This is a genomic window from Vogesella perlucida, assembly GCF_979366545.1.
Map to the genome: position 1 here is coordinate 1 of NZ_CEETRO010000009.1, position 55,417 is coordinate 55,417.

58 protein-coding genes (1 of these 58 cut by a window edge) are annotated in these 55,417 nt (G+C 62.0%); 16 read left to right on the top strand and 42 right to left on the bottom strand.

Annotation, left to right across the window (positions count from 1 at the left end):
- Positions 1-260: 260 nt before the first annotated feature.
- From ACZ9XP_RS13235 to ACZ9XP_RS13245, 3 genes are read right to left on the bottom strand one after another with little or no spacing between them, the layout of a single operon-like run.
- Positions 261-722 carry a SixA phosphatase family protein gene (locus ACZ9XP_RS13235; protein ID WP_147689241.1) on the bottom strand — a complete coding sequence of 154 codons (462 nt, stop codon included), beginning with the start codon at positions 720-722 and terminating at the stop codon, positions 261-263.
- Positions 723-780: 58 nt separating this feature from the next.
- A complete protein-coding gene (locus ACZ9XP_RS13240; RefSeq protein ID WP_465188572.1) occupies positions 781-1,485 on the bottom strand; it encodes an LrgB family protein in 705 nt (234 codons plus the stop codon).
- The gene (locus ACZ9XP_RS13245; protein WP_465188573.1) at positions 1,482-1,838 is read right to left on the bottom strand and encodes a CidA/LrgA family protein; all 357 of its coding nucleotides are present in this window, start codon (positions 1,836-1,838) and stop codon (positions 1,482-1,484) included. The genes ACZ9XP_RS13240 and ACZ9XP_RS13245 overlap by 4 nt, the downstream gene beginning before the upstream one ends.
- A gap of 69 nt (positions 1,839-1,907) precedes the next feature.
- On the opposite strand from ACZ9XP_RS13245, the gene ACZ9XP_RS13250 reads away from it, so the two are divergent.
- The 3 genes from ACZ9XP_RS13250 to ACZ9XP_RS13260 all read left to right on the top strand — a co-directional run bounded on the left by ACZ9XP_RS13250 (position 1,908) and on the right by ACZ9XP_RS13260 (position 3,811).
- Complete coding sequence (locus ACZ9XP_RS13250; RefSeq protein ID WP_465188574.1) at positions 1,908-2,441, top strand: chorismate--pyruvate lyase family protein; 534 nt, start codon at positions 1,908-1,910, stop codon at positions 2,439-2,441.
- Positions 2,438-3,316 carry a 4-hydroxybenzoate octaprenyltransferase gene (ubiA, locus tag ACZ9XP_RS13255; RefSeq protein ID WP_438696868.1) on the top strand — a complete coding sequence of 293 codons (879 nt, stop codon included), beginning with the start codon at positions 2,438-2,440 and terminating at the stop codon, positions 3,314-3,316. The genes ACZ9XP_RS13250 and ubiA overlap by 4 nt, the downstream gene beginning before the upstream one ends.
- A 180-nt stretch (positions 3,317-3,496) precedes the next feature.
- On the top strand, positions 3,497-3,811 hold the full coding sequence (locus ACZ9XP_RS13260) for a DUF2322 family protein (RefSeq protein ID WP_465188575.1): 315 nt from the start codon (positions 3,497-3,499) through the stop codon (positions 3,809-3,811).
- An 88-nt stretch (positions 3,812-3,899) separates the two neighbouring features.
- On the opposite strand, the gene ACZ9XP_RS13265 is transcribed toward ACZ9XP_RS13260, so the two are convergent.
- From ACZ9XP_RS13265 to purM, 7 genes are all read right to left on the bottom strand, one after another.
- Complete coding sequence (locus tag ACZ9XP_RS13265) at positions 3,900-5,144, bottom strand: uracil-xanthine permease family protein (protein WP_147689235.1); 1,245 nt, start codon at positions 5,142-5,144, stop codon at positions 3,900-3,902.
- 174 nt (positions 5,145-5,318) lie between these two features.
- Positions 5,319-5,951, bottom strand: a complete 633-nt coding sequence (upp, locus tag ACZ9XP_RS13270; RefSeq protein WP_017509997.1) for a uracil phosphoribosyltransferase — start codon at positions 5,949-5,951, stop codon at positions 5,319-5,321.
- Between the two features lie 318 nt (positions 5,952-6,269).
- Positions 6,270-6,593: a Grx4 family monothiol glutaredoxin gene (grxD, locus tag ACZ9XP_RS13275; protein WP_206211521.1), complete on the bottom strand. Its 324-nt coding sequence runs from the start codon at positions 6,591-6,593 to the stop codon at positions 6,270-6,272.
- A gap of 75 nt (positions 6,594-6,668) precedes the next feature.
- Positions 6,669-7,922, bottom strand: coding sequence for an RsmB/NOP family class I SAM-dependent RNA methyltransferase (locus ACZ9XP_RS13280; protein WP_465188576.1), 1,254 nt, complete (start codon positions 7,920-7,922; stop codon positions 6,669-6,671).
- Entirely contained in the window at positions 7,906-9,084 is a 1,179-nt protein-coding gene (locus tag ACZ9XP_RS13285; RefSeq protein WP_465188577.1) for a DUF3108 domain-containing protein, read from the bottom strand. Before ACZ9XP_RS13285 ends, ACZ9XP_RS13280 begins: the two co-directional genes overlap by 17 nt.
- Entirely contained in the window at positions 9,081-9,719 is a 639-nt protein-coding gene (gene purN / locus ACZ9XP_RS13290) for a phosphoribosylglycinamide formyltransferase (RefSeq protein WP_438697294.1), read from the bottom strand. The genes ACZ9XP_RS13285 and purN overlap by 4 nt, the downstream gene beginning before the upstream one ends.
- Positions 9,720-9,819: 100 nt before the next feature.
- On the bottom strand, positions 9,820-10,857 hold the full coding sequence (gene purM, locus ACZ9XP_RS13295; RefSeq protein WP_465188578.1) for a phosphoribosylformylglycinamidine cyclo-ligase: 1,038 nt from the start codon (positions 10,855-10,857) through the stop codon (positions 9,820-9,822).
- 92 nt (positions 10,858-10,949) lie between these two features.
- Here purM and ACZ9XP_RS13300 point away from each other — a divergent pair, with 92 nt between their 5' ends.
- The 7 genes from ACZ9XP_RS13300 to ACZ9XP_RS13330 are packed head-to-tail and all read left to right on the top strand — an operon-like array spanning position 10,950 to position 16,213.
- A complete protein-coding gene (locus tag ACZ9XP_RS13300) occupies positions 10,950-12,026 on the top strand; it encodes an AI-2E family transporter (RefSeq protein ID WP_465188579.1) in 1,077 nt (358 codons plus the stop codon).
- Positions 12,027-12,044: 18 nt separating this feature from the next.
- The gene (gene hda / locus ACZ9XP_RS13305) at positions 12,045-12,722 is read left to right on the top strand and encodes a DnaA regulatory inactivator Hda (RefSeq protein WP_017509990.1); all 678 of its coding nucleotides are present in this window, start codon (positions 12,045-12,047) and stop codon (positions 12,720-12,722) included.
- A gap of 1 nt (position 12,723) precedes the next feature.
- Positions 12,724-13,392 carry a histidinol-phosphatase gene (locus tag ACZ9XP_RS13310; protein ID WP_147689230.1) on the top strand — a complete coding sequence of 223 codons (669 nt, stop codon included), beginning with the start codon at positions 12,724-12,726 and terminating at the stop codon, positions 13,390-13,392.
- Positions 13,393-13,395: 3 nt separating this feature from the next.
- Positions 13,396-13,914 carry a GNAT family N-acetyltransferase gene (locus ACZ9XP_RS13315; RefSeq protein ID WP_147689229.1) on the top strand — a complete coding sequence of 173 codons (519 nt, stop codon included), beginning with the start codon at positions 13,396-13,398 and terminating at the stop codon, positions 13,912-13,914.
- A gap of 12 nt (positions 13,915-13,926) precedes the next feature.
- A complete protein-coding gene (locus ACZ9XP_RS13320; RefSeq protein WP_147689228.1) occupies positions 13,927-14,805 on the top strand; it encodes an ATP-binding protein in 879 nt (292 codons plus the stop codon).
- A gap of 38 nt (positions 14,806-14,843) precedes the next feature.
- The gene (locus ACZ9XP_RS13325; RefSeq protein WP_147689227.1) at positions 14,844-15,785 is read left to right on the top strand and encodes a Nudix family hydrolase; all 942 of its coding nucleotides are present in this window, start codon (positions 14,844-14,846) and stop codon (positions 15,783-15,785) included.
- Positions 15,782-16,213 (top strand): hypothetical protein, encoded by a 432-nt coding sequence (locus ACZ9XP_RS13330; RefSeq protein WP_147689226.1) that lies wholly within the window; start codon positions 15,782-15,784, stop codon positions 16,211-16,213. The genes ACZ9XP_RS13325 and ACZ9XP_RS13330 overlap by 4 nt, the downstream gene beginning before the upstream one ends.
- Positions 16,214-16,811: 598 nt before the next feature.
- Here the strand turns inward: ACZ9XP_RS13330 and ACZ9XP_RS13335 are convergent.
- Positions 16,812-17,363, bottom strand: a complete 552-nt coding sequence (locus ACZ9XP_RS13335) for an isochorismatase family protein (protein WP_147689224.1) — start codon at positions 17,361-17,363, stop codon at positions 16,812-16,814.
- A gap of 134 nt (positions 17,364-17,497) precedes the next feature.
- Here ACZ9XP_RS13335 and ACZ9XP_RS13340 point away from each other — a divergent pair, with 134 nt between their 5' ends.
- Entirely contained in the window at positions 17,498-20,329 is a 2,832-nt protein-coding gene (locus ACZ9XP_RS13340; RefSeq protein ID WP_147689223.1) for an FAD-binding and (Fe-S)-binding domain-containing protein, read from the top strand.
- A 142-nt stretch (positions 20,330-20,471) separates the two neighbouring features.
- On the top strand, positions 20,472-21,527 hold the full coding sequence (locus ACZ9XP_RS13345; protein ID WP_465188580.1) for a GNAT family N-acetyltransferase: 1,056 nt from the start codon (positions 20,472-20,474) through the stop codon (positions 21,525-21,527).
- Between the two features lie 96 nt (positions 21,528-21,623).
- Here ACZ9XP_RS13345 and ACZ9XP_RS13350 read toward each other — a convergent pair whose 3' ends face one another.
- The 11 genes from ACZ9XP_RS13350 to ACZ9XP_RS13400 all read right to left on the bottom strand — a co-directional run bounded on the left by ACZ9XP_RS13350 (position 21,624) and on the right by ACZ9XP_RS13400 (position 30,222).
- Positions 21,624-21,806, bottom strand: a complete 183-nt coding sequence (locus tag ACZ9XP_RS13350) for a hypothetical protein (protein ID WP_147689221.1) — start codon at positions 21,804-21,806, stop codon at positions 21,624-21,626.
- A 153-nt stretch (positions 21,807-21,959) separates the two neighbouring features.
- A complete protein-coding gene (gene rplI / locus ACZ9XP_RS13355) occupies positions 21,960-22,409 on the bottom strand; it encodes a 50S ribosomal protein L9 (protein ID WP_465188581.1) in 450 nt (149 codons plus the stop codon).
- 23 nt (positions 22,410-22,432) lie between these two features.
- Positions 22,433-22,660, bottom strand: a complete 228-nt coding sequence (gene rpsR / locus ACZ9XP_RS13360) for a 30S ribosomal protein S18 (protein WP_017509979.1) — start codon at positions 22,658-22,660, stop codon at positions 22,433-22,435.
- Between the two features lie 4 nt (positions 22,661-22,664).
- The gene (gene priB, locus ACZ9XP_RS13365; RefSeq protein ID WP_338117442.1) at positions 22,665-22,982 is read right to left on the bottom strand and encodes a primosomal replication protein N; all 318 of its coding nucleotides are present in this window, start codon (positions 22,980-22,982) and stop codon (positions 22,665-22,667) included.
- Positions 22,983-23,360 (bottom strand): 30S ribosomal protein S6, encoded by a 378-nt coding sequence (rpsF, locus tag ACZ9XP_RS13370; protein WP_017509977.1) that lies wholly within the window; start codon positions 23,358-23,360, stop codon positions 22,983-22,985.
- Positions 23,361-23,507: 147 nt separating this feature from the next.
- Positions 23,508-23,714 carry a heavy-metal-associated domain-containing protein gene (locus ACZ9XP_RS13375; protein ID WP_147689219.1) on the bottom strand — a complete coding sequence of 69 codons (207 nt, stop codon included), beginning with the start codon at positions 23,712-23,714 and terminating at the stop codon, positions 23,508-23,510.
- A 14-nt stretch (positions 23,715-23,728) separates the two neighbouring features.
- Positions 23,729-24,034, bottom strand: a complete 306-nt coding sequence (locus tag ACZ9XP_RS13380; RefSeq protein WP_147689218.1) for a metal-sensitive transcriptional regulator — start codon at positions 24,032-24,034, stop codon at positions 23,729-23,731.
- Between the two features lie 3 nt (positions 24,035-24,037).
- The gene (locus ACZ9XP_RS13385) at positions 24,038-25,531 is read right to left on the bottom strand and encodes a multicopper oxidase family protein (protein WP_147689217.1); all 1,494 of its coding nucleotides are present in this window, start codon (positions 25,529-25,531) and stop codon (positions 24,038-24,040) included.
- Positions 25,532-25,675: 144 nt separating this feature from the next.
- Positions 25,676-26,059: a hypothetical protein gene (locus ACZ9XP_RS13390; RefSeq protein WP_147689216.1), complete on the bottom strand. Its 384-nt coding sequence runs from the start codon at positions 26,057-26,059 to the stop codon at positions 25,676-25,678.
- 194 nt (positions 26,060-26,253) lie between these two features.
- On the bottom strand, positions 26,254-27,000 hold the full coding sequence (gene rlmB / locus ACZ9XP_RS13395; protein WP_017509973.1) for a 23S rRNA (guanosine(2251)-2'-O)-methyltransferase RlmB: 747 nt from the start codon (positions 26,998-27,000) through the stop codon (positions 26,254-26,256).
- 69 nt (positions 27,001-27,069) lie between these two features.
- A complete protein-coding gene (locus tag ACZ9XP_RS13400) occupies positions 27,070-30,222 on the bottom strand; it encodes a sensor domain-containing protein (RefSeq protein ID WP_465188582.1) in 3,153 nt (1,050 codons plus the stop codon).
- Positions 30,223-30,490: 268 nt separating this feature from the next.
- Between ACZ9XP_RS13400 and mfd the strand changes: the two genes are divergently transcribed.
- Together mfd and ACZ9XP_RS13410 are read left to right on the top strand one after the other, a co-directional pair.
- A complete protein-coding gene (mfd, locus tag ACZ9XP_RS13405; protein WP_465188583.1) occupies positions 30,491-33,886 on the top strand; it encodes a transcription-repair coupling factor in 3,396 nt (1,131 codons plus the stop codon).
- A 329-nt stretch (positions 33,887-34,215) separates the two neighbouring features.
- Positions 34,216-35,826 (top strand): HAMP domain-containing methyl-accepting chemotaxis protein, encoded by a 1,611-nt coding sequence (locus ACZ9XP_RS13410; protein ID WP_147689214.1) that lies wholly within the window; start codon positions 34,216-34,218, stop codon positions 35,824-35,826.
- 39 nt (positions 35,827-35,865) lie between these two features.
- Here the strand turns inward: ACZ9XP_RS13410 and ACZ9XP_RS13415 are convergent, their stop codons facing one another.
- The 3 genes from ACZ9XP_RS13415 to ACZ9XP_RS13425 form a co-directional block, all read right to left on the bottom strand.
- On the bottom strand, positions 35,866-36,624 hold the full coding sequence (locus tag ACZ9XP_RS13415) for a substrate-binding periplasmic protein (protein WP_465188584.1): 759 nt from the start codon (positions 36,622-36,624) through the stop codon (positions 35,866-35,868).
- Between the two features lie 87 nt (positions 36,625-36,711).
- Complete coding sequence (locus ACZ9XP_RS13420; protein WP_465188585.1) at positions 36,712-37,410, bottom strand: aspartate/glutamate racemase family protein; 699 nt, start codon at positions 37,408-37,410, stop codon at positions 36,712-36,714.
- Positions 37,411-38,019: a LysE family translocator gene (locus ACZ9XP_RS13425; protein WP_465188586.1), complete on the bottom strand. Its 609-nt coding sequence runs from the start codon at positions 38,017-38,019 to the stop codon at positions 37,411-37,413.
- 153 nt (positions 38,020-38,172) lie between these two features.
- On the opposite strand from ACZ9XP_RS13425, the gene ACZ9XP_RS13430 reads away from it, so the two are divergent.
- Together ACZ9XP_RS13430 and ACZ9XP_RS13435 are read left to right on the top strand one after the other, a co-directional pair.
- Positions 38,173-39,603 carry an aminotransferase-like domain-containing protein gene (locus ACZ9XP_RS13430; RefSeq protein WP_147689210.1) on the top strand — a complete coding sequence of 477 codons (1,431 nt, stop codon included), beginning with the start codon at positions 38,173-38,175 and terminating at the stop codon, positions 39,601-39,603.
- Between the two features lie 229 nt (positions 39,604-39,832).
- Positions 39,833-40,210: a DUF4345 domain-containing protein gene (locus tag ACZ9XP_RS13435; RefSeq protein ID WP_147689209.1), complete on the top strand. Its 378-nt coding sequence runs from the start codon at positions 39,833-39,835 to the stop codon at positions 40,208-40,210.
- Between the two features lie 99 nt (positions 40,211-40,309).
- On the opposite strand, the gene ACZ9XP_RS13440 is transcribed toward ACZ9XP_RS13435, so the two are convergent.
- The 17 genes from ACZ9XP_RS13440 to cmk all read right to left on the bottom strand — a co-directional run.
- Entirely contained in the window at positions 40,310-41,242 is a 933-nt protein-coding gene (locus tag ACZ9XP_RS13440; protein WP_465188587.1) for a sensor domain-containing diguanylate cyclase, read from the bottom strand.
- A gap of 310 nt (positions 41,243-41,552) precedes the next feature.
- Positions 41,553-43,040 carry a carboxypeptidase M32 gene (locus ACZ9XP_RS13445; protein ID WP_465188588.1) on the bottom strand — a complete coding sequence of 496 codons (1,488 nt, stop codon included), beginning with the start codon at positions 43,038-43,040 and terminating at the stop codon, positions 41,553-41,555.
- Positions 43,041-43,122: 82 nt separating this feature from the next.
- Positions 43,123-43,773, bottom strand: coding sequence for a hypothetical protein (locus ACZ9XP_RS13450; protein ID WP_147689207.1), 651 nt, complete (start codon positions 43,771-43,773; stop codon positions 43,123-43,125).
- 12 nt (positions 43,774-43,785) lie between these two features.
- Positions 43,786-44,844, bottom strand: a complete 1,059-nt coding sequence (locus ACZ9XP_RS13455; protein WP_465188590.1) for a malate/lactate/ureidoglycolate dehydrogenase — start codon at positions 44,842-44,844, stop codon at positions 43,786-43,788.
- 7 nt (positions 44,845-44,851) lie between these two features.
- Positions 44,852-45,979, bottom strand: coding sequence for a bifunctional diaminohydroxyphosphoribosylaminopyrimidine deaminase/5-amino-6-(5-phosphoribosylamino)uracil reductase RibD (gene ribD, locus ACZ9XP_RS13460; RefSeq protein ID WP_465188591.1), 1,128 nt, complete (start codon positions 45,977-45,979; stop codon positions 44,852-44,854).
- On the bottom strand, positions 45,979-46,521 hold the full coding sequence (locus tag ACZ9XP_RS13465) for a GNAT family N-acetyltransferase (RefSeq protein WP_147689204.1): 543 nt from the start codon (positions 46,519-46,521) through the stop codon (positions 45,979-45,981). Before ACZ9XP_RS13465 ends, ribD begins: the two co-directional genes overlap by 1 nt.
- A gap of 237 nt (positions 46,522-46,758) precedes the next feature.
- Positions 46,759-47,214 carry a transcriptional regulator NrdR gene (gene nrdR, locus ACZ9XP_RS13470; protein ID WP_017509956.1) on the bottom strand — a complete coding sequence of 152 codons (456 nt, stop codon included), beginning with the start codon at positions 47,212-47,214 and terminating at the stop codon, positions 46,759-46,761.
- Between the two features lie 68 nt (positions 47,215-47,282).
- A complete protein-coding gene (locus ACZ9XP_RS13475; protein ID WP_147689202.1) occupies positions 47,283-47,804 on the bottom strand; it encodes an NUDIX domain-containing protein in 522 nt (173 codons plus the stop codon).
- Positions 47,801-48,796, bottom strand: coding sequence for an ADP-glyceromanno-heptose 6-epimerase (gene rfaD, locus ACZ9XP_RS13480; protein ID WP_147689201.1), 996 nt, complete (start codon positions 48,794-48,796; stop codon positions 47,801-47,803). The genes ACZ9XP_RS13475 and rfaD overlap by 4 nt, the downstream gene beginning before the upstream one ends.
- Positions 48,797-48,815: 19 nt before the next feature.
- Complete coding sequence (locus tag ACZ9XP_RS13485; RefSeq protein WP_147689200.1) at positions 48,816-49,394, bottom strand: DUF924 family protein; 579 nt, start codon at positions 49,392-49,394, stop codon at positions 48,816-48,818.
- A gap of 26 nt (positions 49,395-49,420) precedes the next feature.
- Positions 49,421-50,383, bottom strand: a complete 963-nt coding sequence (rfaE1, locus tag ACZ9XP_RS13490; RefSeq protein ID WP_147689199.1) for a D-glycero-beta-D-manno-heptose-7-phosphate kinase — start codon at positions 50,381-50,383, stop codon at positions 49,421-49,423.
- Positions 50,384-50,396: 13 nt separating this feature from the next.
- Entirely contained in the window at positions 50,397-51,143 is a 747-nt protein-coding gene (gene pyrF, locus ACZ9XP_RS13495) for an orotidine-5'-phosphate decarboxylase (protein ID WP_147689198.1), read from the bottom strand.
- Between the two features lie 31 nt (positions 51,144-51,174).
- Positions 51,175-52,338, bottom strand: a complete 1,164-nt coding sequence (gene lapB / locus ACZ9XP_RS13500) for a lipopolysaccharide assembly protein LapB (protein ID WP_147689197.1) — start codon at positions 52,336-52,338, stop codon at positions 51,175-51,177.
- 31 nt (positions 52,339-52,369) lie between these two features.
- A complete protein-coding gene (locus ACZ9XP_RS13505) occupies positions 52,370-52,660 on the bottom strand; it encodes a lipopolysaccharide assembly protein LapA domain-containing protein (RefSeq protein WP_147689196.1) in 291 nt (96 codons plus the stop codon).
- A 124-nt stretch (positions 52,661-52,784) separates the two neighbouring features.
- Complete coding sequence (locus ACZ9XP_RS13510) at positions 52,785-53,078, bottom strand: integration host factor subunit beta (RefSeq protein WP_026108145.1); 294 nt, start codon at positions 53,076-53,078, stop codon at positions 52,785-52,787.
- A 9-nt stretch (positions 53,079-53,087) separates the two neighbouring features.
- A complete protein-coding gene (gene rpsA / locus ACZ9XP_RS13515) occupies positions 53,088-54,770 on the bottom strand; it encodes a 30S ribosomal protein S1 (RefSeq protein ID WP_017509947.1) in 1,683 nt (560 codons plus the stop codon).
- Positions 54,771-54,879: 109 nt separating this feature from the next.
- Positions 54,880-55,417 carry the 3' portion of a (d)CMP kinase gene (gene cmk, locus ACZ9XP_RS13520; RefSeq protein ID WP_465188592.1) on the bottom strand. Its footprint extends 137 nt past the window's final position, so the window shows 538 of its 675 coding nt (coding positions 138-675); the start codon falls outside the window, past its right edge — the gene reads right to left on this strand; the stop codon is at positions 54,880-54,882.

The following is a 55,417-nucleotide window of genomic DNA, read 5'->3' on the forward strand; positions in this document are numbered from 1 at the left end:
TCTTTGCAGTGCAAGTATTTGGCTTAGCCAGACACTTACACCTATCGGTTATTTGGTCTGTTAAAGAGCGGTGCTGACTGCTTGTTTCGTTTGCGTCGTCAGCTGAGGAGGCGAACTATACCCACCCCGCCCACACCCGTCAACACTTGCACCGCAATAAACTGCAAGTATTTGCTTAAGATGTTGATTTGCAACGGCACAAAAAAGCAAAAAAGTTGGCCGCAGGCGGCCAACTTGATGATGTGTACGGCTTACCCGGCTTAAAGTGATTCGAGCATGGCAGGTGTCATCATGGCTTTGAGGCGGATTTGTTCAATGCCATGGCGTTCGCGATGGTTCAGCCACCAGATGGAGCCCTTTTTCACGCTCCACAATAGTGGCTGCTCGCTAAGCAATGTGGCCGCCAGGCGGCCAATGTAAGGCTGGTGCCCTACCAGAACAATGGTTTTGCCACATTCCGGCCAGCCAACAGCGGCCAGCACTTCTTCTACTGAAGCATCCGGGTTCAATGCCGGCAGGATCTCGTAGCTTTTTGCCAGGAAGGCGGCGGTTTGCTGGGAGCGTACGGCTTCCGATGCCAGCAAACGGTAATTGTCGGGTAGCTGCTTGTGCAGCCAGTCGGCCATCCGACGGGCTTGTTGTTGGCCGCGACGGGTGAGTGCGCGGGCCAGGTCGTCATTGCCGTCTTCGGCTTCGGCGTGTCGCCACAGAATCAGGTCCATGGGTGCTCCTCGTTAGAATGTTGTTGTGTTTATGGTGTTGCAGTGTACGTGGGTGCCATTACAGCAGGTAGTGCACCAGAATGGGGGCAAGGATGGCCGTAAACAAGCCTGTGAGCCCCATGGCCAGCCCGGCAAAGGCTCCCGCTGTTTCTGACAGCTGGAAAACGCGCGCGGTACCGATACCGTGCGCCGCCACGCCAGTGGCGACACCCAGCACGACATCATCGTGGATACGCAGCAGCTGTATCAGCGGCTTGGCGCAGATGGCACCGATGATGCCGGTGACGATGACGAAGGTCGCCGCCAGCGCGGGGATCCCCCCCAGCACGTCAGCCACGCCCATGGCAATGGGGGTGGTGGCAGAACGCGGCGCCAGCGACAGCACCATGCTGCGAGGCATATCAAACAGCAGGCCTGCACAGACCGCAGTCACCACGCCGGCAGCGCTACCGATAATAATGGCCAGCAAGATGGGCAGACCACTTTTACGTAACCGCCCCAGGTTGTTGTACAGCGGGATAGCCAGCGCCACAGTCACCGGCCCGAGCAGAAACTGGATAAAGCCAGCGCCTTTCATGTACTGCTGGAAATCCATGCCCAGCAGCAGCAATACCGCAATCACCATGACCGCCCCCATCAGCACCGTATTCGCCAGCGGGTGGCCGTGATAGCGGCGGCTGAGAGTCAGCGCGGTGCGGTAGGCGGCCAACGTTAGCAGCAGGCCGGTGAGCGGGGCGTTTTGCACCCAGGCCAGTACGCTCATACCGGCCTCCTGCGTTTCTGCCACCACAGCCCCAGCTGTAACACCAGCGCGGTGATGATAAACGTAGACAGCGTGGCCACCACTAGCAGGATGGGCAGGCTAAGCGGGTGCGCCGATAGCATGGGCCAAAACGCCAGAATGCCCACACCGGCAGGAATGAACAGCAGCGACATATGGGTCATCAGCCGCGGGATGTTGTCGCGCAGCGCGTGTGGCACGCCACGGCGTGCGCACAGCGTAATAAACAGCAGCAGCATGCCCAGCACGGCGCCAGGCACCGGCCAGCCCAGGCTACGGGCGATGACTTCGCCGATGAACTGATACGCCAGCAGCCAGATAAAGGTTTCGATCATGGCAATAAGAATACAAGGTTGGCCGCAAGGGCAGGACAGCACAAAGCACGTTTTGGCATAATGCCGCCCATGGATGAAAAACAACGCTGGTCGGCTACGCTGCCGGCATGCAGCCCTTTACTGGCAGCGTGCATGGCGACACGTGGCTCGCTGACCGAACACTTGATGGCAACCGGCCACCCCTTTGCGGTAGACGTGCTGGCGCAAGGCCATACGACTATCTACGCCGACGAGGCGGAACTGCTGCAGATTAGCGCAAAGCAACCGGTTTATGCCAGACACGTTCGATTAATGCTGAATGGCGAAGCCGTGGTGGTAGCACGCAGTATTACCCTGCAAGACAGCCAGGCCTGGCGCCCGATACTGGAGCGCGGCAGCCGCTCGCTGGGGCTTACCCTGTTTGGCGGCCTGCCCGGCCTGGGGCGCGAAGCGCTGCAGTTCCTGCAAACCGCCGCCCCGCACCCGCTGCATACCCTGGCCAGCGCCCACGATACCCACCATGCGCCACAGCTGGGCGCCCGCCGCTGCCGCTTTACCCTGGCCAACTCCCCGCTGCTGGTAAGCGAGGTGTTTTTACCGGCCCTGGAGAATTACCTGCGATGAACACCGCCCTGCTGCGCGAACGCGCAACGGTCTATGGCCAACTGATGCGCGTAGACCGGCCCATCGGCACCCTGCTATTGCTCTGGCCCACACTATGGGGCCTGTGGCTGGCATCCAAAGGCCGGCCAGACTGGCTGGTGCTGCTGGTTTTTGTCCTGGGTACCTTTCTGATGCGCTCGGCCGGCTGCGTGATTAACGATTATGCCGACCGCCATTTTGACGCCCACGTAGCGCGCACCGCCCAGCGCCCGTTTGCCCGCGGTGCCGTCACCGAAAAAGAGGCGCTATGGTTGGCCGCAGGGCTGGCGCTGCTCAGCCTGCTGCTGGTGCTGCCGATGAACAGCCTGACGCTGCTGATGAGCATCCCGGCGGTACTGCTCGCGGCGACTTACCCGTTCACCAAGCGTTTCTTTCCGCTACCGCAGGCTTATCTGGGGCTGGCATTTTCGTTTGGCATTCCCATGGCCTATGCCGCACAAACCGGCCGCGTGGACAGCACCGCGTGGTGGCTGCTGGCGGCCAACCTGTTCTGGACGGTAGCCTACGACACCGCCTACGCCATGGCCGATAAACCAGACGACCTGAAAATCGGCATCAAGACCTCGGCCATTACCTTTGGCGACTACGACGTGGCCGCCATCATGCTGTGCCATGGCGTGTTCATGGCGCTAATGCTGGGCTTGGGCTGGCAGCTAGGGCTGGGCTGGCCCTACTTTGGCGGCCTGGCGATCTCGGCCGTATTGATCGGCAAGCAGTATGGCGAGATCCGCACCCGCGACCGCGCCCTGTGCTTCAAGGCTTTTCTGGATAATAACCGCGTCGGTGCGGTGATATTTGCCAGCCTGCTGCTGGAGTACGGGCTGCTTGCCCACTAAGCCTCGCCAGCAGAGGCCTGGTGCACGGCCCGGCTATGTGTACTGTCTGCGTCGGCGCCGCAGAGACACGATGTGCTGGGGGCAGCAGCGCCAGGCATCACGCTGAAAAATTTCGATAACATTAGCTGGAAATTTCAGCGCCATGCACCAAACTCCCTTTATTCACTACCGGAGTTTTTCATGCCCTCTTTTGCCGACATTCTGCCCACCCTGCCCGCCATCGACCATCTCACCGCGCTGACGCTGCATAATGCTGCAGGCGAGCAAGTGGCGCTGATAGAAGCCAAACCCGGCTCCAGCGGCTCGGTGCGGCTGTATCATGCCCTGTGGCTGCAGCACGGCTGTATCAACCACGCCGCTGCGCAGCAAGGGCTGGCGCTGTATGCCGAGCACACGGCCGACGCGCTGGCTTTCCCCGGCAAGCACCCCAATATCGACCGCTTGCTGGCTATCGGCCCCAATGATGCGCTGAGCGTGCAGCTGGTGCTGGCCTGATACCAAGCCCCTAACGCAAAACACCCCGCCGTAGCGGGGTGTTTTACCAGATAGACAGCTTGGCCGCAGCCTGCGGCCAACTAGCAGGCTAGATGTCCTGCCCTTCCACGATACCGTCGTGGCTGGCCGACTTGCCTGGCAGTATCAGGTTGAGAATCAGCGCCAGCACCGAGCACAGGCCCACACCCACCAGGCCGAAGGAGCCGAACTTCAGCTCCAGGCCGCCGATACCGGCCGTCAGCACCACCGAGATGATCACCAGGTTGCGCGGCTCCATCAGGTCTACCTTGGCTTCAATCAGCGTTTTCAGGCCAATGGAAGCGATGGTACCGAACAGCAGCACCATGATGCCGCCCATGACCGGCATGGGGATGGACTGCAGCAGCGCGTTGAACTTGCCAAAGAACGCCATGGCAATGGCAAAAATCGCCGCCCAGGTCATCACCACCGGGTTGAAGTTGCGGGTAATCATCACCGCGCCGGTTACTTCAGCGTAAGTGGTAACGGGTGGGCCACCGATCAGGCCGGCCACGCATACGCCCAGGCCGTCACCAGCCAGCGTGCGGTGCAGGCCAGGGGTCTTGGTGTAGTCCTTGCCGGTAACACCGCCAATGGCCATCACGCCACCGATGTGTTCAATCGCCGGGGCAATGGCCACCGGCAGCATGAACAACGCCGCTGCCCAGTTGACTTCCGGGCTGTGGAAGACCGGCGTAGCAAACCACGGTGCGTTGGCAACCTTGGCAAAATCCACCACGCCCATGAAGGCTGCGGCGATATAGCCCACGGTCACCCCCGCCAGGATCGGCACCAGCTTGAACATGCCGCGGGCGTAGATCGATACCGCAATGGTGGTCGCCAGCGAGATGGCCGCCAGCAGCAGCGAGGTTTCATACGGCATCACCTGTTGGCCGCCCGCACGACCCATGGCCATATTGGATGCGGCACCGGCTACCGACAGGCCGATGATCATGATCACCGGGCCGATTACCACTGGCGGCAGCAGCTTGTTGACCAGCGCCATGCCGCGCCATTTCACGATGGCAGCAAACACAAAGTACATGAAGCCGGCAAAGAACAAGCCGAACATGGTGGCGCCCTGCCCCCAGGTTTGCATCGAATAAATGATGGGGCCGATAAAGGCAAAAGAAGAGCCCAGGAAGATGGGCACCTGGCGGCCGGTACACAACTGGAACAGCAAGGTGCCCAAGCCGGCGCCCAGCAGTGCCATGGCGGGGTTCAGGCCGGTAAGCAACGGCACCAGAACCAGCGCGCCAAAGGCGACGAACAGGATCTGGGCGCCGGACAGGGCCACTTTCACTTGTTGGAACATAGGTTTTACCTTCTTGTTGTTGAATGCTTTGTGCCTGCAGCGGCATGACACCGCCCAATACATGACCGCCTCACCCAGCGGGCGATCAAACCGCGCCCTGGCCTGCTGATGCTGCCCACAAGGTTGGCCGCGGCTGCAAAAAAGCCGCTTTTGCAAGCGGCTGTCTGCCAGGTATCAGGCGTGTTTGGTACCGAATATCTTGTCGCCGGCATCACCCAGACCCGGGATGATGTAACCGTGCTCGTTCAGGTGGCTATCCAGCGAGGCGGCCACGATCTGCACGTCCGGGTGGGCGTCGTTTACCGCTTTCACGCCTTCCGGTGCCGCCACCATCACCACCGCCTTGATGTGCTTGCAGCCATTGCGCTTGAGCAGGTCGATGGTGGCAATCAGCGAGCCACCGGTGGCCAGCATCGGATCGATGATCATGGCGATGCGCTCGTCCAGATTGCCGACAAACTTTTCGAAGTACGACACCGGCTCCAGGGTTTCTTCGTTACGCGCCAGGCCTACCACGCTGATCTTGGCCGACGGCACCAGATCAAGCACGCCGTCCAGCATGCCGATACCGGCGCGCAGGATAGGTACCACGGTGACTTTCTTGCCTTTGATTTGCTGCACGTCGATCGGGCCGCACCAGCCATCGATGGTAACGGTTTCCAGCTCGAAATCACGGGTGGCTTCATAAGCCAGCAGGCGAGCCAGCTCCTGGGTCAGCAGGCGGAATTTCATGGTGCTGATATCGCCCTCGCGCAGCAGGCCGAGTTTGTGTTGTACCAGCGGGTGATTGACTACGGTGATGTTCATGCTCTTCCCAAACCTTGGCAAAAAGCGGCTGCGTCAGGCTGGCGCCCGTGCAAACCGCTTTTCTTGATACGGAAAACCGGCCGCCAGGCGGCAGCCGGTTCGCTAAATTGGTATGGGGCGATATTGTACAAGCAAACAGCTGTTTGCAGCCATGCCCTGCGTACAGGGTTTTCCCTGTTTCATGCGGCCAACTGTGCCAGATCAAACAGTGCAGCACGCCGTATCTGCAGGCGACACCCATAAAAAGACAAACCCTGCCACAGCAAAGGGCAGGGTTTGCAGCTCACGACAGCCGCACGCGCGGGCTGCCTGGCAGGATCAGGACGCTGCGATGTCTTTCAGCAGTTCCTGCAGCTCGCCGGCTTGGTACATCTCGTACATGATGTCCGAGCCGCCAACGAACTCGCCGTTCACGTACAGCTGCGGGATGGTCGGCCAGTTGGCGTAGTCCTTGATGCCCTGGCGTACTTCCGGGTCGGCCAGCACATCGACGGTCACAAACTTCTCAACGCCACAGGCCTTGATGATTTGTACGGCACGGCTGGAAAAACCGCACTGCGGGAAGGTGGCGGAGCCTTTCATGTACAGCACGACCGGGTTTTCGGTAACGGTCTGGCGGATGGTGTCCTGAATCGACATGATCTTCCTTTTGCATTAATGGCCGGGCGATTACCCGACAAATTCAATCGACTATTCTAGGGCCGCTGGCGCTGCGACTCAAGCCTTGCGCTGCAACACGGCGGCAAAAAAACCGTCACTGTTATGCAGGTGCGGGCGCAGGCTCAGGTAATCGCCGGTATCCAGCGCAATTTTCATCTCGGCCAGCAGGGTGTTGGCTGGCAGCAGCTCGAAATCCGGGTGGCTTTCCAGAAACGCCTTCACGATGTCCTGGTTTTCTGCCGGCAGCAGGCTGCAGGTGGCGTACACCAGGCGGCCGCCGGCGCGCACCAAGCGCGAGGCCGAGGCCAGAATGGCGGTTTGCTTGGCGTTCAGCTCGGCTACGCTTTCCGGGCTCTGGCGGTATTTCAGGTCCGGGTTGCGGCGCAGGGTACCCAGGCCGGAGCATGGCGCATCGACCAGTACGCGGTCGGCTTTGCCGGCCAGGCGTTTTACCTTGGTGTCGTTCTCGTGTGCGATCAGGGTGCTGTTCACGTTGGACAGGCCGGAGCGCGCCAGACGCGGCTTCAGGTTGGCCAGGCGTTTTTCCGAGATATCAAACGCGTACAGGCGGCCGCTGGAAGCCATCTGCGCGCCCAGCAGCAGGGTTTTGCCACCGGCACCGGCGCAGAAATCCACGACCATTTCGCCACGGCGCGCGCCGGTCAGCAGGCCCAGCAGCTGGCTGCCTTCGTCTTGTACTTCGATGGCGCCGCCGACAAACAGCGGGTGACGGGCCAGCGCCGGCTTGCCTTTCAGGCGGATACCGATAGGCGAATACGGGGTAGGCTCGCAGGCAATGCCGGAATCCTGCAGCTGGATCAGAGCGTCGTCACGCTTCATTTTCAGGGTATTCACGCGCAGGTCCAGCGGTGCGTAAGACGCCAGGCCTTTACCCAGCGCAATCACCTCGCCCTCTTCCTGCTCGCCCAGCAGGCCGATCACCCAGCCTGGCAGGCCGGAGCGGGCGCTCAGGTCGTCCGGCAGCTCGGCGCCTTTTACCGATGCCAGCCATTCGCGCTCGGTTTCTTTCATCACGCCATCCAGCTCGCGCAGGTTGGTCCCACCGATACGCACCAGGGTAGCCAGCGCCAGGCGACGCGAGTTCACCTGCTTGCCACACAGCGGGCGCAGGGTTTCCAGGTGGCGCAGGCAGGCAAAGGCGGTTTCGGCAATCAGGTGACGGTCGGTGCCGCCCAGCTTGCTATGCTGGCGGAAATGCGCGGTGAGCACGGCGTCGGCCGGGCGGTCAAAGCGCAGCATGGCAAACAGTACCTGTTCCAGGTGGTTGAATTGGCTAACGTTTACTTTCATTGTCTTGTCTCGGTTGTCGTGGCGGCTGTTTCCACACAGTGTCGCCATCTAGTTCAATCAGATTCGCACGCAGCTCGAAGCGCTTGTCTTTGTCTGCGCGCAGGATACGCAGCGGAATATTGGCAAAGTCGGGCGCTAGCCAGAATTCGGTAAGCTCGCCCTCTTCACGCACGCGGATGACCACGGCGCGAATCACCCCCGCGCCTGTGTCGAAATCGGTTTCCCCTTCTGGCCGCAGCACCATGCGGTACACTTTTTTGCCATTGGTGATCTGAATGGGTGCCTCCCCCATCTTCTTGCCACGCAGCGCCAGCTGCACGCCTAGGCTGAGCCAGTCTTGCGCCCCCGGCTGCAGGGGCTCAGACTTGTGTTCCTTATCGCCATAGGCCAGCGTGGCCGCTGCCCAGTCAAAACGGGCATACTCGCGCGGCTCGCCATTCCGCGTGGCCTTGAAGCTGTCCGGCCGCAAGCCCTGCGGCGTGACGCTGCCGACGGTTTCGTAGCGCAGCTTGGGGCCCACCACCGGCGTAACATCGGTGATCAAACTATAGCTGCTGCCATCGCGTTGCCAGCGCATCTCGCCACTGCCCAGCAAGACACCAGACAGGTACAGGCCGTACTGCATGCGCGCTGCGGCGGGGAAGCGGGTAATGCGCTCGTCCGGCTTAACCACTTTGTCGCTATCCGCATCGGTATGGTCAGCCGGTTTGCTGGCTACCTCTGCCTGCGGTGCACTTGCCTGCCTGGCAGGGTTGGCCGCGTTGGCCATGGGTGTGCTGGCCTCGGCCTGCGCTACCTGATGATCTGGTGCTGGCGGCACGGCGGCTACCGCACTGGCGGCATGCCGTGGCTTGGCCTTGGCCGGGCTAGCCGGTGCTTTCTTTGGCTTCGGCTTGGGCTTGTCGGCCACCGGTTGCGACGCTTCGCCAGCGGGCACACCCAGCGTACCGGGGATGCGCGGGGCGCTCAACGCGGGCGGCTTGGGTATATCCAGCTGCATGTCTTGCAGCGTGGCGCTGAGCTTGCGCAGCGCCGGGTCTTCCGGCATGTCGATGCTGTCAAACGACACCAGCCCGCTGCCCAGCGCCAACAGGTGCGCCAGCAGGGACAGGATAAAGGCCACCGCCATCAGGCTGGCAGCCGGTTTACGCCAGCGCTTCAATGCGGTGCCGGTACCATCAGTGCTGCCTGAGCCTGGCTAGCGGCTACGCCCGTGACACGGCTGCCACGCACCTGCAGCTGGCCGGCAACAAACTGGCGCACGGCCTGCGGATACAGCTGGTGCTCCAGCGCCAGCACGCGGTTGGCCAGCGCGGCTTCGGTATCGTCGTCCAACACCGGCACCACGCCCTGGGCTACGATCGGGCCGTGGTCCAGCTCGGCGGTGACGAAATGCACGGTGCAGCCGGCAACCTTGCAGCCCATATCGATAGCACGCTGGTGCGTGTGCAGGCCGGGGAAAGACGGCAGCAGCGAGGGGTGAATATTCAGCATGCGGCCTTCGTAGCGGGCGGTAAACGCAGGCGTCAGGATACGCATGAAACCGGCCAGCACCACCAGATCGGGGGCGAAAGCGTCGATTTCGCTCGCCAGGCGCTCGTCAAACGCTTCGCGGCTGGCAAACTGCTTGTGGTCCAGGCCGACGGTGGCAATGCCACGCTCGGCAGCCCAGGCCAGGCCAGCGGCGTCGGGGCGGTTGGCGATCACGGCAGCAATACGGGCGCCGGCGATCCGGGCATCGACGATGGCTTGCATATTGGAGCCACGGCCGGAAATCAGGATGACGATGTTTTTCATGTCAGCAGTCAGAAACGGTTATGCAGTAGCAGAAAAGATTGGCCGCAAACAGAAACGCCGCCAGCACTGCCGGCGGCGCTTTGCCTTAGCCAGACAGGGTTTAGCCTACCTGGGTCTGGTGCTCGTCGCCGTTACGGGCGCGAATCACGCCAATGCGCGATACGGTTTCGCCCTGCTCGGTCAGGAAGGCCGCTGCCGCGTCGGCATCCGCCGCGTCCACGATCACGACCATGCCGATACCACAGTTGAAGGTGCGGTACATTTCCTGTGCATCCACATTGCCTTCGGCCTGCAGCCACTGGAACAGCTTGGGCATGGTCCAGCTAGCGGCATCGATCTGGGCCACGGTGTTTACCGGCAGAACGCGCGGGGTGTTTTCGGTAATGCCGCCACCGGTGATGTGCGCCATGCCTTTTACCGTCAGCTTCTCCATCAGCGCCAACAGGGGCTTCACGTAGATGCGGGTCGGGGCAATAACGGCCTCACGCAGGGTTTTGTCGCCGTCAAAGGCAGCGTCCAGGTCTGGCTGGGCGCGCTCGATGATCTTGCGCACCAGGCTGTAACCGTTGGAGTGCACACCGTTGGATTTCAGGCCCAGAACCACATCGCCCGGCTTGATGTCGCGGCCGGTGATGACCTTGCTCTTTTCAACCACGCCAACGGCAAAGCCGGCCAGGTCGTATTCGCCTACCGGGTACATGCCCGGCATTTCGGCGGTTTCACCACCGATCAGTGCGCAGCCTGCTTGCTCGCAGCCTTCGGCGATGCCCTTGATGACGTCGGTAGCTTGCGGTACATCCAGCTTGCCGCAGGCAAAGTAGTCAAGGAAGAACAGAGGTTCGGCGCCTTGTACCAGAATGTCGTTGACACTCATGGCCACCAGGTCGATGCCGACGGTATCATGCTTGTTCCAGTCAAAGGCGAGCTTCAACTTGGTACCGACGCCGTCAGTACCGGAAACCAGTACCGGCTCTTGGTATTTTTTGGAAATTTCCACCAGTGCGCCGAAACCGCCGAGGCCACCGAGGACTTCCGGACGCATGGTGCGTTTGGCAAACGGCTTGATGTTTTCGACGAGCGCGTCGCCTGCATCGATATCGACGCCGGCATCACGGTAACTGAGGGACGTGGTGTTCAAGGTAAACTCGCTTTCTGCTAACGTGATCGTTTTGCTGCTTTGAGCGCCCTGGGCTCTTGGCCCAAAGCGGCTGTATTTTAACTGAAAAGACAATGGAACGCTCCCGCTCTGTTTATCTTCCGTGGTTGATTATCGCTATCGCGCTGGCAGCCTTGCTATGGCTGGCTGGCAGGCTGGCGGGCGTACTGGCACCTTTTGTCACCGCGGCCATCCTGGCCTATATCCTGGACCCGGCAGTAGACCGGCTGCAGGAGAAAGGCCTGTCGCGCACCAGCTCGCTGCTGCTGGTGATGGCAGGCGGGTTTATTGCCATTCTGGGGTTGATCCTGATTGTGGTGCCCATGCTGGTATCACAAGCACAAGCGCTGGCAGCACGGCTACCCGTACTGGTGGATTTTGTGCAACACCAAGCCCTGCCGCGCATCAACGCCTGGCTGGGCACCAGCTTGAGCATAGACAGCGACAGCTGGCGCAGCGTGCTGAGCCAGAATGCCGGCAATGTGCGCCAGACCATTACCCGCGTAGCGCCGCAGCTTACCCATGGCGGGGCGCTGCTGCTGTCCAGCCTGGCCAACCTCAGCCTGCTGCCTATTCTTCTTTATTACTTCTTGCACGGCTGGGACGATATGGTGGTGCGCATTGCCAGCCTGATACCACGGCGCTGGGAAGCCGAAGTTGGCCGCATCGCACGCGAAGTCGACAGCATGCTGGGGCAGTTTCTGCGCGGCCAGCTGTCGGTCATGCTGATCATGGCGGCCATTTACGGTGGCGGGCTATGGCTGGTGGGTCTGGATTCGGGCGTAGCCATCGGCATTATTGCCGGCCTGCTGGTTTTCATCCCCTATCTGGGCGCCTTTCTGGGCCTGCTGCTGGCCACGCTGGCTGCCGTGCTGCAGTACGACAGCGCCAGCGGCATCCTGATGGTGTGGGGCGTATTCATGGTAGGGCAAATGCTGGAAAGCTTTCTGGTGACCCCCTATCTGGTGGGCGAGCGCATCGGCCTGTCGCCGATGACCGTGATCTTTGCGCTGATGGCGTTTGGCGAGCTGATGGGCTTTGTCGGCATCCTGCTGGCGCTGCCGCTTTCTGCCATTAGCGTGATTCTGATGCGCCATCTGGTCAGACATTATTTCAATAGTGGCTTTTATCAGCGTAAAATCGGCCCCTGACTCTTTTTGACCGCCCCCATGTTGGATCAGCTCGTTCTCGACCTCAGCCCCACCCCGCTCCCCGCCTTCGATAATTTTCTGGCGCAGCGCAACCGCGAAATCATCGCTGCGCTCACCCACGAAGAAGGCGAGCGCTTTGTGTACCTGTGGGGCGAGCCTGGGTGCGGTAAAACCCACCTGCTACAGGCGTGGATCGCCCACGCCGAGCGCATGGGCCGCGCCTCCATCTACCTGGACGCCCAGCACGAGCAGCTGCCAGACTTTGCGCGCGAGGCCAGCTTCATCGCCGTCGACCACGTGGACGACCTGCCGCCGGACGACCAGATCATGCTGTTTTCCATCTACAACTCGCTCAAGGAAAGCGGCGAAGGCCGCCTGCTGATGGCCGGCCGCCAGCCACCGATGCAAGCGCCGGTGCGCGACGACCTGCGCACCCGCCTGGGCTGGGGCCTGGTGTTCGAGGTAAAAGCCCTGTCGGACAACGACAAGCTGGCTGCCCTGCGCCACCACGCCGCCAGCCGCCAGCTGGCCATTGGCGACGACGTCTTCCGCTACCTGCTCACCCACTGGCGGCGCGACCTGTCCAGCCTGATTACCATGCTGGACACCCTGGACCGCTACTCGCTGGCCATGCGCCGGCCCATTACCGTGCCGCTGGTGAAAAACGTATTGCAAACCGCCAACCCCGGAACCTGACATGAATCTTGCCCTGTTTGACCTAGACAACACCCTGATTGCCGGTGACTCCGACACCGAGTGGCCCAAGTTCCTGATCAAACGCGGCATTCTGGACCCGGACCACCACGCCCGCCAGAACGACTACTTCTACGAACAGTACAAAGCCGGCACGCTGGATATCTACGAGTTTCTGGACTTTCAGCTGGCGCCGCTCACCCGCTTCAGCCGCAGCGAACTGGACACCCTGCACGCGCAGTACATGCAGGAACACATCCTGCCTATCATCCCGCCCAAGGCACGCGAGCTGGTTGCCGCCCACCAGGCCGCCGGCGATGTGGTAATGATCATCACCGCCACCAACCGCTTCATCACCGCCCCCATCGCCCGCGAGCTGGGCGTGGCGCACCTGATTGCGGTAGAGCTGGAAGAAGACGCAGCTGGCAACTACACCGGCAAGCCCACCGGCACCCCCAGCTTCCAGGCGGGCAAGATCACCCGCCTGAACGAATGGTTGGCCGCACGCGGCGAAACGCTGCAAAGCTACGACAAGAGCTATTTCTATAGCGACTCGCGCAACGACCTGCCGCTGATGTCCATCGTCACCCACCCTGTCGCCGTAGACGCCGACGACACCCTGCTGGCCCACGCCCAGGCGCACGGCTGGCCCAGCATCACGCTGCGCGACTAAACCATGCTGCACCTCACCACCGCTACCGCCGCCGACCTGCCCGCGCTGTGCCACCTGGTCAACCTGGCCTACCGCCCCGGCGCAGGCCAGGCAGGCTGGACGCACGAGTCGGCATTGGTCAGCGGTGCACGCACCGACCCGGCACAGCTGGCCGCCGTATTGGCTGCCCCCGGCCAGATCTTGCTTGGCTGGCAACAGCAAAAACTGGTGGCCTGCGTGCACATCGAGCCAGCCGAGGGTTACGGCTATATCGGCATGCTGGCTGTAGACCCGGCCTGCCAGGCTGGCGGCATGGGCAAAACCATGCTGGCCCACGCCGAAGCCGTGCTGATACAGCAATACCGCCTGCCACGCGCACGCATGAGCGTACTGGCTGGCCGGCCTGAGCTGCGCGCCTATTACCTGCGCCGTGGCTACCAGCCTACCGGCCAGCGCCAGCCCTACCCGCTGGAGGCTGGTGTGGGCCTGCCGCTGGATAGCTCACTAGACCTGGAAATCCTGGAAAAACCGCTGGCCGCCTGAACCGGAGCTGCAATGGACAAACTGGACGCTTTTCTTACCCGCGCCGAAGCCCTGATGGACCGCCTGGCGCCGCTGCTACCACCGGCCATTCCCGATCCGGACTGGTCTGCCCCCGCGTTTCGCTGGTGCCGCGCCGGGCTGAGCGGCTGGCTGGAAGCCATCCATGACCCGCACACCGTGCGTCTGGCCGACCTGACCGATATCGAGCGCCAGAAAGCGCAGATCGTACGCAATACCGAGCAGTTTCTGGCCGGCCGCCCAGCCAACAACGTGCTGCTGACCGGCGCACGCGGCACTGGCAAATCGTCGCTGATCAAGGCCCTGCTGGCGCAGTATGCCGCGCAGGGCTTGCGGGTGATCGAAGTCGACAAAACCCACCTGCCCGACCTGGGCCAGATCGTGGCGCTGGTGGCGGCACGGCCGGAGCACTTCATCCTGTTTTGTGACGACCTGTCGTTTGAAGAAGGCGAAGACAGCTATAAAGCGCTAAAGTCGGCGCTGGATGGCGGCCTGGCGCAGCGTGCGGCCAACCTGCTGGTGTATGCCACCTCCAACCGCCGCCACCTGATGCCCGAGCGCGCCAGCGAAAACCGCGAAGGCTGGGTGAAAGATGGCGAGATCCACCCCGGAGAAACCACCGAAGAAAAAGTATCACTCTCCGACCGCTTTGGCCTGTGGCTATCTTTCTACCCGTTTGACCAGCACGCCTACCTGGCCGCCGTGCGCGGCTGGCTGGCCCATTTCAGCCTGCCGCTAGATGCCGAGGCCGAACGCGCCGCACTGCAATGGAGCCAGCTGCGCGGCAGCCGCTCCGGCCGCGTGGCCTGGCAGTTTGCCTGCGACTGGGCCGGGCGCAGCCCTGCCGAGCGCGTGGCCGAACTGGGCCACTAAACCCGATACCGGCCGCCTGGCGGCCAACCCTGGGCACCATGACTGAACACAAGCACACTATTCCCGTGGTCGCGGGCGCGCTGATGCGCGCTGACGGCCAGTTCATGCTGGGCAGCCGCCCGGCTGGCAAACCCTACCCCGGCTACTGGGAGTTCCCCGGTGGCAAGGTAGAGGCTGGCGAAGCGCCATTCGACGCCCTGGTACGCGAATTCCAGGAAGAAATGGGGATCATCGTCACCCACGCTACGCCGTGGCTACGCCGCGTACACCACTACGAGCACGCCTCGGTCGAGTTGCTGTTCTACCGCATCTGGGCGTGGCAGGGCGAGCCGCAGCCGCACGAAGGCCAGGCCTTTGCCTGGCAGCAGCCCGGCCACCTGTCGGTGAAACCCATGCTGCCCGCCAACGACCCCATCTTGCGCTCGCTGCAGCTGCCGGACGTGCTGAACCTCACCTGCATCAGCGAAACCGGGCGCGACACGCTGCTGCACAAGCTGGCACAGCGCCGGGATGCCCCGTGGGTGATCGTGCGCGAGCCGCAAAAAAGCCGCGAACAGTTGGCCGCACTGGTGGGCGAGATCAGCGAGATCATCCACCCCCTTGGCGGCAAGCTCATCGTGAACGCCGACCCGGCATGGCTGAAAGGCTGGCCGGTAGACGGCGTGCAGCTGAACAGCCAGCGCCTGGCCGCTTGCGAGGCACGGCCGCACTTTGCCTGGGTAGGCGCGTCCTGCCACAGCCGCGCCGAGCTGGACCGTGCTGCCGCGCTGGGGCTGGACTACGCCCTGCTAGGCCATGTACAAGCCACCGCCAGCCACCCCGGCCAGCCCGGGCTGGGATGGGATGGCCTGGCTAGCTGTCTGGCCCCCGCTGCACCGCTGCCGGTCTTTGCCCTGGGCGGGCTGTCTGCGGCCAACCTGGATCAGGCCAGACACGCCGGTGCCCACGGCGTGGCGCAAATGCGGGGGGCCTGGCAATGAAAAAACTCAGCCGCCAGCAATGGCTGTTTGTCGGCATTGCCCTGATCTGCTTTGCCATGCTGAAAGCCGGGCTGATCTACTGGTACCTGCAAAACAAAGGCAGCGAGTTGCAGCGCCAGGACGTAAGCTGCAGCAATCTGCAGCAAGGCTGTACCCTGCCGGACGGCAGCGTGCTGCGCTTTGACCGTGCCCCACGCCACAGCCAGCCCTTTCTGATCAGCCTCGGTAAAACGGCGGGGGCCGCACCGGCGGCCGAGTTCTCCATGGAAAAAATGGACATGGGCTTTAACCGCTACCGCTTTGTCGATGGCAACACACAGTGGCAAGCCAAGGTCACCCTGCCGGTATGCATCAGCGGCAGCGGCGACTGGCTGCTGGACCTGAAATACGCCGACCACAGCTACCGCGTACGCTTTAAAAGCCAGTAAAGCCTGGGATCGTTACAGCACAGGCCAGCTATTACCTTAGTTGGCCTGTGCCGTACCGTTTGTCACGCCCCACCACCCGGCCACACCGCCAGAGCACCGTGCACGCGCCGCGGCTTGACCTGCCCGCTCTGCACGCTGGCCTCTGCCTGATAAGCCAGCCACCCCGTTGTGACACCTGGCCCGATCTTGCCAGCCCCGGCATGCCTCATACCCATGAAAATCCCGGCCACCAGCCGCCATTGCCTAGCCGAATCCATCGACACCCACAGATCTGGCACGCAGCTTGCTTAATAAACCCTGCTCTTTGGAGCGACAGGTGTTGTTTCCCGTATTTTGGGCCGGGTTTAACCAAACCCGACGTGGAGAGGGAAATATTTTTGCACGGATTTGGTGCAAAAGCTTCCCGAATTGGTGCAAAGCGCCAATTCGGGGCTTCTTTTCAGGATATTGCGCCACGCACACTGCGGGGCGCCAGGTTTGATAGAGGGAGAACCAGAACGGCCAAGCCGTCATCTCAACAAGCCAGGGGTTGGCCGCAGCGATGCGGCCAACCTTTTGCTTTTTTAGGCGCCCTACACCACGCCAGCCATGCACCATTTTAGGGCTGATCACCGACCAGGTAGCGCTTGCTCATCTGTTTGAACAGCGCCGACCCCGACACCCGCAAGCACTCGAACAGCACCATTTCCCGCGTTACCAGCACCGCCCCCGCATCCCGCATGCGCTGCAGGCCGTACTCGCGGTTAAGCTCGCCACGACTAGATACCGCATCCGCCACCACAAACACCTGCTTGCCGGCCTGTAACAGCTCCATCACCGTTTGCAGCACGCAAACATGCGTTTCCATACCGCACACAATCACCTGGTGACGCGACATCAGGCCGTCGGGCAAACATTGGCCAGCCACGCAGGAAAAATGCAGCTTTTCCACCACGTCAGCCTGCGGTGCGGCCTCCAGCAACAGCGGCAAGGTGCCGCCCAGCCCTTGCGGGTATTGTTCGGAAAACACCACCGGCAACCCCAGATCGACCGCCGCCGCAATCAGCCAGTGACAGCGCGCTACCATGCCGTCTGCGTCCAGCACGGCAGGCACCAGCTTTTCCTGTATATCCACCACCAACAGCGTGGCATCGTCTTTTTCGATAAGCATCGCTTTTCCTCCGGATGATTTTGCAGCTTAACCGCAGCGCATAATCAAGGGCAAACCCCTGATGGGTACGGGAATAAAGTATGGCAACATCACCTATCCACAAAACCAACAGGCCTACGCCGCCGGAGAGTGACATGCTGCAAGGTGCATACCGCGAATTCCATCAACGCATTCTGGAAACCCTGCCTGCGCGCCGCGTATTTACCGACCCGCTGTCTACCCTGGCTTACGGTACGGATGCTTCCTGTTACCGGCTGACGCCCAAAGTGGTGATCAAGAGCGAAAACGAAGCCGAGGTCCGCACTATCCTGCGTGAAGCGGCCAGCCTGCAGCTGCCGGTTACCTTCCGCGCTGCCGGTACGTCCCTGTCTGGCCAGGCGGTGAGCGACTCCATTCTGATTGTGGCCAGCCACGGGTGGAAAAACCTGCAGGTGCTGGATAATGGCCTGGCTATCCGCCTGCAACCGGGCGTGATCGGTGCCGAAGCCAACGCCGCGCTGCTGCCGTTTGGCCGCAAGATCGGCCCCGACCCGGCCACCATCAACTCGGCCATGATCGGCGGCATCGTCAACAACAACTCCAGTGGCATGTGCTGCGGTACCGCCGAAAACACCTACCAGACGCTGAAATCGCTGCGCATGGTACTGGCCGACGGCACGGTGCTGGACACCGGCGACGCCGCCAGCGTAGCCGCCTTCCGCACAAGCCACGCCAGCCTGCTGGCGCAGCTGGCTGCGCTGCGCCAACGCATTCTGGCCGACGACACCCTGGCCGCGCGCATCCGCCGCAAATACAAGATGAAGAACACCACCGGCTACAGCCTGAACGCACTGCTGGACTTTGCCGACCCGGTGGACATGCTGGCGCACCTGATTGTGGGTAGCGAAGGCACGCTGGCTTTTGTGTCCGAGGTAACGTACCACACCGTGGTTGAACACCCGCACAAGGCCTCGGCCCTGGTGTTCTACCCCGACATCAAGGCCGCCTGCGACGCCATCCAGATCCTGGCGCAGCACAAGGACGTGGTGTCGTCTGCCGAGCTGCTGGACCGCGCCAGCCTGAAATCGGTAGAAAACAAGGCCGGCGTGCCGGACTTCATCAAGACGCTGGGGCCGGACGCCGCCGCCATCCTGATCGAAACCCGTGCCGCCACCCCGGAAGCCATTGCGGCCAACGTGGCAGCCATCAGCGGCTTTATCGCCCACATCACCACAGAAACCGGCATCCGCTTTACCAGCGACGTGGCCGAGTACACGCAGTACTGGAACATCCGCAAAGGCATGTTCCCCAGCGTGGGGGCGATGCGCGCCGCCGAGACCACGGTGATTATCGAAGACGTGGCCTTCCCCATCGAGCACCTGGCCGAAGGCACGCTGAAGCTGCAGGCGCTGTTCCGCCAGTTCCACTACGACGAGGCCATCATTTTCGGCCACGCGCTGGAAGGCAACCTGCACTTTGTGTTTACCCCCAACTTTAGCGGCCCGGCCGAAATCGCCCGTTATGAGGCATTTATCGAGGCGGTGTGCCAGCTGGTGGCGGTGGAATACGAAGGTGCGCTGAAAGCCGAGCACGGCACCGGCCGCAATATGGCGCCGTTCGTGGAAATGGAATGGGGCCCAGCCGCCTACCGCCTGATGCAGGAAATCAAGGCGCTGTTCGACCCGCAGGGCATCCTGAACCCGGACGTGATCATTACCCACGACAAGCTGCTGCACGTGCGCGACCTCAAGCCGATCCCTGCGGCCAACCCGCTGATCGACAAGTGCATCGAGTGCGGCTTCTGCGAAGTGATGTGCCCCAGCCGCGCCATTACCCTCACCCCGCGCCAGCGCATTGTGGCCAACCGAGAAATGGCGCTGCTGGAAAAAACCGGCGACAACGAACGCCTGGCCGACATCCGCGCCGCCTACCAGTACGCCGGCGACGAAACCTGTACTACCTGTGGCCTGTGCGAAACCGCCTGCCCGGTGGGCATCAATACCGGCAGCCTCACCAGCCTGATCCGCCAGGCCAGCCTGAGCGACGTAGGCTGGGCGGTGGCCAATACCCTGGCCGACAACTTTTCCAGCGCCACCACGGGTGCCAAGCTGGGCCTGAAAGCGCTGGACATCGTGCACGCCGTAGCAGGCGACAGCGCCACCGGCGGTGTGATGCGCGCACTGCGCAAGGTGGGTGGCCGCCATATTCCGCGCTGGAACCGCTACTTCCCGCGTGCTGCCGGCCAGATGAAAGCGCTGGGCGTCAACGCGCACAGCCCGCGCCAGGTGGTGTACCTGCCATCCTGCCTTACCCGCACTTTTGTGCCGTCGCGCCATATGCCGGACCAGCGCCCGCTGAACGAAGTGGTGGCGTCGGTACTGGGCAAAGCCGGTTACGGCATTGTCTACCCCGACGGGCTGGCCAACCTGTGCTGCGGCACGCCGTTCAAGTCCAAGGGCGCGCAGGACGCTGCCGATAAAAAGGTCAGCGAGCTGGAGGCAGCGCTGCTGGCCGCCAGCGATAACGGCCGCCTGCCGGTGATCATCGACAACGGCGTGTGTACCGCTGCGCTGCTGGACGGCATCCGCGACCCGCGCCTGCAGGTGATGGACGTGACCAGCTTTGTGCACGAGGTCGCCGCCGAACACCTGGCCTTTACCCCGCAAGACGAGCAGGTAGCCTTGCACGTGGTGTGCAGCATGCGCAAAAAAGGCCAGGCCGGCATGCTCAACGCGCTGGCAAGCCGCTGCGCCACACAGGTACTGGAGCCCAAGGGCATTACCTGCTGCGGCTTTGCCGGCGACAAAGGCTTTAGCCACCCGGAACTGAACGAAAGCGCACTGACCGGCCTGCGCCAGCAAGTACGCGACTGCGGCAGCGGCTTTTCCACCAGCGCCACCTGCGAGATCGGCCTGTCCGAACACGGCGGCATCCCCTACCAGCACCTGATGGTACTGGTAGACCGCGCTACCCAGGCCAAGCGCTAAGCAGCCACGCAGCCCACCTGCGGCCAACCTTGCTGCCCGTGCCGGCTTGCCCGCACGGGCAGTTGCCATGCAGCGGGCAGCAATGGCAAGGTAAAGCTTCGGGTGCGGCCAGCCGCCGCCGTCCATCAACTTCGGAGCCCCCATGGCTTACACCATTCGTCGCCTGCAGCCCACCGATGCGGCTGCGCTGTTCCGCCTGCGCCAATCGCCCGGCGTCGTGCGCAATACCCTGCAGCAGCCGTTCCAGTCGCTGGCTGCCACCCAGGCCTTTCTGGATCACTACCCGGAAACCAGCCACGCGCTGGTAGCCTGTACCGAAAGCGGGGAGCTGGTGGGCTGTGGTGGCCTGCACCTGCCTGGGCACAGCCTGCGCCGCCGCCATAGCGCGCTGTTTTTTCTGTTTGTACGTGACGACTGGCAGGGCAAGGGCGTGGGCAGCGCCCTGCTGCGCGCGGTGCTGGACTACGCCGACAACTGGCTGGACCTGAAGCGCATCGAGCTGGACGCCGTGCACGACAACCACGGTGCCATCGCGCTGTACGAGCGCTTCGGCTTCCGCCACGAAGGTGTCAGTCGTGGTTTCAACCTGCGCGAAGGCGTGTACGAAGACGCCGTGCTGATGGCACGACTACGCTTTCGCGAAGGTGAGCTAGGCGAGCCTTTGGACATATCGAGCGACCAGACAGTGGAGCGCGTGCCCGCCGGCAGCCTGTTCAGCCTGCGCCACGCCGAGCCGGGCGACGCCGCCGGCATGGCTGCACTGATGGCCCACGACAGCACCTACGGCAACACGCTGCAGCTGCCCTACCCCACCACCGCCAACTGGCAAAAACGGCTGGCCAAGCACGGCGGCACCGTACTGGTCGCCTGCGACGCAGACGGTGCCATCATTGGCCACTGCGGCGCCTGGGCACCGCACGACAACCCGCGGCTGGCGCACATCATCAGCGTGGGCATTTCGGTAGCGCCAGCCTGGCAAGGCCGCGGCGTGGGCAGCGCGCTGCTATCGGCCATGGTGCAGCAGGTACGCGATTACCAACCCTACCACCGCATGGAGCTCACGGTATTTGCCGGTAACACCGCGGCCATGGCGCTGTACCGCAAGCTGGGCTTTCAGCAGGAAGCGCTGCTGCAAGGCTACGCCTTCCAGGCAGGGCAATATCGCGATTGCCTGCAGATGGCACTGGCCCTGAAATAGCCAAGGTTGGCCGCATGCGGCCAACCTTGGGCTGTATCGGCACCAGACATGACAAAGCCCCGCAGTGCGGGGCTATTTTTTGACCACCCGGTGCGCTTAGCGCTTGCCGAAGTGGTAGGGCGACAGCTTGTAGTACGGGTTCAGCGGGTGCCAGCCAGTCAGGGCTTTAGGCTGTGCCGTCAGGCGGGTACGCACGGCACCGGCCAGAAAGGCCAGCGCGCCCCCCACGATAGGCATCAGCAGAAAGTAGACCGCGCACAGCACAATCAGGGTTTCCATGATTTTTCTCCAATAATGTCTAGACATTATCGGTCATGACAGCAGGAAAATCGTTCAGAAACAGGACACTAGCTTTGGCCGGTGCGACATGGCGGCACAGAAAAACAAAAAGCCGCCCAAAGGCGGCTTTTTTGATGATGCCGTTACGCTGGATTAAACAGCAGCAACAACAACGATCTTCACTGCAGCAACCACGTCGTGGTGCAGAGCGATTTCTACGTCGTACTCACCGATGGCCTTCAGCTGGCCGTTCGGCAGACGAACTTCGAAACGCTTAACTGCAACGCCAGTAGCGGTGATGGCTTCGGCGATGTCAACGTTGGTTACGGAACCGAACAGACGGCCGTCAACACCTGCTTTTTGAGCGATGGTGAAGGAAGCGTCTACCAGTTTTTCAGCGCGCGCTTTCGCGTCTGCCAGAATTTCAGCCTGTTTGGCTTCCAGCTCGACACGGCGAGCTTCGAATTCTTGCAGGTTAGCGGCGGTTGCGCGTTTTGCTTTGCCTTGCGGGATCAGGAAGTTACGGGCGTAGCCGTTCTTCACGTTTACCACGTCACCCAGTACACCCAGGTTAGCAACTTGTTCGAGCAGAATGATTTGCATCTTGTCGTATCCTTATCCCGGAATTAATGCTGGTCGGTGTACGGCAGGAAGGCCAGGAAGCGCGCGCGCTTGATGGCTTCGGACAGCTGACGCTGATAGCCTGCTTTGGTGCCGGTGATACGGGCCGGGATGATTTTGCCGTTTTCGGCAATGAAGTCCTTCAGCAGATCAACGGATTTGTAGTCGATTTCCTTGATGCCTTCCGCGGTAAAGCGGCAGAACTTCTTGCGCTTGAAGAGTTGACGAGCCATGTGATTAACCTTTAACAAATTCAACAAATTCGATGTGTAGAACCAACCGCGGATTACGGAGACTGCGCTGATTCAGAAAGCCTGTGCAGTGCACAGTGTTTCCTGCCATCTTCCCTGCCAGCTGTTTGGCTAGCTCCCCCATGGCTACGGCCTGTATTTCGCAGGACACGTCGCGTTCCAGGGTGGCAATGGTTTGCCGGGAGTGGTGCCTTAGCCACATTTCCAGTACCGGCATGCCGGCTGGGGTGTGTCGCAAAGGGTCTTCGCGTTCGACCGTAACGGTCAGTTCAAGTCGGTTCTGCAAGGATGCAGTGTTGCCCAATTAGGCAGCTACTTCAGCCTCGGCTGCAGCTTGCTGGCCTTCCAGCAGGCTCTTGGCCTTTTCGTCCTTCATCATCGGGGATGCTTCGGTGATAGCACGAGTCATCTTGATGGTCAGGTGACGCAGAACGGCGTCGTTGAATTTGAAGGCGTGCTCGATCTCGGCCAGAGTTTCCGGAGCGCACTCAACGTTCATCAGAACGTAGTGAGCTTTGTGAACTTTCTGGATCGGGTAAGCCAGTTGACGACGGCCCCAGTCTTCCAGACGGTGGATTTTGCCATCAGCGTTCAGGACCATGCCCTTGTAACGCTCAACCATAGCACCAACCTGTTCGCTCTGATCCGGATGGACGATGAACACGATTTCGTAATGCCGCATGTGAACTCCTTGTGGCTATAAAGCCCTTCGTCATGCGCGATAGCGAAGGGCAAGGGTTAAAAGCTGAAGATTGTACGGAGTTTGGCCCGCGCTAGCAAGCCAAACGCGTGGATATTCAGGCATTTGCCGCCAGCGGCGGCCAGTGTGTCAGCCGATTACATCAAAACCGGCGTTTTCTACGGCCTGTTGCCAGGCGGCGGGCTGCGCGTCACCGTCAAAATGGATGGTCACGGCCTTGCTGGCCAGGTCTACCTGCACCTGGGCCACACCGGCCACGGCCTGCAATGCGCGGCTCACGCCGGCAGCACAGCCGCCGCAGGTCATGCCGTCTACCTTGATGATGTGCTGGTTCATGCTTGTTCTCCTGTTCAACGCATTTTCTTGAGCAGGGCCATCACTTCGGCGATGGCCTCGTCGCTATTGCCTTCGTTTACCGCACGGGCCACGCAGCCCTTGAGGTGGTTTTCCAGCAGCTGCTGCGCCACTGCGTCCAGCGCCGAACGGGCGGCGGCGATCTGGGTGAGTACATCCACGCAGTAGCGGTCGCCTTCTATCATGCCGGCGATGCCGCGCACCTGGCCTTCCAGCCGCGCCAGGCGCTTCATCAATGCGGCCTTGTCGGGCTGCACCACGCTTTTCGGGCTGCTGCAGCAGTCGTGTTGTGGTTCAGTCATGGTTTAGCCCGGCAAAAAGTCGATTTGCGCCATCATGCCCTGGTCTTCGTGCTCCAGGATGTGGCAGTGGAACATGCGCAGGCCCGGCAAAGTCTGCACAAAGCGCAGGCGCACCATGCCACCAGCCGGTACGTTGACGGTGTCGCGCCACGCCAGGAAAGGCTCATCCTCCCAGATGCCATCTACGGTGCGCGCCACTACCTGGAACTGCGTGCCGTGCAGATGGAAGGGGTGATCCATGTGCGCATCGGCAATGACTTCCCATTCCTCAATGCGGCCAACCTGGCCGGTGCCATCGATACGGTTCATGTCGTAGCTTTGGCCATTGATCAGGAACGGGGCTTTCGGGTCGGCCATGTTTTCGGATAGCACGATCTTGCGACGGAAGCCAGGTGCACCCAACGGTTCAATCGGCCGTAAGCTGGCGGGCAGGGCCAGGGTTGGCCGCATGCCATGAGCCACAATGCTGGCCAGCGTGTCGTCTTTTTCCTGCTCCGGGTGCATGCGCTTGCCGCGCTCGTAGGGCTGGCTGATCAGCCCCGCCGGCTGGCCGGGCTTGAAACGGCCGGTGACGACCAGCTCGCAGCGCTCCCCCGGCGACAACAGTACGCTGTCTACCGGCTGCGGTGCGCCGATCAGGCCACCGTCGGTACCCACCAACTGCACCTCGTGCGCGGGCAGGGCCAGCTTGATGATGCGGCTACTGCTGGCGTTCCAGATGCGCCAGCGCTGGCGCTCGCCTTCGCCCAGTGTGATCACGGGCTGCCACGCGCCGTTGATCAGCACGAACTGGCCTTCGCGGCCATCGTGCAGGTCGGCCATGTCGTTCGCCGCAATCTGGCCATCAGCTGCCAGCTTCAGGTCGGACAGCAGCAGGTGGCGCTCTGGCAGATGGCGCAGCGGGTCGGTTTTGCTGCGCACGATAATCGGTCCTGCCAGGCCCCGAAACGCTTGTTCGGCAGTGTGGCCGTGCGGGTGCGGGTGGTACCAGTAGGTACCGGCGCAGCCTGGCGGCAGCGTGTAACGGTAGCGGCGGCCCTTGCCGGGCGCTACCGGGTCTTGCGGGTTGCCATCCTCTGCCGGCGGCACCGGCATGCCATGCCAGTGGATGGTAGACGGCTGCGGTAGCGCGTTGTCAAAACCGATGTCAACTTCGTCGCCTTCCCACAGCTCGATCAGCGGGCCGGGCACGCTATCGTTAAAGGCCCAGAAGGTAGTTTGTCGGGCATCGCCCCACAGGGCTACCTGCACCGGCGCCGCGCGCAGGCTGGCGGCAAAACGGCCTGGCTCTGCCGCCTGGTTGACCAGTGGCTGTAGCGCAGGCAAGTGCTCGCCACGCGGCAGGCTCAGGCCCTGGGCGGCTGGCGCGGGCATGGCGTGGCCCATATCGTGGCCCATGGCGGCGTGATCCATGGCGGTTTGTGCTTGCGCCTGGCGCAGCGCGGGTACCGCCACGGCCAGCAGGCCGGCGGCTTTCAGAAAATGACGACGTTGCATAACGCCTCCCTGTGTCAGTTATCGATGACTATATACCCCACAAGGGTATACAGACAAGACGATGACGCTCGTGTTCCTGCCAGGTGGCAATAAAAAACCGCCACCTGTTGGTGGCGGTTCGATCATCACAACACACGGTGTTGCTTATCTGGGCAGCACCATTCGGGCGCCGACCATGCAGCGCCCTTTAAAGGGCAACTTGAACTGGGTCAGCAACTTTTCGGTTTCATGTTTGAATTGTTCGGCGTTGGCACGGGCTTCGGTACCCGTCTTGCCTTTCACCAGAAACGCCGCGCCATTGCGGTAGTTTTCATCCAGAAAATACGCTTCGGTAACCGTGCCGCTCTTTACTTTGGCAATGGCCTGTTTGATCAGCTCGGGAAACAACTTGTTGAATTCCTCACTGACCACACCATCCTGCCGTTGGTCCGGCATGCAGGTCAGTAAAGCATGGTGGGTGGCTGCGCTGGTAGCGGCCATTACGCTGGCGGGTAGCGCCATCATTAACAGTAGTGTTAGTTTCTTCATCGCCCTTATTCCTCGTTTTTTATTGAAAGTAAATTCATTTATACTTTCAAAAACAAGGCTAGCACGGGCAGCCCGCTACGGGCAGCCACTGCGGGCGTAGCAATAAAAGCCTGGCGCACAAAACAGCAGGGGCTGGCCTGCCCGGCCAGCCCCTGCTGCGCAAAACTACGTTGGCCGCGGCCACGCTGCAGGGCTTAACCCTGCTTGAGCACGCGCTGACGGCGACTCTCGCTCAATACCATGCCGGACGACACCGACACGTTCAGGCTTTCTACGGTACCAAACATGGGGATAGACACCAGCACGTCGCAGTGTTCGCGCGTGAGGCGGCGCATGCCCTCGCCTTCAGCCCCCATCACCCAGGCCAACGGGCCGCTGGCGTCAAAGTGATACAGGTCGGTATCGGCTTCCATGGTCGTACCGGCAATCCATACACCAGCGTCTTTCAGGTCGCGCAGGGTGCGCGCCAGGTTGGTCACCGTGATGTAGGGCATCACCTCGGCAGCACCGCAGGCGACCTTGGACACGGTGGCATTCAGCGTGGCGGAACGGTCTTTGGGGGCGATGACAGCGTGCGCGCCCATGGCGTCGGCCACGCGCAGGCAAGCGCCCAGATTATGCGGGTCTGTCACGCCGTCCAGAATCAGCAACAGCGGCGGCTCGGACAGGTTTTCCAGCACGTCATCCAGCGTGACGAAGTTCTGGTTGGCGTCGATCATGGCCACCACGCCCTGATGGCGGGCATTGCCGGTCAGGCTGTCCAGACGGGCCTTGTCCACAATGTGGGCTTTCACGCTTTCGCCGGCGGCTTTGTCCAGCACGGCTTGGGCGCGGGCGTCCTGACGGCCGCCAGCCAGAAAGATTTCCAGCACGGATTTCGGGTTTTGCCACAGGCGGGCATTAACGGCATGAAAGCCGTGAATGAGTTTCTTGTTGCTCATGAGGCATCACCTTATCAATAGAACCGCGCATTGTACCGCTTAATGCGCGGCGCTTTGTGCTTTTGCAGCTTACAGCTCATCGTCGCCCTCTATCAGCAAGGGCACCTGCTGCTGGCGTGCGGCCAACCATTGTGCCAGCTCGCCCGCCGGTAGCGGCCTGCTGAAGAAATAGCCCTGTAAGATGGCGCAGCCTGCCTGGCGCAGGAACGCGCCCTGTGCGGCGGTCTCCACCCCTTCGGCGATCACGGTGAAGTGCAGTTTGCGCGCCATGGCGATAATGGCTTCGGTGATGGCCGCGCTATCGCCATCATCCGGCAAGCCTTCGATAAACGAGCGGTCTACCTTCAGGTAATCCAGCGGGAAACGCTTGAGTGTGGACAGCGAGGAATAGCCGGTGCCAAAGTCGTCAATGGACAGCTTGACCCCCAGCGCCTTGAGCTCGCCCAGTAGCGAGATGGCTTCTTGCGGGTTTTGCATCAGCATGGACTCGGTAATTTCCAGCTCCAGTCGCGACGCGGCCAGGCCGGTGACCGCCAGCACGTCGTTCACTTCGTTCAGCAGGGTTTGCTGCTCGAACTGGCGCGCAGACAAATTGACCGCCAGCCGGGGCACACACATGCCGGCTTTGTCCCACGCAATCATTTGATGGCAGGCTTCGCGCAACACCCAGGCACCGATAGGCTTGATCAGGCCGGTTTCTTCGGCCAGCGGAATGAAGCGCCCCGGCGGTACCAGGCCCAGCTGCGGGTGGCGCCAGCGTATCAGCGCCTCCACGCCTTCCAGTGCCACACCGTCGCAGGAGACCTGCGGCTGGTAGTGCAGTTCGAACTCGCGCCGCTCCAGCGCCTGGCGCAAACCGCTTTCCATCAACAGGCGCTCGAAGGTTTGCGTGTTCATCTCGGCATCAAAGAACTGGTAGGTGTTCTTGCCGGCTTCCTTGGCGCGGTACATGGCGGCATCGGCATTTTTCAGCAGGGTGGCGGCGTCGATGCCGTCGTTGGGATACACGCTGATACCGATACTGCCGCTGACAAAGACCTCGTGCTGCTCTACCCGCATGGGGCGCGCCAGCGCGGCCAACACTTCTTCGGCCATACGGCCCAGTGCTTCATGGCTGTCAAAATTGCTGACCAGTAGCGTGAACTCATCGCCGCCCAACCGTGCTACCAGGCCAAAACGCTGTGCCGATTGGGTAAGCCGCGCGGCAATTTCGTGCAGCACCTCATCGCCGGCCTGGTGACCAAACGAGTCGTTAATCAGCTTGAAGCGGTCCAGGTCGATAAACATCACCGCCAGCGCCGGTACTGCCTCAGCTGATTCGATAATGGTGTTGTCGATGGCCTCGATCAGCGCGCTACGGTTAGGCAGGCGGGTGAGCGGGTCGTGGCTGGCCAGAAACTGCAGGCGGTCTTCGGCTTGCTTGCGGCCGGTAATGTCGGAAAACACACCCACATAGTGCGTCAGCCCGCCGTGGGTAGCCCGCACCGCGCTGATGGACAGCTCGGCTACGTAGGGGTCGCCGCTCTTATGGCGATCAAACATTTCGCCTTTCCAATGCCCATCGCGCTCCAGCGACTCGACCAGCGCGCGGTTGCGCTCGCGGTTGGCCGTACGCAGCATGCGCGATACCCGGCCGATGGCTTCGTCCGAACCAAAACCGGTGATACGGGTAAACGCCTGGTTGACCATGACGATGCGGCCTTCGGCGTCGGTCACCAGAATGCCCTCGGTGGCATTGTCGAACACGGTGGCGGCCAGACGCAGCTCGGCGCTGGCGGCGACACGGTCGGAAATATCCATTACCACACCGATAATCGCTTTACGGCCCTGGTAGTCAAACAGACGGCTGTGCACTTCTACATCCACCTCCTCGCCGTCCTTGCACAACAAGCGCGTGGTGTAGTGCATGTTCTGGATATTGTCAGCAATACGGCGGCGGATTTGCGCACTGATGCGCTGGGCTTCTGCCGGCGTGAGCACCATGCCGATATGACGGCCCACCAGCTCGTCGGCATCGTATTGCACCAGGTCGGCCAGCTTGGGGTTCACATACACCAGCTCTTCTTCCTGCGTGATGTAAATCCCCACCATTGATTGCTCTACCACGGCGCGGTATTTTTCCACCGCTTCCTGGCGCAACCGCTCTTCGGCTGCGCGCTGGGTAATGTCTACCGAAATGCTGCCCACACCCGATGGCAGGCCTTCGCTATCGAACAGCGGAAACACACTGGACAGCATGCGCAGGCTCTGACCGTCTACGGTAATGTTTTCTTCAAACTGGCGCGGCTCCAGGCTACGCAACACCTGCAAGTCGTGCTCGGCAATCAGCTTGGCTTCTTCAGCAGCAAACACATCGCGGGCAGCACGCCCCTTGAAGTAAAGCGGAGAGCGGCCAAACAGCCGGGCGAAGTTCAGATTCACCACCAGATAGCGACCATCCAGGTCCTTCAGCGTCATCAGGCTGGTGCTCTGGTTCAGCAGCGACTCGAAACGCGCCTGCACATCCTGCAACAAACGCTCGCGCCGCCGGTGGCCATCGCCAAATACCGCCACCATCCCCGCCAGTAAAACCAGGATCGCCACCAGTAGCCAGCCGGCCAGATTCAGGCTCAGCGGCCAGGACTGGCCCCACAGCAAGCCAGGCAACGACAGGGTAAACAACAGCGCCACACCGACCCCGGCCACGCCAGTCAACCCGCCACGCAGCGCTGCCAGAAGCAGTAGCGGCAAAAAAGCCAGCAGGCACGATGTAAAACAAGCCTGGCGCTGCAGCGCCCACAGTACGCCCCCCGCTAACACGGTTGCCAGCATCAGCCACAGGGTGTCACGGCGCATCGCATCGTTGGGGAAGCTGGCATAGGCCAATGGCAATACCAGCACCAGCGTCAACCAGGCCAGCATGAAATGGTTCAGCAGTACGGGCCAGCCTGCGGCAGGCATGACGCCCGCCAGCGTGGCCACCAGGCAAGCAGCTGGCAAGGCGCAGCGCAGCTGCAAACGCAAAAGGGAAGACAAGGCAGTGAGCCGGTAATCGGCAGCAGGCAGCACACGGGACAGGGCCAGCAGCATGCTGGCAAACGACAGGGCCCACAACACGGCTTCGGCCAAGGGCATGGTCAACAGCGCCAGCAGCGCCACCGGGCCGCCCCACCACCACACCACGCCAAAACGCCCGGCAGCAAAGCGCCAGGCCATCATGGCATGGGCCACAAAGGTGGCCATGGGTAATGCCTCCTGCCACTGTGGTGGCCAGAACAGCATGCCTGTTGCAAACAAAATCAGTGCGACCAGCGCACCTATGGTGTTTTTTTCCACCTCTCCCCTGCCTGTTTTATCGTAACGCCGCCCCGCCCCCGTGCAAGCAGGCTGTATTCATTCTGTGGTGAACTTACGGGTGGGACACTGGATTCATGATGAAGGTCGCTGTCTGGCGCAGCTGTAGGCCCAGTGTGGCTCTATAATACCTGCCTCTTTGAGAATGTGTAGCGATATGACCAGCACTTTGCCACCGTGGCCCGCAAACGGGCAGAAGACCCTGCTGGCCCTGCCAGCCGGCAGCGCCGACAGCGCCCTGATCGCCGCGCTGCCGGATAGCGGCCAACCTATCCTGATCCTGACAGCCAGCGCACAGGATGCCCAGCGCCTAAAAGCAGAGCTGCCCTTCTTCCGCCCCGCGTGGCGCATTGCCCTGCTGCCCGACTGGGAAACCCTGCCCTACGACCATTTTTCGCCGCACAGCGACCTGGTCTCCGAGCGCCTGGCCACGCTGTGGCAAATCCGCAATGGCGAGTGCGATGTCGTCATTGCGCCGCTCACGACTGCCATCACGCGGCTGTCACCGATGAGCTTTTTGCTGGGCCGCACCTTCTGGCTCAAACTGAAACAGCGCCTGGACGTAGACCGGCTGCGCGCCGACATGGTCACCGCCGGCTACCAGCACGTATCGCAAGTGGTGGCACCGGGCGAGTTTTCGATTCGCGGCGGGCTGGTCGACCTGTTCCCTATGGGCAGCGCGCTGCCTTACCGCATTGACTTGTTCGATGACGAAATCGACAGCCTGAAAACCTTCGACCCCGACACCCAGCGTACGCTGTACCCGGTACCGGAGATCCGCCTGCTACCGGCACGCGAGTACCCCACCGACGAAGCTGCCGTCACCGCCTTTCGCCAGCACTACCGCGAGAAAATCGATGGCGACCCGTCCAAAAGCCGCATCTACAAGGATGTGTCCAATAACTTGTGGCCAGCCGGTATCGAGTACTACCTGCCCCTGTTCTTCGACCACACCGCCACCCTGTTCGATTACCTGGGCGACAGCGCCCAGCTGATCCTGCACGGCAATATCATGGCCGCGGCCGAAGACTTCTGGCGCGATGCGCAAAGCCGCCACAATATGGCCGGCGGCAACCCGGAGCGCCCGGTGCTGGCCCCGGCCGAGCTGTTCTTGCGCCCGGACGAACTGATGGGCGCCATCAAGCCCTACGCCCGGCTGGACATGTCCGGCAGCGGTGACTGCGGCTACCTGCCGCTGCCCGAGCTGGCCGTAGACCGCCGCGCCGACAACCCGCTCACCAAACTGGCCGACTTCACCCGCCGCTACAGCGGCCGCGTACTGATTGCCGCCGAAAGCCTGGGACGGCGCGAAACCCTGCAGCACTTTTTGCAGGAGCACGGCATCAAGGCGCAGCCGGTAGACAGCTGGCAGGCTTTTGTCGACAGCCGCGCGCCACTGGGCCTGATTCACGCGCCGCTGTTTAACGGTTTCGAGCTGCACGACGCCGGCATCGCCATCGTGACCGAGGCCGAGCTGTACCAGCACATTGCCCGCAGCCAGGGCAAGCGCCGCAAAACGGCGGCCAACAACGACGCCATGCTGCGCGACCTGGCCGAGGTAAAAGTAGGCGACCCGGTGGTGCACGAATCGCACGGCATTGGCCGCTATATGGGCCTGGTGTCCATCGACCTGGGCGAAGGCGAAACCGAGATGATGCAGCTGGAGTACGCCGAAGGCGCCACGCTGTACGTGCCGGTGGCCCAGCTGCAGCTGATCAGCCGCTACGCCGGCCACGCCAGCGACAATGTGCAGCTGCACCGCCTGGGCAGCCCGGCCTGGGACAAAGCCAAGAAAAAAGCCGCCGAAAAAGCCCGTGACACCGCCGCCGAGCTGCTCAACCTGTACGCCCAGCGCGCCGCGCGCGAAGGCCACAGCTTTACGCTGAACCACCACGATTACGACGCCTTTGCCGCCGGTTTCGGCTTTGAAGAAACCCCCGACCAGGCCAGCGCCATCGAGGCGGTGATCCACGACATGACCAGCGGCCGCCCGATGGACCGCCTGGTGTGCGGCGACGTGGGCTTTGGCAAAACCGAAGTCGCGCTGCGCGCCGCCTTTGTGGCGGTGATGGGCGGCAAACAGGTGGCCGTACTGGTACCCACCACCCTGCTGGCCGAGCAGCATTTCCAGAACTTTAGCGACCGTTTTGCAGACTGGCCGGTGCGTATTGCCGAGCTGTCGCGCTTCAAGAGCGCCAAGGAAGTGAAGCAGGCGATGGAAGGGTTGGCCGCAGGCAGTATCGATATCGTCATCGGCACCCACAAGCTGGTGCAGCCGGATGTCAGCTTCAAGAACCTGGGGCTGGTGATCATCGACGAAGAGCACCGCTTTGGCGTACGCCAGAAAGAGCAGCTCAAGCGCCTGCGCGCCAATGTGGACGTGCTCACCCTCACCGCCACGCCGATTCCGCGCACACTGTCCATGGCGCTGGAAGGCCTGCGCGAGTTTTCGGCCATCACCACCGCGCCATCGCGCCGGCTGGCGGTCAAAACCTTTGTCAGCCCCATCAACAACGGCATTATCCGCGAGGCGATGCTGCGCGAGTTCAAACGCGGCGGCCAGGTGTTCTTCCTGCATAACGAGGTAGACACCATCGAGAACATGCGCGAAAAGCTGGCCGAGCTGGTGCCGGAGGCGCGTATTGCCGTGGCGCACGGCCAGCTGCGCGAGCGCGAGCTGGAGCAGGTGATGCGCGACTTCCTGCAGGTGCGCTACAACGTGTTGCTGTGCTCCACCATCATCGAAACCGGTATCGACATCCCCAACGCCAACACTATCCTGATCAACCGCGCCGACAAGTTCGGCCTGGCCCAGCTGCACCAGCTGCGCGGCCGGGTTGGCCGCAGCCACCACCAGGCTTACGCCTACCTGCTCAGCGGCGACGGCATGACGCGCGATGCGCAAAAGCGGCTGGAGGCGATCCAGGCATCCGAAGAGCTGGGCTCCGGCTTCTACCTGGCCATGCACGACCTGGAAATCCGCGGTGCTGGCGAGGTACTGGGCGAGGGGCAATCGGGCGAGATGCAAGAAGTAGGTTTCAGCCTGTTTACCGAAATGCTGAAACAAGCCGTGCGCGACCTCAAAAAGGGGCGCGAGCCAGACTTGGATGCACCACTGGGTGTGACCACCGAAATCAACCTGCACAGCCCCGCCCTGCTGCCGGACGACTACTGCCCCGGCGTGCACGAGCGGCTGGTGATCTACAAACGGCTGGCCACCTGCGATAGCGAAGACGAGATCGACACCATCCACGAAGAGCTGATTGACCGCTTTGGCCTGCCGCCGCAAAACGTGAAAACGCTGATCGAAAGCCACCGGCTCAGGTTGGCCGCACGCGAGATGGGTATCCAGAAACTGGACGCCAGCGAGGTAGCCATCCAGCTGACTTTTGTGCCGAACCCGCCGATCGACCCGATGAAGATCATCCAGCTGATCCAGAGCAAGCGTAACTACAAGCTGGCGGGCCAGGACAAGCTGCGGGTGGAAAGCCCGATACCGGACGTGGCCATGCGCATCGTACGGGTGAAGGAGCTGATGAAAGAGCTGGGCTAACCTGCACGCGCCGGCGCCCGGCCCGGCAGGCTGCAAACAAAACCACCCTGCCGGGCCGGCGAACAGGGTGGTTTTTTTGTTATGGAGCACGAAAGCGCTATGAACTTGACGCAACGCAACATGTCATCTTGCTATAAGATCCGCCAATATCTATAAATTACACATTAAAATTAAATGGCTTTGCTATAAGGTTTGATTGTGTTGGCCATGCCAACACACTCAGACTGACGGCGCACACCTGCCATGACCAGCCAAGGGCGGCTTGCCCCAGCCACATCACAGCACAACTCAAACCAAGATCAACCCACCTAACCGGTTAGAGGTGTTTCATGAAGATTGCCACCCGCTTGCAATTACAAACGCTGGTTGCTGTTGCGGCCTTTGCCACCATTTTGCTGATTGCCTTCGTGCAGCTGGCCAGTATCAAAGAAAAATCAGCCGTTATCGCCGAAGATGTCGTGCCCGGCATCGAGCTACTGGGTACGGCCAGCTTGAACTTTGTGCAACAACGCGCCGCCTTGCTCAGCCTGGTCGCCACCGAAGAAGCTGCGACCCAGGACGCCATCGTGGTGGCCTACCAGGACTACCGCCAGCAGGTAGACCGTAATCTGCAAAGCTACGAAGCGCTGGCTAGTGACAGCACGGATAAACAGCTGCTGGACGCATTCCGTAGCGGGGTAGCCCGTACCAATCAGACCTACGACCAGGTGCTGGCCGCCTTCAAGGCGCATGACCTGGCCAATGCAGAAAACATCCTGAACAGTAACCGTAGCGATTTCCTGCAGGTGCGTGATACCGCGCTGAAAGCCATCGAGTACAACAAGCAGGTGGGCCGCGACGCGCACCAGCAACTCAAAGACGCCGAACACAATGCCCTGTTATGGCTGGCCATCACCGCCGGGGTGGCCCTGCTGGCGCTGATCATCATTGCTGTACGCACCTACCGCCAGATTGTGGGCAGCATCAACGATGCGGCCAGCGATATTGCTGACATGACCGAGCATCTGGACCTGTCGCGCCGCTGCCAGATTCGCCACGACGACGAAATGGGCGGCCTGCTGCGCCACTTCAACCAGCTGGCCAGCCGTCTGCACACCAGCATGCAGCGCGTGGCGGCATCGTCTACCGACGTGGCCTCGGCGGCGGCCAATCTGGCCAGCGCCGCCGCACAGGTGGCCAGCGGCTCGGCCGCGCAGAGCCAGTCGGCGTCGTCCATGGCGGCGGCACTGGAGCAGATTACCGTCAGCATCAACCACGTGGCCGACCGCACACAAGAAGCCAATACCCTGGCACAGGATACCGGCCACAAGGCACGCCACGGCGAGCAGGTGATAGAAAGCAGCAACGGCACCATCCTGAGCATGGCAGGCTCGGTACGCGACGTGTCCACCCACATGCAGGCGCTAAACCAGCAGACCAATGCCATCCATAGCGTGATCAACGTGATCCGCGATGTAGCCGACCAGACCAACCTGCTGGCGCTGAACGCTGCCATCGAGGCCGCGCGTGCCGGCGAAATGGGGCGGGGCTTTGCCGTGGTGGCAGACGAGGTGCGCAAGCTGGCCGAGCGCACCGCTAGCTCCACCACCGAAATCGCCCAGATGATCAACACCATGCAAGGCAAATCCGACGACGCCGCCGCCGGGGTAAACCGCGCCGTCAGCAGCGTGGAAAGCGGGGTACAGGAAACCGAGCGCGCCCGCCTGACCATGCAGGAAATCGCCCAGGCTGCCGACGATAACAAAGGCGTGGTGGGGGAAATTGCCAGTGCCATCCGCGAGCAAGGCGCGGCGGCCAACAGTATTGCGCAGCAGGTGGAAACCGTCGCGCAGATGTCTGAAGAAAACGCCAGTGCCGCCCACAGCGTGACCGACCTGGCCGAACATCTGAACACACTGGCCAGCGTGCTGGACCAGGAAGTAAAAAGCTACCGCCTGTAAGGCGGGCAGGTACGAACAGCCTGGCCAGCCATGCCCTGCTCATTGTGCGGCTGGCACCACCTGCGGCAGGCTGGTGCCAAAATGCTGCTGATAAAAATACGCTAGCTGGCCATGCTTGCGTAGCAGGGCGGCTTCGACGTCTACCCCGTCGCGCAGCGCCTCCAGCCCCGGGCGCAGGCTAAGCGGCTGGCTGACACTGGCCAGCAAGGGGCTAAGGCGCTTTACCCTTTGCCGGAAGTGCTCGGCTACGCCTTCTGCCGCCAGTGCGTCGTCAAACACCACGTCTACGCGGCCACCAGCCAGCATCTGGATACCGCGCTGGGTATCCAGCACGTCTACCCGGCGCCAGTCGGTATGGGCTTTCAGCACGGCAGGGTAGTCGTAGGCTGCCACCCAGCCCACACGTTGGCCGCGAAACATGTCCAGCCCATCGAAGCTTTGCAGCGGGCTATGGGCCGGTACCCACGCACTGAGTACCCAGAACACCAGCGGCTGGCGGGTTTGCACCCAGCCCGGCGGGCTGTCTGCCGCGCTAGCAAAGGCCAGTACATCTACCTGGCCTTGTCTGGCAAGGCGCAGGCACGCTGCAGCCGCCTTGAACACATATTTCAGCCGCACGGGCTGCGCCGTGGCCACCCTGCCCAACACCTCGGGTACCAGGCCCTCGGCAGGCTTGCCATTGCCACTATCGATAAACGGGGGCCAGGGCTCGGCGCACACCGTCAGCACCGGCGCGGCCTGTGTCCAGGCCATACTGCCGAACAGCATGCCAGCGGCCAGACAAGAAGAAACACGCATCGCACTCCAGCCTTTCGATAACGAAACATTGCATGATGACTGCTTACATTATGGGTAAATAGCTAGAAAATACGAGTGCAATCCGGCTCAGGCTTGCATGAGCCAGGCCGCAGCGGCGTCGGCGTGTAGCTGTGCGGTATCAAACAAGGGCAAACGGGTATCGACCGGGCCAATCAGCATGGCGATTTCGGTACAGCCCAGAATCACCGCTTGTGCACCATCAGCTTGCAACGATTCGATAATGGCCAGATAGCGCTGGCGCGAGTCTGCCAATACCTGCCCCTGGCATAGCTCGTCAAAAATCACGCGATGTACTTCCGCGCGGTCTGGTGCACCTGGCACGTACACCTGCAAGCCTGCCGCTTGCAGGCGGGCGCGATAAAAGTCGTCCTCCATGGTGAAGCGGGTGCCGAGCAAGCCTACCCGTGTGATACCTGCGCCCTGCAGCGCGGCGATGGTGGGATCGGTAATGTGCAGCAGCGGGATACCGGCCAGATCAGCCACCTCATCCGCCACCTTGTGCATGGTGTTGGTACAGATCACCAGCGCGCCGGCACCGGCTGCGGCCAACCCTTTGCCCGCCTGGCCCAGCAGCTGCGCCGCCGCCGCCCAGTCTCCCTGCCCCTGCAGGGTGGCGATGGTGTCAAAATCGAGACTGTGCAGCAGCAAGCGCGCCGAGTGCAGGCCCCCTTTGGCATCACGCACGCAGCGGTTGATATGGCTGTAATAGTGCACGGTGGATTCCCAGCTCATGCCGCCCAGCAAACCCAGTATTTTTTGTGTCATTTACAGTACCTTTGCCAACGTCAGTTCGTCCCACAATAGCCAGGCTGCCGTGGCGGCCATCAGCCCCGCCATCACGCCATTAAACAGCCTGCGCGCGCGCGGCTGGCTCAGGGTGCGGCGCAGCCCGTCCCCCAGCGCCGCCCACAGGCAGATGCAGGGAAAGTTGATCAGCGCACACAGCCCGGCCAGCGCCAGCGCTTGCTGCCAGCCCGCCGCAGCCGGTAGAAACAGCAGGCTGGTATTCACCACCATCACCCAGGCTTTGGGGTTCACCCACTGAAACGCCGCCGCACCCAGAAAGCGCATGGGCGTGACGGCCTGCCTGGCCTCTGGCGCACCGGCCAGCCACACCTGCCACGATAGCCAGAACAGATAGCCGCAGCCCACCAGGCTGAGCAGCACGCGCCAGTGGTTCAATAATGCCATCACCCAACCCAGCAGCAAGGCCACCACCAGCACCTGCACACCATGGCCAATGCTGATACCCAGCAGGTGCGGCAGGCTGCGGCGAAAACCGAAATTCACGCCCGATGCGGCCAACATCAGGTTATTGGGGCCGGGCGTGATGGACATCAGCGAAACATAACTCAGTAGTGGCAAGGTCAGCATGGCAGCCTCCTGTGGTGGGTACAGGGCTATCGTAGAGAAAGCCGCTTGCCGGTGACAGAGCCAAGAATTTATCATTGTCATGGTGACAGTTTGTTGCGGCATAGCACTGTCACCTTGCTTTCTCCACCCTACTGTCACACCCGCGAGCCCGCCATGGAAACCAGCACCCTGTACCAGCAACTGGCCGACGACCTGTCCAGCGCCATCAACCGCGGCACCCTGCCCCCCGGCTCGCGCCTGCCGTCGGTACGCAAGACGGCGCACAGCCGCCAGCTGTCGCTCAATACCGTGGTGGCCGCCTACCGCGTACTGGAAGACCGTGGCTTGGTAGAGGCGCGGCCACAGTCCGGTTATTACGTGAAAGCACGGCTGGCCTCGCCTGCACGTGGCGCGCTGCGCGAGGCTGGCCCGGCGCAAGGCACCGACGGCGCGGTGCTGGACCTGATTGGCGCCGCGCTGCAGGCACAGCAGACGCCAGGCTATATCGACATGGCACTGGCCTGCCCGCGCGGCGGCGACTTCTACCCGGCCGGCAAGCTGGCCCGGCTGATGGGCCAGGTACTACGCAAAAACCCGGGGCTAGTGAGCAACTACGCCCTGCCACCGGGCTCCGAGCGGCTGCGCACCCAGATAGCGCGGCGCGGGCTGGAGCTGGGTATGGCGCTGCAAGCCGACAACATCATTCTCACCCACGGTGCCATGGAAGCCCTGCAGCTGGCGCTACGCGCGGTGTGCCGCCACGGCGATACGGTAGGTATCGAGTCGCCCACCTACTTCAACTTGCTGCCGCTGTTTGCCAGCCTGGGGCTGAAGGCGGTCGAGATTCCCACCGACCCGCAGCACGGTCTGTCACTGGATGCACTGGAAATGCTGCTGACAGAAAAACGGGTGCAAGCGGTGGTAGCCATGCCCAATGTGCACAACCCGCTGGGCTGCAGCATGTCTACCGACAACAAGAAAAGGTTGGCCGCGCTGGTAAACCGCCATGAAGTACCACTGATCGAAGATGCGCTATACGCCGAGCTGCAGTTTGGCGACGCCCTGCAGCCGGCGGTAAAAGCCTACGACCAGGGCGGCTGGGTCATCGTGTGTGCCAGCTACACCAAGACGCTGGCACCGGACTTTCGCGTGGGCTGGCTGGAAGGCGGACGTTTTGGCGCAGAGATCAAGAAGCTGAAGTTCGCCAGCTCGATTGCCGAGCCCCTGGTGCTGTGCGAAACGCTGGGGGCGTTTCTGGAGTCGGGCGGCTACGACCACCACCTGCGCTCGCTGAAACGACGCTACACCCTGCACGTGGACAAAGTACGCGCCATGATTGCCGAGCACTTTCCCCCCGGTACCCGCGCCACCCACCCCAGCGGCGGGTTTCTGATCTGGGTAGAGCTACCGGAAGGCTACGACACCGTGCGCCTGTTCGACCTGGCCATTCACGAGCGCATCAGCATCTCGCCCGGCCCGCTGTACTCGCCTAGCGGCCGCTACCGCAACGCGCTGCGCATCTCCTGCTGCCAGCCGCTGGACGACCGCTTTACCAGCGCGCTGCGTACTGTAGGCGAGTTGGCCGCACAGTGCCGCCATCACTGACCCTTTACCCCATCCGGCCGCGCCCCCACGCGGCCAAGTGCTTGCCCGGTGGCCTATGCAGCGTATTGTGTCCGGCAAGCAACACGCCGGATAAGCCAGGCTGTCATGGCAATAAAACCCCGCATTGACCTTGTCTTTACAGCCTGCCGATACTGGCTTGCCGCGGTACGGCATGGCGCCCTGCCCGCAGGCAATCAATGCCAGATAACAATACACAGAGGGTTAATCCATGAATGTGCGGCAGCTATTTCTGATCAGTACCGCTATCGGCCTGGTGCCCATTGCACTGTCCTACGGCCTGGCACCACAACAAAGCTTGGGCGAGCTATTTGGCCTGCAGGTAGATAGCGTTAACGGTTTTCACATTTTTCGCGCCATCACGGGCCTGTACCTGGCGCTGGCACTGTTCTGGGTAATGGGCGCGCTGCGCGCCGGTTTGCGCCAGGCAGCCTTGCTGAGCCTGGTGGTGTTCATGCTGGGGCTGGCGATTGGTCGCGTGGTCAGCCTCCTGATCGATGGCCTGCCCAATACCCTGCTGCTGGTCTACTTGCTACTGGAGCTGGGCATCGGTGTGCTTGGCTTGCTACTGCTTAAACGGCCAGACTGACCCTAGCCACACAAACAAAAAACCTGCTTGCACCACAAGCAGGTTTTTTGTTTGAGCAACCACGCCAGGCAGCTGTTCTCTACCCCTAAGCGCCGACAATCAGGCCATCACGCAGTTGCGCCCGGCAGCCTTGGCACGATACAGCGCCATATCAGCCTGCTGGATCAGGCTGTCCAGCGTAAGCTCCGGCATCATGGTGGCGCAGCCTATGCTCACGCTCAACATGGGCGCGTTTTCCCACGGCAGGGCAATCTGGGATACCAGCGTGCGGATACGCTGCGCCATGGTGATGGCACCGGCCAAAGCAGTAGCAGGGAGCAGCAGCAAAAACTCTTCACCGCCCCAGCGGGCCACGCAGTCGCCCTGGCGTGCGCAGGCTTGCAAAGTAGCGGCCAGCAGGCAGAGCGCCTCGTCACCACAGCTGTGGCCGAAGCGGTCGTTCAGCGCCTTGAAGTGGTCTATATCGCACAGCAGTACGGTAAATGGCTGGTCACGGTGCAAAAAGGCATTGCGCGCCAGCTCCAGCTGCATCTGGGCTTCCCGGCGGTTGGCGAGCTGGGTCAACGGGTCGGTAATGGACAGACGGCGGTTTTCTTCCACCATGCAATGCAGGTCGTGCACGTCGCGAAACGTAACGATATGCCAGGATGGCAACACATCGGCCTTGATCTGGGCTGCCACGATAAACCAGCGCCGTTCACCGTTTTTGCAGCGCACCATGGCACTGGTCTCGGCCACGTTTTCACCGCGTGCCAGGCTATCTTCCACCGCCTGCTGCCATTCACGGGTGATCTGCTGTCGATAAATGGGGTCGGGATACGCCAGCTGGAACCAGCTGAGCATATCGGGCATTTCCTCGGCGGTGTAGCCAATCTGCTGCAGGAATGCCTTGTTGATGAACAGATGGTTGCGCTTGCCCTCCAGTGCCGGGTCCGAGCTGGACACCAGCGCCGGGATGGGAATCACATCCAGGCTATGAAACAGCACCTTTTCGATGTCGTATGGTGCCAAAGCTTGCTGCCCCGTCGACATGTTTTTCCCCTGTCAGGCAGCGGCACACACCAAGGTCAGCCCCGCCTGATAATGTTTTTATGATATCCGGGCGCGTCGCAACGCCCCTTCCCAAGATTTATACTGCTAAACCTGCAAGGGTGAAATAGTGGCATCACATCTTCTTATATTTCGATATATATGCTTCTTATGAGAGAGCCGCCTTATAAATCGGCACATGTAAAATACCCCGCATAACTTCCTTGGAAGCCATTTATGCGGGGTATTATTCCATTCAGACCAGCGATGTCAGCATAATCTGCCACCACCTATCCTGGCCCATCCGGCAGGTTCAGCCCAGATAGCGCGCCTGCAAATGTGCACGGAAATGCGCAGGGTTCAGGCCTTCGCCCGTGGCGCGGCGTACCAGCTCCGGCGTACTCCACAGGCTGGCTTGCTGCCAGATATTGGCCTGCAGCCAATCGAATACCGGTGCCAGGTCGCCTGCGGCAATACGGCTATCCAGGTCCGGGTATTGCTGGCGCAAGGTAGCAAAGTACTGTGCTGCGTACATGGCACCCAGGGTATAGCTGGGGAAGTAACCAAAGCTACCGTCGGTCCAGTGGATATCCTGCAAGCAGCCATTCTGGTAATTGCCACGGGTATCTACCCCCAGATAGGCCATCATCTTTTCGTCCCACAGCGCCGGAATGTCTTCGGCCTCGATCTCGCCTTCGATCAGGGCACGCTCGATCTCGAAACGCAAAATCACATGCGCTGGATACGTCAGCTCGTCGGCATCCACGCGGATATAGCCGGGGCGTACGCGGCTGTACAGCAGGCCCAGGTTGGCCGCATCGAAGGCTGGCTGGTCGCCCAGGTGCTTTTTCACCAGCGGGGCAATCAGCTGCAGGAAAGCCGGGTTGCGGCCCAGCTGCATTTCAAACGACAGGCTCTGGCTTTCGTGTATGCCCATGGAGCGGGCATGGCCCACGGGCAGGTGCGCCAGCTCGCGCGGCAAGCCTTGTTCGTAACGGGCGTGGCCGGTTTCGTGCACGATGCCCATCAGGCTTTGCACGAAGTCATCTTCACGGTAGCGGGTGGTAATGCGCACGTCTTCGGCCACGCCTCCGCAGAAAGGGTGTACCGATACGTCCAGGCGGCCGGCGTCAAAATCAAAACCGAGCAAGCCCATCACTTCGATGCCCAGCGCACGCTGTGCCTCAATGGCAAACGGCCCCTGCGCTTGCTGTACGTGTTCGCCGGCCTGCTTGTGCATGGTGTCGCGGATCAGGCCTGGCAGCCAGCTTTTCACGTCGTCGAAAATGCGCTGCACTTCGGCGCTGTTCATACCCGGCTCGTACAGGTTCATCAGCGCGTCGTAGCGCGATACGCCGGTGGCGTCGGACAGGTATTGCGCTTCCTCGCGCGACAGCTTGACCACCTCGCGGAAGTTCTGCAGGAAACCTTGCCAGTCGTTGGCCTTGCGCTGGCTGCGCCAGGCGTGTTCGCAGCGGCTACCGGCCAGGCTCTTGGCTTCGACCAGGCTGGCTGGCAGCAAGTTGGCGTTTTGCCACTCGCGGCGCATTTCGCGCAGGCTGGCTTGCTGTACCGGTGCCAGCGCTTCGCTGGCGGCGGCATCAAACAGCGGGGTCAAGGCCGGGTCGGTCAACGTGTGGTGCATCAGCACCTGCAGCTCGGCCATGGCGGCGGCGCGGGCATCGTTACCTTTGGCGGGCATCATGGCAGCTTGGTCCCAGCCGGCCATGGCGGCCAGATGCTGATAGCGGTACAGGCGGGTAAAGGCGGTTTCCAGCTGCAGGTAGGCGGAATGGGTCATGGCAGGCACCTTGGGTAATCAAGGCTGCGATGATGCCTGCTGCCGCGCTGCGCGGCAATTGTCTGTTCGGACGGTGGCCGGCTCAGCCAGGGCGCGGGGTGGCGCGCACGTCGGCGTCCGGGAACGATATCCAGTAGTAGAAAAACTCGCGCGCAATGGCCAGAAAGGTATCACGTGCCTGGCTATCGCCCAGGTGCAGCAGCATGGCGTCGATGGCGGTGCGGAAGCTGTCCGGGTGGTGCGGGTGGCCATGCAGCAGGTAGAGCAGCGGGCGAATCAGGTCACCGCGCTCGGCCAGCATGCCCTCGTCCGAACCCAGCTCGTACAGCTGCCCCAGGTAGATGTCCAGCGACGGCGGGTAGCGGCTGAAGCCTTCGCTCACCATGCGCTGTTGCAGGCTTTCAAAACTGCCGTGCGCCGGTAGCCGGATATGGTGGGTGGTAAAACCGTCGCGGGCATTGAGCGCGGCCAGCTTTTTAACGTCATCCAGCCAGAAATAGTAATACTCGCGCGCCGCTGTCATGGCGCCGGCGCGGTCGTCTGGCGGGCATAGCGACAGCAGGGCATCTACCGCGGCGCGGTAGATATCGGCCCCGCCGCGCTGGCTGCGCAGGATCTGGTTCAGCCGCGCCAGGATACGGCGGCGATAGGCCACCACCTCGGCCCCCGCGCCCTTGCTGTCCAGCAGGCGCAGATACGCGTCCAGCGCATCGTCCATTTTATCCTGAGGCATGATGTGGCTTCCTTACAGCAGCTCGGGGGTGGCCACGCCTGCGCTGCGCGCAGCAGCCAGGATGGCGGCCCATTCATTATCCGACATCTCCACTCCCTGCTGCGCTGCTTCGGCAGCGCGCTGGCGCTCCGGCTCGCCCGCCAGCATCAGCGGCAGCTGCCCGGCGGGGGGCGGCGAGCTGCGGATATAGGCCGCCATGGCATCGTACTCCTCGCGCAGCCAGCTCACGTCGGCGACGGCCTCCGGGTCGATGATGATGGCGGTCAGGTTGTTCACAATACCGCCCAGGCGGGCATTGCCCGGCTGCAGCGTACCGCCGCCCGACAGCAAACCGGCCAGGAACTCGATAGCCGCCACCAAGCCACCGCCCTTGTGTGCCGCGATGGGGCGCAGCGCCCCGGTAGGCTGCTCATGCATAGCGGCTGGGTTGGCCGTGGGCAGGCCGGCGGCGTCCAGCATGACTTCTTCATCAAAGGTCTTGCCTGCCAGGTAGGCCACGCGCGTTTTGCCGTAGGCCACCATACTGGTGGCAAAATCGAGGATGAAGGCCGGCTCGCGCTCGCCCGCCGGAAACGCCACGCACAGCGGGTTGGTGCCAAAGCGCGCTGCGGAGCCACCGAACGGCGCCACCAGCGGCTGGGGAAAGTCTGTCACGTTGACAAAAAACAGCCCGACTTTACCCGCCGCAGCCACCTGCTCGCCGTAGCTGCCGATGCGGCCCATATGGTGGCTGTTACGCACGGTCAGCAGCACGATGCCAGTGTGGGCGACGCGCTCGATAGCGGCGTCCACTGCCTCTCGCACCACGCGCTGGCCGTAGCCACGCTCGCCGTCAAATTGCAGAATCGCCCCGCTGTCGTTCAGCAGCCAGGCCGGTTCACCCGGCTGCAAAGTACCATTGCGCACACTGTCCACATAGAAAGGCAGCATGCCCACGCCGTGGCTGGGGTGGCCTTTCAGGTTGGCCGCCACCAGGTGCTGCGCCACCACATCGGCTTCTTCATTGTTGGAGCCCAGCGCCAGCAAGGTGGCGTGGGCCAGGCGGTACAGCGTGTGTTCGGTCAGCAGCATGCGGGGCTTAGCTCAGGTTAGGGTTAGGCTGCAAGGTCAGGCGCAGGTCGCGGCCAACCATGCGGGTGTCGCTGATGTGCAGCGGCAGCTTGTCATCCAGCGACTGCAGCGCAGGCCAGGCAAACAGCCCGCGTGCCGCATCGCCGGCCAGATAGGGCGCCAGATAGAGCACGATATCGTCTACCAACCCGGCTTGTGCCAGCGCGCCGTTCAGGCCGGCGCCGGCTTCTACCATCAGCTGGTTAATGCCATCGGCCGCCAGGCTTTGTAACAGCGCAGCCAGGTCAACGTGCTGATCTGGCGCAGGCAACACGCGTATTTGTACGCCGCGCGCCAGATACGGCGCGTGCTGCTGGCTATCGGCCACCGTGGTGACCAGCAAGGTGGGCGCCACGGCGGTATCGTAAATGCGCGCCGCTGGCAGCGTGGCCAGGCGGCTGTCTACCACCACGCGCAGCGGCTGGCGCGGCACGGCCACCTCGCGCACGGTCAGCTGCGGGTCGTCGGCCAGCACGGTGCCACTGCCGGTGAGGATGGCGCAGTTGGCCGCACGCAGCTGCTGCACATCCAGGCGGGCGTCGGGGCCGGTAATCCACTGGCTGACGCCATTCAGCAGCGCTGTCTTGCCATCCAGCGTGGCGGCGGCTTTCAGCGTGACCCAAGGGCGCTGGCGTGTAACGCGCGACAGGAAGCCACGGTGTACCTGCTGCGCCTCGGCTTGCAGGCAGCCCGCTACGGCGGGGATACCGGCCGCGTTGAGCATGGCAATGCCACGCCCGGCCACCTCGTGGTACGGGTCCACCATGGCGGCCACCACGCGGCCGATGTTTTCCTTGATCAGCCGCTCGGCGCATGGCGGGGTACGGCCGTAATGGCTGCACGGCTCCAGCGTGACGTAGGCGGTAGCACCGGCGGGGCTGTGGCCCCGGGCGTAGCAGTCCTTGATGGCCTGGATTTCGGCGTGGTCGCCGCCGACACGCAGGGTAGCGCCCTCGCCAATGATCTGGCCGTCGCGCACCAGCACGCAGCCTACACCGGGGTTGGGCGCGGCACGACGGGTAGCGGCGGCAGCCAGGCGCAGCGCCTGCTGCATGTATTGGTAGTCTTGCGGCTGCAAGTCCAGCGCCGTGCTCATCATGCCTGGCCTTGCGCGCTACGCCAGTCGGCGGCGAGCAAGCTGTAGATGCGGGCATCCCAGAAGCGCTCGCGGATGCGCAGATAGCCGCGCAGCACACCTTCCTGGGTAAAGCCGCTACGCTCGGCCACCGCGCAGCTGCGCAGGTTGGCTGCCGCGCTCACGATATCCACACGGTTCAAGCCCAGCTCGGCAAACGCGGTATGCAGCACCTGAGCCAGTGCCTGTGGCAGGTAGCCGCGGCCAACGTAGGCGTCGGCCAGCCAGTAGCCTACGGAGCCGTGCAGGTTCAGCAGGCTCACGCCGTGCAGGTCGCACACACCGGCGGGCTGGCCGTCGGCCACGATCAGCCAGGTGTACACACGGCCAGCGTCACGCTCGGCTTGGGTATGCTGGATAAAGGTAAGCGAATCGGCGGGGCTGCGGGTGGTATCCACCCAGGGCAGCCACTGCGACAGGCTGTCGCGGCTGCTGTCTACCAGGGCAAACAGCGCATCGGCGTCGGCAGGGTCAAGCGGGCGAAGGGTAATCGGGGAGGTCATGTCAGGCTTTCTTATGGAACTGCGAGCCCACAGACTAAGGTTGGCCGCAAGCCAGCGTCAAGCCTGTGCAGGCAGCGGCGCGTGTGATGCGCACCATGGCACCCAGCGCGCTAGCCGGCTGTGGCAAAAGACGCACGCCCTGCCCTCCTGCACGTAGCGCCCATGAAAAACCCTGCCGCGCAGGGCAGGGTTGTCTAGTTCACCGCGCCATGGCGGCCACTACGGCCTGGGCCGGCCTTAGCCTTTGCCCTGTATTTCCTCGATGGCGTCGGTGAACTCGGAAATATCCTGGAAGCTCTTGTACACCGAGGCAAAGCGCACGTAGGCCACTTTATCCAGCTTGGCCAGCTCGTTCATCACCATTTCGCCGATATAGCGGCTGGACACCTCGCGCTCGCCCAGCTGCAGCAGGCGCTGGCTGATGCGGTTGATGGCGTCGTCTACCAGCGGGGTGGACACCGGGCGCTTGTGCAGCGCGCGCAGGAAACTGGTGCGTACCTTTTCCACGTCGAACTCGGTGCGATGGCCGCCGGTTTTCACTACTTGCGGCATGCGCACTTCGGCGGTTTCAAAGGTTGTAAAGCGCTTGTCGCAGCTGGTGCAGCGGCGGCGGCGACGTATGCTGCTGCCGTCTTCGCTGACGCGGGAATCTACCACCTGGGTATCGGCGCAGCCGCAGAAGGGGCATTTCATGGCTTTACAATCCTGGCTATTTCAATAGCCTGATGTTATCAGCTATCGCCGCCATACAACAGTAATGCTCATTTTTTGGGCAAAAGCGTGTCGCCATCGCGCACGTCATGCCGGGTGGCTTGTGCGTCGCGCGCATCGGCGGCGGCCAGGATGGCCGGCAGGTGCTCGGGGAAAACCGGCTGTGGCGCGGCGGCCAACGCTGCACTGTCAAACCAGCGCCCTGCCCCCATGCTGGCCTGCTCCTGCTCGCTCCAGCCGTCTTGCAGCAAGGCGATGCGGCCAACCCGCACATGAAAGTAATGCTCGTCGGCCCATACCTCGCGGCCATCCGGCAGGCGCATGGCAAACTGCCGCCGCGCCAGTGACTCGCCGGGGTCAGCCAGCGGGTAGCCGGTTTCCTCCCGGCACTCGCGGCAGGCGGCCTCGGCCAGGCTTTCGCCTGCGTGCACGCCACCACCGGGGGTGAACCAGTAAGCAATACGGCCGCCCAGAGCGGGCGGCCGATAGGGGAACAGCAACACCGCGCCATCGGGATTGCGCAGCAGCAAACGGGCGGCTACGCGTACCGGCAGGGCGGCGTGTCGGCTCATCGGCTCATCAGCCAGTCCACGTAGCGGTCTACGCCCTGCTCTACGGTGAGCATGGCATCGCTGTAACCGGCGCTGCGCAGCTTGCCGATATCGGCCTGGGTGAAGCTCTGGTACTTGCCTTTCAGTGCGTCCGGGAAGTCGATGTATTCCAGAATGCCCTGCTCTACCAGCTCCGGCAGCGTCAGTGCCGGTTTGCCTTCGTGGCGACGGCAGGCGTTGACGGTGGCCACGGCCACGTCGTTGAAGGGCTGCGCGCGGCCGGAGCCCAGGTTGAAGATGCCGCTCTTGTCCGGGTTGTCCAGGAAGTACAGGTTCACCTTCACCACGTCTTCTACCGACACGAAATCGCGGCTCTGGGTGCCGTCAGCGTAGCCGTCGTAGCCACCAAACAGCTTGACCTTGCCGGTTTCACGGTACTGGTTGAAGTTGTGGAACGCCACCGAAGCCATGCGGCCTTTGTGCTGCTCTTGCGGGCCGTACACATTGAAGTAGCGGAAGCCGGCCACTTGCGCGGTCAGGCCTTCGGCCATGCGGCGGCGCAGGATCTGGTCGAACAGGAACTTGGAGTAACCGTATACGTTCAGCGGGCCTTCAAACTGGCGGTCTTCCTTGAAGGTGGTGCCCTTGCCGTAAGTGGCGGCGCTGCTGGCGTACAGGAAAGGGATTTCCTCGGCCTGGCAGAATTCGAACAGCTCCAGCGTGTACTGGTAGTTGTTCTCCATCATGTACTTGCCGTCGTGGTTCATGGTGTCGGAGCAGGCACCCTGATGCAGGATGGCGGTGATTTCGCCATCGAAATCGCCGCTGCCGATCAGGCTGATGAAGTCTTGCTTGTCCAGGTAGTCGCTGATTTCGCAGCCCACCAGGTTCACGAACTTGTCACCCTTGCTGAGGTTGTCCACCGCCAGGATGTCGGTTTCGCCACGCGCGTTCAGCGCCTTCACGATATTGGAGCCGATAAAGCCGGCCGCGCCGGTAACCACGATAGTCATGCTTGTTCCTTGTATGCGTTCAGAAGGCGCTGCCTGGCTGGGCCAGAAATGACAGCTCGTCCTGGGTAGACGGCCGCCCCAGCGCCGCATTGCGGTGCGGGAAACGGCCGAAACGGGCGACGATCTCGTGATGCCGCCGGGCAAAATCGATTAAATTGTCGCGCCCCGGGCTGCCCTGCGGCAGGCTCTCGAAGCAGCGCACGGATGCTTCCTGGTCGGCCAGCTGCTCGCTGTGTTCCAGCGGCAGGTAAACAAACCAGCGCGCCACCGGCGGCAGCCGGATATCCAGCCGCGCCGCCAGCGCGGCATGGCTGGCTGCCAAAGCCTGCGCATCGGTGGCAAAAGCCTGCGCCTGGCCTCGGTACAGGTTGCGCGGAAACTGGTCGGCCACGATCAGCCAGGCCAGCACCTGGCGCGCGTCGCTGGCGTCGTGCTGCAGCGTGCCGGCGGCCAACTGGGCCAGCAAAGGGGCAAACCGCTCGCGGATGATGCCGTCGAACACCGGGTCTTTCTTGAACCAGGCATCACGTGGCAGGGCCAGCATGTCATCGCTGCTGCCCCCGAACCAGAACTGCAGCACTTGCTCGTACCAGGCCATCATCCGCTCCTTGCTAAACAGGGTGGTTACAAGGCAAACAGCTCGCGCTGGTGGCACACGGCGGTGCCCAGCTTGGCCACCACAATACCGGCTGCGGCATTGGCCAGGCGCATGGCCCGCGGCATGTCCAGCCCTGCGGCCAACATCAGACCCAGGGTGCCAATAACGGTATCGCCTGCGCCGGACACGTCGTACACCTCTTGCGCCAGCGTGGGCTCGTGCACGGCACCCGCTTCACGATAGAGCGTCATGCCCTCTTCGCTGCGCGTCACCAGCAGCGCGTCCAGCTGCAGCTGGCTGCGCAGCGCCTGTGCCTTGCTGGCCAGCTGCTCGTCGTTCTGCCAGCTGCCAGCTACCTGCTTGAACTCGCTACGGTTAGGCGTGAGCAGCGTGGCGCCGGCGTACTTGCTGTAATCGTCGCCTTTGGGGTCGATCAGTACCGGTTTGCCGGCGGCGCGCGCCAGTTCGATCATGCGGCTTACATGGGTCAGGCCGCCTTTGCCGTAGTCGGACAGGATCACCACGTCGTGTTCGGCCACGATGGCAGCGTAGTCGTCCAGCTTGTCGGCCAGAATCTCGTGGCTGGGCGCGTCTTCGAAATCCAGGCGGATCAGCTGCTGCTGCCGCGCCACCACACGCAGTTTGATGGTGGTGGAAATACCGGGGTCGCGCTTGAACGACGGGGTAATGCCATCGCTTTCCATCAGACGTGTCAGCGCGGTAGCGGCTTCGTCGTCGCCTACCACGGACAGGATGGTCGCCTTGCCGCCCAGGCTGGCAATATTGCGCGCCACGTTGGCCGCACCACCGGCACGCTCTTCCATGCGAGCGATCTTGGCCACCGGCACCGGGGCTTCGGGCGAAATGCGCGATACGTCGCCAAACCAGTAGCGGTCCAGCATCACATCGCCCACCACCAGCACACGGCTATCGGCAAGGCGGCGGGTCAGGTCTTCCGGGCTCAGGCCCAGCTGTTGCATCAGGGTCATGGGCTACCTCGGCTCAGGCCAGACTGGCCTGGTAGGCCTGGATATCAGCATTGATCTTGTTCAGCACCATCAGCGGGTCGTCGGCACGGGTGATGGGGCGGCCGATCACCAGGTAGTCGGAACCGGCTTGCAGCGCGGCGACCGGCGTCATCACGCGGCGCTGGTCGTCGGCGGCGCTATCGGCCAGGCGGATGCCCGGCGTTACCAACTTGAAGCCCTGGCCCAGCTCGGCTTTCAGTACGCCGGCCTCCTGTGCCGAGCACACTACGCCATCCAGGCCGCTATCGCGGGTAAGGCGTGCCAGGCGCAACACGTGCTCTTGTGGCGGCACGGTAATGCCGATTTCCATCAGGTCGGCTGCGTCCATGCTGGTGAGCACGGTCACGGCAATCAGCAGCGGGCGCTGGCTGTACTGTGCCAGTGCTTCGGCCGAAGCCTCCATCATGCGGCGGCCGCCACTGGCGTGCACGTTCACCATCCACACACCGGCTTCGGCGGCCATTTTGCAGGCGTGCGCCACGGTGTTGGGGATGTCGTGGAACTTCAGGTCCAGAAACACCTGGAAGCCGCGTGCGGCCAGCTGCTCCAGCAGCTGGGGGCCAGCGGCGGTAAACAGTTCCTTGCCTACCTTGAGGCGGCACTGCGAGGGGTCCAGACGGGAAGCAAAGGCCAGTGCGGCGTCTGCGGTGGCAAAATCAAGCGCCACCAGTACCGGCGAATTAACGTTGGCCGCAAAGCCATGTGCCATTAACGGGTTCATGTTTTCCTGTCTTTCTTGTCGCGTATTCGGTTCAGTGGTTTTCGGAGCGGTTAGGCGTAAAGCTTTCCCACTCACCGCAGGCGGGGCAATGCCAGAAGAAGGCCCGCGAGCGGAAGTTGCAGCGTTTGCAACGGTGTACGGTCAGGCGCTGTGCGTGCTTCATGATCAGCGCACGTGCTACTTCGGCGTCCAGGCGGCCTTCGGTACTGAGCTCGTCCATCTGCGATTCCACCAGGCGGTAAACCCCCAGCAGGCTCGGACGGGCGTGTACCGCCTCGCGGGCAGCTTCCAGCGCACGGGCTTCGCCTTCGTAGGTGGCCACCTTCTGGTACAGCAGGTCGGTGAGCTCCAGCTGCGAGAAGGTGCGCTGATAGCCGCGCAGTAGCGCAATGCCTTCCTGCGGCTTGCCCAGCGCCTCGTAGGCGTCAAACAGGCGCTCGGCCACCATGGCCAGATATTCGTAGTTTTGCTTTTCGATGGCTTGCCACGCGGCAATGGCAGCCTCGTGCTGGCCCTGTGCCGTTTCGATATCGCCCAACAGAATGCTGGCACGCACGCATTTACGGTTGGCCGCAAAGGCGTTCTTCACCGCTTCGCGTGCCTTGTCGAAATCAGACTGGTACAAGGCCCCTTGTGCCAGCTCGCAATAAAACTGCGCCACTTCGTGCTGGAAGCTGTGCGCATCGCTGCGCAGCTCCAGCGCGGTGGCAATGGCTTTGGCCCAGTCGCGGTCTTGCTGGTAGATGGACAGCAACTGCTCGCGCGCAGCGCGGCCCATGGTCTGGCTATCCAGCAGCTTCACCAGGATTTCTTCGGCACGGTCTACCAGACCTGCCTTGTGAAAGTCTTGCGACAGCTCGAAGCGCACCAGCGCTTTTTGCTCGCGCGTCAGGTCAGGCAGCTCCAGCACCTGCTGGTGCAGACGGATGGCGCGGTCATTCTCGCCACGGCGGCGGTACAGCTTGCCCAGGCTGAGCTGCACTTCCAGCGCGTGCGGGTGGGCACGCGCCACTTCGGACAGCGAGCGCGCGGCCACATCGGTCTGGTCATCAACCAGCGCATCCAGGCCTTTATAAAAACCGGCAGGTACTTCACGTGCCTGCTTCAGCACTGCACGCATGTCTACGCGTGCGGCGAACCATCCCAAACCGAAAAAGGCCGGGAACAGTAACAGCCACCACAAATCGATATCCAAAATTCAACCTCGGAGCAAAAAACAGGGTGGCCTAGTCGGCCAGGGCATCGCTGGGGTCTACCACCACCTTGCTGCCCTGACGGGAGCGCAGCTCTTTCTTGAGCTGCGACAGCTCGCGGCGTACGCGCAGGGAATAGGCAAAGGTGGCCACCAGGCCAATCAGGGCGCCTGCTACAAAGAAAATCAGCAGCAGCAGAATGAGCGGGGCTTGCCAGCTCTGGCCAAAGAACAGCTTGAATTCCACCACGGCGCTGTTTTGCACCGTCACGGCAATCAGCAGTACCAGTACGAGCAGCTCAAACAAGCGGAAGAGATAACGCATCGGGGGCTTTCGCATCGTCGCAATGGTGCAAGTTTAAACGAAAGCGACACCCCTCCCAAGTAAAGCGCAGATAAAAAAAGCGCCGCAGACAAGCTGCGGCGCTTTGGGACAGGCAAAAAACTGCTTAGTCGTTCGAACCGGTCAGATCAACCCGCTCTCTCAGTTCTTTACCTGCCTTGAAGTGAGGCACGTATTTCTCAGGAACGACAACGCTGGAGCCAGACTTGGGATTGCGGCCCATCCGCGGCGGACGGTAGTTCAGATCGAAGCTACCAAAACCGCGGATTTCGATCCGCTGCCCTTTTGCCAAGCTGCTGGCCATTGCATCCAGAATGGTTTTAACAGCCAGCTCAGCATCTTTGGCGACCAACTGAGGATAACGCTCGGCAAGCCTCGCTATAAGCTCAGATTTGGTCATGTCCATCACTTATTCGTTGCCGCCGGACAGTTTAGCCTTCAGCAGTGCGCCCAGGCTGGTGGTACCAGCGGAAACGTTGGAGTCGCCAGCGCCGATAGCAGACATGGCTGCTTTCTCTTCCTGAGCGTCCTTGGCTTTGATAGACAGGCTGATAGCACGGGACTTGCGATCAACAGCGATGATCACAGCCTCAACTTCGTCGCCTTCTTTCAGAACCGAGCGAGCGTCTTCAACGCGGTCGCGGGACAGTTCGGAAGCACGCAGGTAGCCTTCAACGTCGGTGTCCAGAGTCACGGCGGCGCCTTTGGCGTCAACGGTCTTCACGGTACCTTTAACCAGCGCGCCTTTGTCGTTCATGGCTACGTAGTTGTTGAACGGATCGCCTTCCAGCTGTTTGATGCCCAGGGAGATACGCTCTTTTTCCACGTCGATGGACAGAACGATGGCTTCAACCTCGTCACCCTTCTTGAACTTGCGCACAGCGTCTTCGCCGGTTTCGTTCCAGGACAGGTCGGACAGGTGTACCAGGCCGTCGATACCGCCAGGCAGGCCAACGAACACGCCAAAATCGGTGATCGACTTGATCGCGCCTTTCAGCTTGTCGCCTTTCTTGAAGTTGTCAGCGAACTCGTTCCATGGGTTAGCCTGGCACTGTTTCATGCCCAGGCTGATACGACGACGGTCTTCGTCGATTTCCAGGATCATCACTTCTACTTCGTCGCCAACCTGAACAACCTTGGACGGGTGTACGTTCTTGTTGGTCCAGTCCATTTCGGACACGTGTACCAGGCCTTCGATGCCTTGTTCGATTTCCACGAACGCGCCGTAGTCGGTCAGGTTGGTTACCTTGCCGAACAGACGGGTGCCGGACGGGTAACGACGGGACAGGCCCACCCACGGATCTTCGCCCAGTTGCTTCAGGCCCAGGGATACGCGGTTTTTCTCCTGATCGAACTTCAGGACTTTGGCTTCTACTTCGTCGCCAACGGCCAGAACTTCGGACGGATGCTTAACACGGCGCCATGCCAGGTCGGTAATGTGCAGCAGACCATCGATACCGCCCAGGTCAACGAACGCACCGTAGTCGGTGATGTTCTTGACGATACCTTTGATGATGGCACCTTCACGCAGGGTTTCCAGCAGCGCTTTGCGCTCTTCGCCCAGGGTTTCTTCCAGAACAGCGCGGCGGGAAACAACAACGTTGTTACGCTTGCGGTCCAGTTTGATAACCTTGAACTCAACTTCTTTGCCTTCGTACGGGGTGGTGTCTTTCACCGGACGTACGTCAACCAGGGAACCCGGCAGGAAAGCGCGGATGCCGTTAACCATAACGGTCAGGCCACCTTTGACTTTGCCGCTGATAACGCCGGACAGGATCTTGCCAGCTTCCAGAGCCTCTTCCAGGTCAACCCATGCAGCCAGACGTTTGGCTTTTTCACGGGAGAGCTTGGTTTCGCCAAAGCCGTTTTCCAGGGAGTCGATCGCAACAGTAACGAAATCGCCGATAGCAACTTCAACTTGGCCGTTGTCGTTCTTAAACTCTTCAACCGGGATCAGGGATTCGGACTTCAGACCGGCGTTAACAGTCACGAAGTTGGAATCGATGCCAACGACTTCAGCGGTGATTACTTCACCAGCACGCATTTCTTGCAGAGCCAGGCTCTCTTCGAACAGGGCGGCGAAGCTATCCATAACGAGGGTAGTCATCAGATGTAACTCTCAGGCATGCCTTGCGTCACGCGGGGTTAGGTTTTTCATACGCCGTCAGCGCAAGGTATGACAGACGGCGGCTTACAAAAAATTAATGGCCGGTGCCACGGGCCTTGCCGAACCACGACAGTACCTGCGCCACCGCTTGTTCGATGGTCAGGTCCGAGGTGTCCAGCAAGTGGGCATCCGGCTCTTGTCTTAGCGGGGCAACCGCCCGTGCCGCGTCGCGCGCGTCACGATCGGAAATATCCAGCTGAATCTGAACGAGATTAGCAGATTCCCCTTTTGCGATCAACTGCTTATAGCGACGTTCGGCGCGCACCTGGGCCGACGCAGTCAGAAAAACCTTCAATTCCGCCCGCGGAAACACCACCGAGCCCATATCGCGGCCGTCGGCTACCAGGCCTGGCGGCACCAGAAAATCGCGCTGGCGGGTCAGCAGTGCCGCACGCACGGCGGGCAATGCCGCCACTTTCGAGGCGCCCATGCCGATATCTTCGGCACGGATGGCTGCGCTGACATCGGCCTCGCCCAGCCAGGTCTTGCCGTCGTGAAACGCAGCCGGCAGCTGCGCAGCCAGGCGCGCCACGTTTTGTTCGTCTTCCCAGCTTACGCCTTCGCGCAGCGCG

Coding starts and splice junctions, on each gene's coding strand:
- ACZ9XP_RS13235 (WP_147689241.1), bottom strand. CDS start 722: ATGGACCTGATTCTGTGGCGACACGCCGAAGCCGAAGACGGCAATGAC.
- ACZ9XP_RS13240 (WP_465188572.1), bottom strand. CDS start 1,485: ATGAGCGTACTGGCCTGGGTGCAAAACGCCCCGCTCACCGGCCTGCTG.
- ACZ9XP_RS13245 (WP_465188573.1), bottom strand. CDS start 1,838: ATGATCGAAACCTTTATCTGGCTGCTGGCGTATCAGTTCATCGGCGAA.
- ACZ9XP_RS13250 (WP_465188574.1), top strand. CDS start 1,908: ATGGATGAAAAACAACGCTGGTCGGCTACGCTGCCGGCATGCAGCCCT.
- ubiA (WP_438696868.1), top strand. CDS start 2,438: ATGAACACCGCCCTGCTGCGCGAACGCGCAACGGTCTATGGCCAACTG.
- ACZ9XP_RS13260 (WP_465188575.1), top strand. CDS start 3,497: ATGCCCTCTTTTGCCGACATTCTGCCCACCCTGCCCGCCATCGACCAT.
- ACZ9XP_RS13265 (WP_147689235.1), bottom strand. CDS start 5,144: ATGTTCCAACAAGTGAAAGTGGCCCTGTCCGGCGCCCAGATCCTGTTC.
- upp (WP_017509997.1), bottom strand. CDS start 5,951: ATGAACATCACCGTAGTCAATCACCCGCTGGTACAACACAAACTCGGC.
- ACZ9XP_RS13280 (WP_465188576.1), bottom strand. CDS start 7,922: ATGAAAGTAAACGTTAGCCAATTCAACCACCTGGAACAGGTACTGTTT.
- purN (WP_438697294.1), bottom strand. CDS start 9,719: ATGAAAAACATCGTCATCCTGATTTCCGGCCGTGGCTCCAATATGCAA.
- ACZ9XP_RS13300 (WP_465188579.1), top strand. CDS start 10,950: ATGGAACGCTCCCGCTCTGTTTATCTTCCGTGGTTGATTATCGCTATC.
- hda (WP_017509990.1), top strand. CDS start 12,045: ATGTTGGATCAGCTCGTTCTCGACCTCAGCCCCACCCCGCTCCCCGCC.
- ACZ9XP_RS13310 (WP_147689230.1), top strand. CDS start 12,724: ATGAATCTTGCCCTGTTTGACCTAGACAACACCCTGATTGCCGGTGAC.
- ACZ9XP_RS13315 (WP_147689229.1), top strand. CDS start 13,396: ATGCTGCACCTCACCACCGCTACCGCCGCCGACCTGCCCGCGCTGTGC.
- ACZ9XP_RS13320 (WP_147689228.1), top strand. CDS start 13,927: ATGGACAAACTGGACGCTTTTCTTACCCGCGCCGAAGCCCTGATGGAC.
- ACZ9XP_RS13325 (WP_147689227.1), top strand. CDS start 14,844: ATGACTGAACACAAGCACACTATTCCCGTGGTCGCGGGCGCGCTGATG.
- ACZ9XP_RS13330 (WP_147689226.1), top strand. CDS start 15,782: ATGAAAAAACTCAGCCGCCAGCAATGGCTGTTTGTCGGCATTGCCCTG.
- ACZ9XP_RS13335 (WP_147689224.1), bottom strand. CDS start 17,363: ATGCTTATCGAAAAAGACGATGCCACGCTGTTGGTGGTGGATATACAG.
- ACZ9XP_RS13340 (WP_147689223.1), top strand. CDS start 17,498: ATGCTGCAAGGTGCATACCGCGAATTCCATCAACGCATTCTGGAAACC.
- ACZ9XP_RS13345 (WP_465188580.1), top strand. CDS start 20,472: ATGGCTTACACCATTCGTCGCCTGCAGCCCACCGATGCGGCTGCGCTG.
- ACZ9XP_RS13350 (WP_147689221.1), bottom strand. CDS start 21,806: ATGGAAACCCTGATTGTGCTGTGCGCGGTCTACTTTCTGCTGATGCCT.
- rplI (WP_465188581.1), bottom strand. CDS start 22,409: ATGCAAATCATTCTGCTCGAACAAGTTGCTAACCTGGGTGTACTGGGT.
- rpsR (WP_017509979.1), bottom strand. CDS start 22,660: ATGGCTCGTCAACTCTTCAAGCGCAAGAAGTTCTGCCGCTTTACCGCG.
- rpsF (WP_017509977.1), bottom strand. CDS start 23,360: ATGCGGCATTACGAAATCGTGTTCATCGTCCATCCGGATCAGAGCGAA.
- ACZ9XP_RS13375 (WP_147689219.1), bottom strand. CDS start 23,714: ATGAACCAGCACATCATCAAGGTAGACGGCATGACCTGCGGCGGCTGT.
- ACZ9XP_RS13380 (WP_147689218.1), bottom strand. CDS start 24,034: ATGACTGAACCACAACACGACTGCTGCAGCAGCCCGAAAAGCGTGGTG.
- ACZ9XP_RS13385 (WP_147689217.1), bottom strand. CDS start 25,531: ATGCAACGTCGTCATTTTCTGAAAGCCGCCGGCCTGCTGGCCGTGGCG.
- ACZ9XP_RS13390 (WP_147689216.1), bottom strand. CDS start 26,059: ATGAAGAAACTAACACTACTGTTAATGATGGCGCTACCCGCCAGCGTA.
- rlmB (WP_017509973.1), bottom strand. CDS start 27,000: ATGAGCAACAAGAAACTCATTCACGGCTTTCATGCCGTTAATGCCCGC.
- ACZ9XP_RS13400 (WP_465188582.1), bottom strand. CDS start 30,222: ATGGCCACCTTTGTGGCCCATGCCATGATGGCCTGGCGCTTTGCTGCC.
- mfd (WP_465188583.1), top strand. CDS start 30,491: ATGACCAGCACTTTGCCACCGTGGCCCGCAAACGGGCAGAAGACCCTG.
- ACZ9XP_RS13410 (WP_147689214.1), top strand. CDS start 34,216: ATGAAGATTGCCACCCGCTTGCAATTACAAACGCTGGTTGCTGTTGCG.
- ACZ9XP_RS13415 (WP_465188584.1), bottom strand. CDS start 36,624: ATGCGTGTTTCTTCTTGTCTGGCCGCTGGCATGCTGTTCGGCAGTATG.
- ACZ9XP_RS13420 (WP_465188585.1), bottom strand. CDS start 37,410: ATGACACAAAAAATACTGGGTTTGCTGGGCGGCATGAGCTGGGAATCC.
- ACZ9XP_RS13425 (WP_465188586.1), bottom strand. CDS start 38,019: ATGCTGACCTTGCCACTACTGAGTTATGTTTCGCTGATGTCCATCACG.
- ACZ9XP_RS13430 (WP_147689210.1), top strand. CDS start 38,173: ATGGAAACCAGCACCCTGTACCAGCAACTGGCCGACGACCTGTCCAGC.
- ACZ9XP_RS13435 (WP_147689209.1), top strand. CDS start 39,833: ATGAATGTGCGGCAGCTATTTCTGATCAGTACCGCTATCGGCCTGGTG.
- ACZ9XP_RS13440 (WP_465188587.1), bottom strand. CDS start 41,242: ATGTCGACGGGGCAGCAAGCTTTGGCACCATACGACATCGAAAAGGTG.
- ACZ9XP_RS13445 (WP_465188588.1), bottom strand. CDS start 43,040: ATGACCCATTCCGCCTACCTGCAGCTGGAAACCGCCTTTACCCGCCTG.
- ACZ9XP_RS13450 (WP_147689207.1), bottom strand. CDS start 43,773: ATGCCTCAGGATAAAATGGACGATGCGCTGGACGCGTATCTGCGCCTG.
- ACZ9XP_RS13455 (WP_465188590.1), bottom strand. CDS start 44,844: ATGCTGCTGACCGAACACACGCTGTACCGCCTGGCCCACGCCACCTTG.
- ribD (WP_465188591.1), bottom strand. CDS start 45,979: ATGAGCACGGCGCTGGACTTGCAGCCGCAAGACTACCAATACATGCAG.
- ACZ9XP_RS13465 (WP_147689204.1), bottom strand. CDS start 46,521: ATGACCTCCCCGATTACCCTTCGCCCGCTTGACCCTGCCGACGCCGAT.
- nrdR (WP_017509956.1), bottom strand. CDS start 47,214: ATGAAATGCCCCTTCTGCGGCTGCGCCGATACCCAGGTGGTAGATTCC.
- ACZ9XP_RS13475 (WP_147689202.1), bottom strand. CDS start 47,804: ATGAGCCGACACGCCGCCCTGCCGGTACGCGTAGCCGCCCGTTTGCTG.
- rfaD (WP_147689201.1), bottom strand. CDS start 48,796: ATGACTATCGTGGTTACCGGCGCGGCCGGCTTTATCGGCTCCAATATC.
- ACZ9XP_RS13485 (WP_147689200.1), bottom strand. CDS start 49,394: ATGGCCTGGTACGAGCAAGTGCTGCAGTTCTGGTTCGGGGGCAGCAGC.
- rfaE1 (WP_147689199.1), bottom strand. CDS start 50,383: ATGACCCTGATGCAACAGCTGGGCCTGAGCCCGGAAGACCTGACCCGC.
- pyrF (WP_147689198.1), bottom strand. CDS start 51,143: ATGAACCCGTTAATGGCACATGGCTTTGCGGCCAACGTTAATTCGCCG.
- ACZ9XP_RS13505 (WP_147689196.1), bottom strand. CDS start 52,660: ATGCGTTATCTCTTCCGCTTGTTTGAGCTGCTCGTACTGGTACTGCTG.
- ACZ9XP_RS13510 (WP_026108145.1), bottom strand. CDS start 53,078: ATGACCAAATCTGAGCTTATAGCGAGGCTTGCCGAGCGTTATCCTCAG.
- rpsA (WP_017509947.1), bottom strand. CDS start 54,770: ATGGATAGCTTCGCCGCCCTGTTCGAAGAGAGCCTGGCTCTGCAAGAA.